A 56800-nucleotide genomic window follows, 5' to 3' on the forward strand; every position below is an offset into this window, starting at 1 on the left:
AGCTCCGCGATCTGCTGCAGCGTGGCACCGATGTCCGAGGTACGCGTCGTCGTCATCGACTGCACCGACACCGGGGCTCCGCCCCCGACCGCCACCGGCCCGACCTGGATCCGCCGCGACGCGCGACGCGCGGCGACCGGCCGGGCCGGCACCTCGGGCACGCCCAGGGCGACGGCGGTCACCGGGTCACTCCCGGTTTCCGGAGACGGTCTCGCGCATCGCGCGCAAGGACTCCTTCAGGGACCCCATGGTGGCGAGGACGGCGGTGGGCTCGTAGCCGCAGTGCGCCATGCAGTTGGCGCAGCGCGGGTCCTTGCCCCGGCCGTACTTGTCCCAGTCGGTGTCCTCGATGAGCTCGCGGTACGTCGGCACGTACCCGTCGCTCATCAGGTAGCAGGGGCGCTGCCAGCCGAACAGCGAGTAGTTCGGGATCGCCCACGCCGTGCACGGGAAGTCGACCTTGCCCTCGAGGAAGTCCAGGAACAGCGGCGAGTGGTTGAGCCGCCAGCGCAGCCGGTTGCCGCCCGCGAACGCCTTCCTGAACAGCTCGCGGGTCTGCTCCACGCCCAGGAAGTGCTCCTGGTCCGGAGCCTTCTCGTAGGCGTAGGCGGGCGAGATCATCATCTCGTCGACCTTCAGGTCGTCGTTGAGGAAGTTGAGCACCTCGATGATGGTCTGCGGGGTGTCGGTGTTGAAGAAGGTCGAGTTGGTGGTCACCCGGAAGCCGCGCCGCTTGGCCTCCTTGATGGCCTCCACCGCCTCGTCGAACACGCCCTCCTTGGCGACGGACTCGTCGTGCCGCTCGCGCAGCCCGTCGATGTGCACCGCGAACGCGAAGTAGGGCGAGGGCTTGAACCTGTCCATCTTCTTGCGCAGCAGCATCGCGTTGGTGCACAGGAAGACGTACTTCCGCTTGGCCACCAGCTGCCGCACGATCTCGTCGATATGAGGGTGCATCAGCGGTTCACCGCCCGCGATGGACACCATGGGCGCCCCGGACTCCAGCACCGCTCCCACGGCCTGCGCGACCGGCATGCGCTGCTTGAGCACCCCGGCCGGATGCTGGATCTTGCCGCATCCCTCGCACTTCAGGTTGCACGCGAAGAGCGGCTCCAGCTCCACGATCAGCGGGAACTTGTCGCGCTTGCGGAGCTTCTGTTCTGCCAAGTATGTAGCGACCTTGATGGACTGACGCAGCGGCATGGCCATCTGGCTCACCTCCTGGGGAGCAGCAAGGAACGGTGCCATTCGAAGAAAGCCGGAAGAACGGAACGGAGCACACGGAAAGCCGATATTCCACCGCGCAGCGTGCCGATCCGGACGAGTTCATGTTCTGGAGCGTCCACCACCACCCGCACGGCCGCAACCGGGCGCTCGCTCACGCGGACCGCGCTCAGCAGCGTGGCCGCCGACTCCATGTCGACCGCGATCGCGCCGGTCGCCAGCAGCTCGGACCGCTCCGGGCCGCGGACCACGTGGTCGGAGCCGGTGAGCGGGCCGGTGTGGACGGTACGGCCGGGCACGGCCCGCACCAGCTCCTTCACCAGCAGCTCGGTGCCGACGCACGGCACGTTGCCGCGCGGGTCCCGGGTCTCCTCGGCGACCACCAGGTCGCCGGGGTGCATGCCGGGGGCCAGGCCCGCGCAGAAGCCGGTGGCCAGGACGGCGGCGTCGGCGAGCACCGGATCGGCGAGCACACGGAAGACCGACCGTTCGGCCGCCTTGGGACCCATGCCGGTACGCAGCACGGTGACCGGCCCGCCGGCGCCGTACCCGTCCGGTTCGGTTCCGGGACGCCTCGGGCCCTCCCGCCGCACTCCGCGGTCGCCGGTGCGCAGGGCGAGGTGCTCGATGCCGAGCGCGCACGCGATCAGCAACGGTGCCGGGGCGGGACGGGCGCTCATCAGCCCCCCTCGGCCTCGGCGAGGGGTTTGTCGGCGAGCAGTTCCTCGACCAGGGGCTGCCCGGCGAGCGGCTTCTCGACCAGCGGCTTCTCGACCCGGGGCGGCTCGGCCAGGGCCTTCTCGGCGAACGGCTCTCCGTGGACGTACCGGCCGAGCGCGGTCAGCGGGAAGACCTGCCGGTAGAGGTGGTAGTTGATGGAGAAGTCCCACGGGAAGCCGGTGCCGGTGAAGTACGGCTCGTCCCACGAACCGTCCTCGCGCTGCGTGGCCGCGAGCCACCGCACGCCGCGCTCGACGGCACGGGAGTCCCGCTCCCCCGCCGCCAGCAGGGCCATCAGCGCCCAGGCCGTCTGCGAGGCGGTGGAGGCCCCGCGGCCGCTCCACTCCCCGGCGTCCCGGTAGGAGCGCAGGTCCTCGCCCCAGCCGCCGTCGTCGTTCTGCACCGACTCCAGCCAGGTCACCGCCCGCCGGATCGCCGGGTGCGAGACGGGCAGGCCGGCGGCCGTGAGCGCGGGGACCACGGACCCGGTGCCGTAGAGGTAGTTGACGCCCCAGCGCCCGAACCACGAGCCGTCCGGCTCCTGTTCGGCGAGCAGCCACTGGACGCCGCGCCGGGTGCGCGGGTCGTGGGCCAGCCCCTCGGCCGCGAGCATCTCGACGACGTGCGCGGTGACGTCGGCGGACGGCGGGTCGATGACCTCGCCGAAGTCGCAGAACGGCAGCCGGTTGGGGAACCGGCTGGTGTTGTCGACGTCGAAGGCGCCCCACGCCCCGTTCCTCGACTGCATGCCGAGGTTCCAGCGCACCCCGCGCCCGATGGCCTTCTCGACCCGCTCCGGGTCGTGGTGCCGGACCCGGCGCAGCGCGAGGACGACCTCGGCGGTGTCGTCGATGTCGGGGTAGTTGTCGTTGTGGAACTCGAACGCCCATCCGCCGGGCGGCAGTTGGGGCCTGCGCACGGACCAGTCGCCGGGCCGTACGATCTGCTCGCCCAGCATCCAGTCGGCGGCCTTGACCAGTTGCGGGTGGTCGGCGGGCACTCCGGCGTCGGCGAGCGCGATGGTGGCCAGGCAGGTGTCCCACACCGGCGACTGGCAGGCCTCGATCATCCGGGCGCCGTCCTCGCGCCGGACGGCGTACCGGTCGAGGGACTCCAGGCCGGCCCGCATCACCGGGTGCTCGAGGTCGTAGCCGAGCAGGTACAGGGCGATGACCGAGTACACGGCCGGCGGCTGGATGCCGCCCCAGCAGCCGTCGTTCTCCTGGCGCTCGATGATCCAGCGGGCGGCGCTGTTCATGGCGGCCCTGCGCAGCCGGCGCACCGCGATCGGCCGGTAGCCGCGCACCACCTTGTCCAGCCGCTGGAACAGACCGTCCCAACTCGTCACCGGCGCCAGGGGCTTGGCCGGGTTGGGGTGGTCGGGGTCGGTGTGCAGTTCGTCCAGCGGGAACGGCGCCGGACGCACCGGGCGCTTCGCGGAGACGACGGTGAGCGGCACGATGGTCTGCCGCGCCCAGCACCCGAAGTTGTAGATGTTGAGCGGGAACCACTTCGGGAAGTAGAGGAGTTCGGGCGGGAGTTCGGGCAGGTCCTCCCACTTCCACCAGCCGAACAGCGCCAGCCAGATCCGGGTGAAGACCCGCGCGGCGGCGATCCCGCCCCGCTCGCGGATCCACGCCGAGGCCTTCGCCATGTGCGGCGCGTCGGGCGCGTCGCCGGTCAGCCGCAGGGCGACGTACGCCTCGATGGTGGTGGAGAGTTCGCCGGGTCCGCCGTAGAAGGTGGCCCAGGTGCCGTCCGGGCGCTGCTCGCCGCGGATGAACAGCGCGGCGGCGTGGGTCGTGGCCTCGTCGCGGATGCCCAGGAACTGGCGCAGGAGCAGGTCCTCGGCGTCCATCGTGACGTTCGTCTCGAGGTCGCCCTTCCACCAGCCCTGGGCGTCCTGCCGCGACAGCAGGAAGCCGGTGGCGCGTCCCACGGCGCGCACGGCGGCGTCTCGGACCCCCGCCGCCACGGGGTCGGTACTGTCGGTTTCGCTGGCCGCGGCAGCGCGGGGCGGCAGCGCCCCGGTGCTTCCGTCGGTCGTCGCTGTCATGGCTTCCCCTTCGTGCAGTCGTGCGAGTCGTGCTGCTGTGGGTCCGCCGTCGGACGGTGCCTCGACCTCGGCACCGGCCGGCGACTACGCGAGGGTTATTCGACCGATAATGATCATCTCTTCCGTACGACGACGAAGTCGGCGAGCGCCGTGAAGGCGGCCCGTACCCGGTCGGGCATGTCGATGGTGTCGAGGGCCTCGACCGCCACGGTGTGCTGCCGGCGCGCCTCCTCGGCGGTCCACTCACGGCCGCCGGCCTCCTCGATGAGGGCGGCGCGGGCGGCGAACTCCTCCTCCGAGAAGTTCGCGAAGTCGCTGCTCTTGGCGTCCGCGGCGAGGATCTCGCCGAGCCGCTCGGAGGCCGGACCGCCGGCCGCGAGGGCGGCCACGACCGGCAGGGACTTCTTGCGCTGGCGCAGGTCGCTCCAGGTCTGCTTGCCGGTGGAGACCGGGTCGCCCCAGATGCCGAGGAGGTCGTCGACGGCCTGGAAGGCCAGGCCCAGGTGGTAGCCGTACTTCTCCAGCGTGTCGGCGGTGCGGTCGTCGGCGCCGCCGAGGACGGCGCCGATCGAGGAGGCGCAGGCGAGCAGGGCGCCGGTCTTGTTGCCCTCCATCTCCAGGCACTCCTCGACGCTGACCCGGTCGCGGTGCTCGTAGGAGATGTCCTGCGCCTGACCGTCGATCAGGGCGCGGGTGGCGCGGGTCAGGCGGCGGGTGGCGCGGCCCGCCTCGACCGTGCCGAGTTCCAGCAGTATCTCGTTGGCCAGGGCGAACAGGGCGTCGCCGACCAGGATCGCCTGGGCGGGGCCGTGCACCTTCCAGACCGTGTCGCGGTGGCGGCGCTGTTCGTCGCCGTCCATCAGGTCGTCGTGCAGCAGCGAGAAGTTGTGGACCAGCTCGACGGCGACCGCGCCGGGGACGCCGGTCTCGGCGGCGGCCCCGGTGACCTCGGCCGAGAGCACCGCGAGGGCGGGGCGGACGGCCTTGCCGCCGTCGCCGTCCGCGGGATTGCCCTCGGCGTCGATCCAGCCGAAGTGGTAGGCGGAAACGGTGTCCATGGGAGGGGCCAGGCGGTCGACGGCCGCCCGCAGTACCGGTGTGGCCAGGGTCCGGCCGCGCTCCAGGAGCGCGGTCACGTCCACCGCGGTCTCTCGAGCGGCCGTCGAGGCCGGGGGCACAGTGGGCACAGTCTCTCCTCTTGTTGCGGTGCCGGGGGTGCGGGGGCCTGCCGCCTGCTGATCGAGCGTCACGCCGCCTCCTCGACGTCGAAGAGGTGACGGGGGCGGGGCCGGCCCAGGGCGCTCAGCGCGGCGTCCGCCGCGTTCACGCCACTGCGGACCGCACTCTCCATGGTCGCGGGCCACCCTGTGGCGGTCCACGCTCCGGCCAGGTAGAGGCCGGGGGCCTTGGTACGGGCGCCGGGCCTGAGCCGTCCGACGCCGGGGGTCGGGGCGAACGTCGCCGTGCGCTCCCTGGTCACGAAGAAGTCCCTCACCTCGGCGCCGCGCGCGCCGGGCAGCAGCCGTTCCAGCTCGGGGAGGTAGCGCTCGCGCAGCGCGGCGACGGGCGCGTCGATGTCGTCGTGCGCGGCCGACTGGGACACCGCGAGGTACTGCCCCGTGCGCAGCCCGCCGGCGTCGGTGCGGTCGAAGACCCACTGCACCGGGGTGCCGAGGGCCGCGAAGAACGGCCGGGCGAGCACCTTGCGGTCGTAGACGACGTGGACGTTGAGGATGGGCGCCGTGCCGATCCGCAGCAGCCGTTCCGGGGCGTCGAGGGCGCCGGCGGGCAGCAGGTCGTGGGCCTCGCGCTGGGCCACGGCGAGCACGACGGCGTCGGCCGTGAGCGTCTCGCCCGGCACCTCGACGCGCCAGCGTCCGGTGTCGTCGCGGGAGACGGAGGTGACGCGGGTACGGACCTCGGTACGCACGCCCGCGGACTCGAGCGCCTTGCGGGCGAGCCGGTCGTGCAGTTCGCCCAGCGGGACGCGCGCCCATCCGATGTCGGCCGCGCCCGGGTCGGACAGCAGGCCGGTCTTGAAGACCATCGCGGCGAGCCCCAGCGAGGCGTCGCCCGCGACCGCGTTGAGGGTGGCGACCCCGACCAGGTCCCACAGCGCCTCGACGGCGCGCGCGGACTGCCCGTGCGCGGCCAGCCAGCTGCCGAAGTCCTGGTCGTCCAGCGCCGGATCGGCGAGGTCGAGCCCCTTGAGCGCGAGCGCGGCGCGGACCACCCGGGCCCGCTCGGCGAGCGAGAGGTGCGGGTACGTCGCCAGGCTGCGCCCCAGGTGCAGCGGGACCGGCAGCGGGTCGCGCCGCAGTCTGCCCAGCCGCCGCCCCTCGGGCCGGGCCACGTCGACCACCGGCACGTCGAGGCGGCTTTGCAGCGGGGCCAGCGCGGTGGCCTCGATGCGGTCGAGGAACCACCGGTAGGCGGTGCAGCAGCGCAGGTACACGTGCTGTCCGTTGTCGACGGTGAGGTCGCCGCGCTGGAAGGAGAAGGCGAGCCCGCCCAGCCGGGGGCGGCCCTCCAGCAGGGTGACGCGCACTCCGGCGTCGGCGAGCGCGAGCGCGGCGGTGACGCCGGCGAGTCCGCCGCCGACCACGACGGCGTCCCCGCCGACGCGCCGGGCGGGGTTCGCGAGCGGATCGTGGGACCGCGTGCCGTGGGTCATCGTGCGTCCTCCCCCGCGCGGCCGCCGCGGTGGCGGCGGAACGGGTCACGGCAGGCCGGCCCCGTCAGCGACGCCGTAGCCCCGCGGAGGGTCGCGTACCGTTCCGCACCGTTCTCGGCGGCGGGATCGCCGTGCACCGGACTGTCCATCAGGCGCGCCTCCTGACGGTCCTCCGGCTCACCTGCCGGGTGTCCAGGCCGGACAGACCCCGGACGGCGACGTACGCCTTCTCCCGCCCCGGCAGCGAGACCCGGCCGCGCAGCACGGCCTCGGGATCGCGCTCGATCCGGTCGAGCAGGCGGCGGTAGATGCCGGCCATGGCAGCGACGCAGGCGCCGCTGCGCCGGTCGAGCATGGGCAGCAGGCGGTAGCCCTCGGCGAAAAGCGTGCGGGCCCGTCGCACTTCGAAGTGCACGAGGCCCGCGAAGTCGGAGCCGTCCGGTGGTTTCGGCCCGCCGAAGCCGGCCGCGCACCCGAATTTCGCGAGGTCGTCGGCGGGCAGATAGGTCCGTCCGCCCTCGGCGTCCTCGCGCACGTCCCTGAGGATGTTGGTGAGCTGGAGCGCGAGGCCGAGCGTGTCGGCGTACTCGGGCGCGCGCTCGGCGCCGCGCGCCCCCGGCTCCGTGCCGAACACGCCGAGCGAGAGGCGCCCGATGGCGCCCGCGACGCAGCGGCAGTACACCTTCAGGTCGTCCCAGGTCTCGTAGGTCTCGCCGCGTACGTCCATCAGGACGCCGTCGATCAGCTCGTCCAGGCCGCCGAGCGGGATCGGGAAGGCGTCGGCGGCGTGCGCGAGGGCGACCGCGACCGGGTCGGTGTCGTCCTCGGCGATCCCGCCCTCGCGCACCCGGGCCAGCGTCGCCCGGGTGTCCTCCAGCCGCGCCACCTTGACCTCGTCCGCCAGTTCGCCGTCGCCGATGTCGTCGACGCGCCGCGAGAACGCGTACAGCGCGGACATGGCACGGCGCTTGGGCACCGGCAGCAGTCTGATGCCGTAGGCGAAGTTGCGGGCCTGCTGTCCGGTGACGGCCTCGCAGTAGCGGTAGGCGGCGAGTACCGGTGCGGACACGTGTGGTTCGAACTCCACGGTCCGGATCACCCCTCTCCTCGCAGAGTCACGCCCACCTCACGCAGCAACCGGATCTTGCCGGGCTTGGGCGGGCCGGGAAGTACGTCGTATCCGGCTGCGGCGATCGCGTGGACCGCCGCCCTTCCTCCCGCCACGAACCCTGCGAGCAGCAACTTCAACCTGCCGTGGACGCTACCCACGAGGGGGGCGCCTTCATTCAGGAGAAAGAGGGCGCGTTCTGTTTCGTATGCGACCAGCGCGCGCACCGATGCGTTCGCGACGGGGGTGGCGAGGTCCGCCTCCCGGACGTGGAAACGTTTCATGTCCGCGGCGGGCAGGTAGACGCGGTCCCGTCCGAGGTCCTCGGCGACGTCCTGCAGGTGTTCGACGATCTGCAGCGCCGTGCAGATCGCGTCCGACAGGCGGATGCGCTCGGGCGTCGAGGTGCCGGTGACGGACAGGACCAGGCGGCCGACCGGGTTGGCCGACAGCTCGCAGTAGGCGAGGAGGTCGTCGTAGGTCTCGTAGCGGGTGACGAGCTGGTCCTGGCGGTTGGCGGCGATCAGGCCGAGGAAGGGCTCGGGGGTCAGCGCGTGGCGGCGCACCGTGGGCTGCAGGCGGCGCAGCAGGGGGTGGCGGGGCGTGCCGTCGAAGACGCGGCGCAGGTCGGTCTCGAAGGCGTCCAGGAGCAGCAGCCGGTCCTCGGCGTCCGCGGGCTCCACGCCGAGCAGCCGGGCGTCGCCGCCGCCGGGGGCGAGGTCGCCGTCGCCGATGTCGTCGACGAGGCGGGCGAAGCCGTAGACGGCCATGAGGTCGGTGCGCCAGGCCCTGGGCAGGAAGAACGGCGCCACGGGGAAGTTCTCACCCGCGGCCTTGTCGAGCGTGCCGCGCTCCGGATCACCGGTGTGCGACGTGTCGGTTCCCGTCACCGCCGGCTGCCCGGAACGGGGACGGCACACGCTGCGCTCAGCCGGGGAGTCTCCGTAGCCATTGCCGTCACATCTCCCGTTCTACACTGCCGACCCGATACGCACTATTTCGGACACGCCGCCCGGCCCTCCGTACGGCCGTCCCGGTGGAGGGTGTGGCGCGTTATCGCCCTACTTGCCGCCTTTCGAGACCGTTACAGCTTACGTTGTACAGCGCAGCGGTGATCCCTGGGGTGTCCTGCACATCACAAGAACACACCGATTGGCGTCAAGCTTCCTGAGACTGGGCCGAGTTGACGTTTCCTTTGCAGACGCGGGGCCCCGCCGCCAAGGTTGCGACGGGGCCCGGGGAAGCGTTCCGGGCCATCGGGGCGAGGCCGGGATGCCCTATTTGCCGGTGAACTTCTCGTACTCCTTGAGGACCTCGTCCGTGGGTCCGTCCATGCGCAGCTCGCCCCGCTCCAGCCACAGGACCCGGTTGCAGGTGTCCCGGATCGACTTGTTGTTGTGACTGACCAGAAACACCGTGCCGGCTTCCTTGCGCAGCTCGCGGATGCGCTGCTCGGAGCGCTTCTGGAACTTGCGGTCGCCGGTGGCCAGGGCCTCGTCGATCATCAGGACGTCGTGGTCCTTGGCGGCGGCGATGGAGAAGCGCAGCCGGGCCGCCATGCCGGAGGAGTAGGTGCGCATCGGCAGGGTGATGAAGTCGCCCTTCTCGTTGATGCCGGAGAAGTCGACGATCTGCTGGTAGCGCTCCTTGATCTCCTCGCGGGACATGCCCATCGCGAGGCCGCCGAGGATGACGTTGCGCTCACCGGTCAGGTCGTTCATCAGCGCCGCGTTGACACCGAGCAGGGAGGGCTGGCCGTTGGTGTAGACGCGGCCCTTCTCCGCCGGGAGCAGGCCGGCGATGGCGCGCAGCAGGGTCGACTTGCCGGAGCCGTTGGAGCCGATCAGGCCGACCGCCTCACCCTTGTAGGCGACGAAGGAGACGCCCTTGACCGCGTGCACCTTGCGCACGCCGCGCGCCGTGTCGTCGGAGCCCCGCCTGAGGATCCGGCTGAGGGCGGCGGTGGCGCTGCCCTTGCCGGACCTGGCGCCGTTGACGCGGTAGACGATGTGCAGCTCGTCGGCGATGACGGTGGGGATCCGCTCGCCCTCGTCGGGCCGGACCGGCTCCCGCTCGGTTGTCGGCTCAGCCACGGCCGTACCTCTCCTCCGCCTTCCAGAAGTACACGAAGCCGCCGACGGCGATCAGCGCGGCCCATCCTCCGGCGACCGCCCACACGTGGTCGGGGAGGTTCTCGGCGCCGTAGCCCTCGATGAGGGCGAAGCGCATCAGGTCCATGTAGATCGCGGCCGGGTTCCACTGCAGGACGTTCGCCACCCACTGCGGCTTGTCGGCCAGCATGATCGGGATGGAGAACATGACGCCGGACGCGTACATCCAGGTGCGCATCACGAACGGCATGAGCTGCGCCAGGTCGGGGGTCTTGGCGCCGGCCCGGGCGAAGATCAGCGCGAGGCCGGTGTTGAACAGGAACTGCAGGGTGAGCGCCGGGACGATCAGCAGCCAGGACAGGTCCGGGTAGCTGCCGAAGGCGACGGCGACGGCGAACAGCACGATCATCGAGAACAGCAGCTGCTGGAGCTGCTGCAGCGCGAAGGAGATCGGCAGGGAGGCGCGCGGGAAGTGCAGCGCGCGGACCAGCCCGAGGTTGCCGGAGATCGCCCGCACGCCCGCCATCACGGAACTCTGCGTGAAGGTGAACACGAACACGCCCGTGACCAGGAAGGGGATGTACACCTCGCGCGGCAGGCCCCGGTTGGCCTTGAGGATCATGCCGAAGATGAAGAAGTACACGGCCGCGTTCAGCAGCGGGGTCGCCACCTGCCACAGCTGGCCGAGCTTCGCCTGGCTGTACTGGGCGGTCAGCTTCGCCCGGGAGAAGGCGAGGATGAAGTGGCGCCGGTCCCACAGCCGGCGGACGTACTCGACCAGGGAGGGCCGGGCGCCGCTCACGGTGAGCCCGTACTTGGCGGCGAGCTGTGCCGCCGTGAGGCCCTCGTCGGGCGACGGGGGCGCGCTCACCGCGACCAGGGCGTCGTGTGTTGTCTCACTCACTGGTGAATAACTTTCGTCTCCGGGATTGCGCAGCCCTGTACGGGCAGGGGGTCGAGCCGGGGACCCGGTCGGGGTCCGGTCGCTCGCAGGAACGAGCTTGTCAGATCACGGGAGGCCGGCCCAGCCGGGTCAGCCGCCATACCGTACGCCACCTCATGGGCCGGCGGGGACCGCACGGGGTGGTCCAGCCCTCCCGGAAACCGCCGAACCACGCCTTCAGCGCGGGCCGCGAGGGACGGCGCACCAGGGTGAGCAGCAGCCACACCCCGAGGTAGACCGGGACGAGGAGCGCGGGCAGGTTGCGGCGGGCCAGCCACACGCGGTTGCGGGCGACCATGCGGTGGTAGACCGCGTGCCGCGAGGGCGCGGTCGTGGGGTGGTACAGCACCATGTCGGACCGGTAGTCGATCATCCAGCCCGCGTCGAGGGCCCGCCATGCCAGATCGGTTTCCTCGTGGGCGTAGAAGAATTCGTCCGGCAGGCCGCCGACGTCGGCGAAGACCTTCGTGCGGACGGCGTTGGCGCCGCCGAGGAAGGTGGTGACCCGGGAGGAGCGCATCGGATCGGAGGCGCGCAGGCGCGGGACGTGCCGGCGCTGGGTGACGCCGGTGTCGGGGTCGGCGATGCGGAAGCTGACGATGCCGAGCTTCGGGTCGGCGGCGAAGGCCCGGCGGCACAGCTCGGCCGTGTCGTGCCGGGCGAGCAGGCCGTCGTCGTCGAGGAAGAGCAGGATGTCGACGTCGCGGCCGCCGGGCCCGAAGGCCTCGATGCCGACGTTGCGGCCGCCGGGGATGCCGAGGTTCTCGGGCAGCTCGACGGTGCGGACGTGGGAGGAGAACTCCGTGACGTCCGGGACCGGCGAGCCGTTGCCGACCACGACGACCTCGACGGGGTCGCCCTCCTGCTTGGCCACCGAGTCGAGCAGGGCGCGCAGTTCGTCCGGGCGGTTGCCCATGGTGATGATGACCGCGCCGACCTTCATGCCGCTCACCTGAGCCTGCTGGAGGCGAGGATGGACACCAGGTGCAGCAGGGTCTGCAGCAGCGCGATGCCGGCCAGCACGGCGACGCCGATGCGGGACCAGAACAGGTCGCCGCGCATCTGGTCGGCGATCGCCAGGACCAGGATCAGCAGGGACGCCTCGATACCGAGGATCAGCCGGTGGAACTTCAGCGCGGCGGCGGCCCTGCGGGCCAGCGCCATGCCGGAGGAGCGCATCTCGGCGGCGGCCTCCTTCACCGGCGGCAGTCCGCCCTGGTGGCGGGCGACGCCGACCAGGTCGGTCTCGGCCTTGATCAGGATCGCGCCGAGCGCGGCCAGGGTGCCGAGGAAGGCCCACAGCCAGTCGATCCGGCCGCCGCCCCACAGGTCGGCGGCGCGCAGCCCGAAGCCGACGAGCACCGCGGCGTCGGTGAGGTAGGCGCCGACCCGGTCCAGGTAGACGCCGCCGAGCGAGAACTGCTGCTTCCAGCGGGCGACCTCGCCGTCCACGCAGTCCAGCAGCAGGTACAGCTGCACCATGACCACGCCGAGTACGGCGCCGGGTATCCCGGGCACCAGCAGGGCCGGGGCCGCGAGGACGCCGCAGACGGTCATCAGGTACGTGAGCTGGTTGGGCGTGACCCTGGTGTTGACCAGGTAGCGGTCGACCCGTAGGGACACCTCGCGCATGTAGAGGCGCCCCATCCAGTGCTCACCGCTGCGCCGGTCCTTCACCCCCGCGGGGTGGACGACCGGTCTGAGTTCAGCTACCGATGGCCTTGACATAGTCGGCGTAGGTGTCCTTGATCTGGTCGGTTTTCAGGTCGAGGTGTTCGAGGATCGTGTAGCGGCCGGGGCGCGTCTCGGGGGCGAACTCCACGACGCGGACGAACTCCTCCGCCGTGAAGCCGATCTCCTCCGGCAGCACCGGCAGTCCGTGCCGGCGCAGCACCTCGGCCATGTACGCCGCTTCCTCGTGCGCGCCGCGCAGGTACATCGCGAAGGCGGCACCGAGGCCGCACTGCTCGCCGTGGCTGGCCGCGCGCTTGGGGAACAGCAGGTCGAAGGCGTGGTTGATCTCGTGGCAGGAGCCCGAGGCGGGGCGGGAATCGCCGGAGACGGACATCGAGACGCCGGTGAGGACCAGCGCCTCGGCCAGCACCTGGAGGAAGTCGCCGTCCCCGATGCCGCCCGGGTGCCGGAGCACCGCCTCCCCGGCCTGGCGGGCCATGGCGGCGGCGAGGCCGTCGATGCGCTCGCCCTTGACCCGGGCCGCGAGCTCCCAGTCCGCGATGGCGTTGATGTTGCTGATCGCGTCGCCGATGCCGGCCCGGACGAAGCGGGCCGGGGCCTCGCGGATCACGTCCAGGTCGATGAGCACGCCGATCGGGTTCGGCACGCCGTAGGAGCCGCGGCCGGCGTCGTTGTCGAGCGTGGCGACCGGCGAGCACAGGCCGTCGTGGGCGAGGTTGGTGGGTACGGCGACCAGCGGCAGGCCGACCCGCGCCGCGGCGAACTTGGCGCAGTCGATGATCTTGCCGCCGCCGAGTCCGACGACGGCGTCGTAGTGGCCGGCCTTTATGTCGCCGGCCAGCCGGACCGCGTCGTCGAGGGTGCCGCCGCCGACCTCGTACCAGGTGGCGCCGGGCAGCGAGGGAGCGATCCGCTCGCGCAGCCGGGCGCCCGAGCCGCCGCTGACGGCGATGGCGAGCCGGCCCGACTGCGAGATGCGTTCGTCGGCGAGGACGCCGGCGAGGTCGTCGAGGGCTCCGGGACGGATGTCGACGACGAGCGGCGAGGGAATGAGCCGGGTCAGTACTGGCACGCGATCTCCCGTCCGCGGGCGAGATCGTCGTGGTTGTCGATCTCGACCCACTGGACGTCGCCGATCGGCGCCACGTCGATCCGGAAGCCCCGGTTGACGAGCTCCTGGTAGCCGTGCTCGTAGAACTGCTGCGGGTCGGTCTGCCAGACCGTCTTCAGGGCGTCGGCCAGGTCGGGGGCGGCGTCGCCCTCGATCAGGGTGACGCCGATGTACTCGCCCGTGGCCTCGGCCGGGTCCATCAGCTTGGTGATCTTCGTCATGCCCTTCGCGGGGTCGACGACGACCTTCATCTCCTCGTCCGCGAGCGACTTCACGGTGTCGAGGGCGAGGATGATCCTCTTGCCGTCGCCGCGGGCGGCGAGCAGCGTCTTCTCCACCGAGACGGGGTGGACGGTGTCGCCGTTGGCGAGGATCACGCCGTCCTTGAGCACGTCACGACCGCACCACAGGGAGTAGGCGTTGTTCCACTCCTCGGCCTTGTCGTTGTCGATGAGGGTGAGTTGGAGGCCGTACTTGGCCTCCAGCGCCGCCTTGCGCTCGTAGACGGCCTCCTTGCGGTAGCCGACGATGACCGCGGCCTCGGTCAGGCCGACCTCGGCGAAGTTGGCGAGGGTCAGGTCCAGGACCGTGGGTTCGCCCTCTATGCCGGCGGGCCCCACCGGAACCAGCGCCTTGGGCAGGCTGTCGGTGTAGGGGCGCAGACGCCGTCCGGCGCCGGCCGCCAGCACGAGGCCGATCATGCGGTTTCTCCTTCGTCGTGTACTGCGGGGGCGCCGCCTCGGTGGGCGGACACCCAGAAGCGGATGCTCTCGAAGAGCACCACCAGGGCCACGGCCACGGCGAGGACCGCGAGCGCGACCGTGAACTGCGAAGCGGTGAGCAGCGCGGCCAGGACGGTGACGAGCAGGATCCGTCCTTCCTGTCCCCCGACGGCCCGCACCAGCCAGGCCGGGGGCGCTCCGGCGTTCCCGCGGATGCGGTACACCGTGTCGTAGTGATGGTAGGCGACGGCCGCCACCAGCCCGAAAGCCGCGGGAAGGGCGCCGTTCACGTCCGCGTGGGCCGCGAGGACCAGTACGGTGCCGTACTCGGCGGCCCGGAACAGCGGCGGGACGAGCCAGTCGAGGGCGCCCTTGAGGGGGCGGTACAGGGCCTGGCCGGAGGTGCCGGCGTAGACGACGGCGCCCGCGACGGGAGCCCAGGCGAACCCGGAGAAGAGCGCCACCGCGAGGACCGCCGTGCCGCCCAGCGCCACCAGGAACGGGGAGCCGAGGCGGGCGCGCGTGCCGCGCGCCACGAGCGCGGCGAGCGGACCGTTGTCGGCGAGGTCCGCCAGCGCCTGCGCGGCCCGGTCGGTGCGGACGGCCTTGCGGGTCACCGAGCGCAGGACCCGCCCGGCCGTGGTGTACGTCGCCGCGAAGGCGCAGCCGATGAGCAGGGCGTAGAAGGTGATCCGGGGCGTGGTGGCCGCCGTGAGGACGGCGATCATCGCCCAGCGCTCGCCGATCGGCAGGACGATCATCCGCCGCAGCCACACCGTCCAGCCGACGCTGTCGAGCTTGTCGGAGAGGGCGGCGGTGGGGCTGGTGTTGGCGGTCGCGTCGTGGTTGGCCTCGTTGAAGGAGAAGTCGACGACGTGCCGGCAGGTCTGCAGGATCATCGCGCCGAGCGCGAGGGCCCACACGTCGTCATGGCCGCCGCGGGCCGCGCCGAGCGCGAGGCCGGCGTAGTAGGCGTACTCCTTGGCCCGGTCGAAGGTGGCGTCCAGCCAGGCGCCGAGCGTGGAGTACTGCAGGGAGTAGCGGGCGAGCTGGCCGTCGGTGCAGTCCAGCACGAAGGAGGCGATCAGCAGGACGCCGGCCGCTATGAAGCCGCCGCGGGTGCCGGTGGCCGCGCAGCCCGCCGCGATCAGCGCGGTGAGCAGGGAGGCGGTGGTGACCTGGTTGGGGGTCAGGCCGCGGCGGGCGCACCAGCGGGCGATGTAGCGCGAGTAGGGGCTGATGAAGAACGTGGTGAAGAAACCGTCGCGGGCCTTCACGGCCGACTTCAGGCGTACGGCCTCGTCGTCGACGGCGGCGACGGCCTGCCGTGCCTCGTTGCGGGCCTGCGGGTCGGCGGGGACGACGGCGACGAGGCTGCCGAGGTCGGGGCGGCGGACGTCGGCGCCGGCCAGGGCGGTGACGACGCGGTCGGCGAGGCCGTCCACGTCCCTCACGCTCGACTTCGCCCGCGCGGGGGCACCCCCATCGGCGGCGCCGCCGCCCGCGGAGTTCTCCCGGGCGACCGCGCGGGTCAGGGCCTGGCGTCCGGCGGGCTTGGCGGTGACGGCGCCCGGGATCGCGGCGAGGTCGAAACGCGGGTCGGTGAGACCGAGGCGCAGGGCGTGCAGGTGGCCGACGAAGCGGGCGTCGACGAGCGCGACGCGCCGGTCTGCGGGCACCTGGGCGAGGAGGGTCTCGGCGTCCGCGGCGTCCGCGGCGACCCGGACGTCGAAGCCGAGGGACCGCAGATCACCCTCGATCGACGATCCGGGGACCGGCTGACCGGTGAGGATGGCGGTCGACAACCGAACTCACTCCCTGGGTGCCGACGCGGTGGCGCCGGGCGTGTGCACGATGGGGGCGCCCCTTGGCTGCACCAGGCGGGCGGCATGTCGGCAGAGGCTATCGGATGCCCGGACCGCGGCGTTCACCGCCCGTTCACGGGCCGATCAGCGTCGCCTCCACCGGCCTTTGCCGCGATCATCATCGGGGATCGCGGGCCCTGCCCACAAACCGCGCACCACAGATCCGGACATCTCAGGCACCGGGGTGCCGCTCGTCCGGTCGGCATAGGGTGGACGACCATGACGTGGCTGATCACAGGCGGAGCGGGATACATCGGGGCCCATGTGGCGCGGTCCATGAGCGACGCCGGGGAACGCGTGCTCGCGCTGGACGACCTCTCGGCGGGGGTCGCCGGCCGGCTGCCCGCCGACGTCCCGCTGGTGCGCGGCTCGTCGCTGGACGCCGACCTGCTCAAGGGGGTGTTCGCGGAGCACGAGGTGACCGGCGTGGTGCACCTGGCCGCGCGCAAGCAGGTCGCCGAGTCCGTGGCGCAGCCCGCGCGGTACTACCAGGAGAACGTCGGCGGCCTCGGCACGCTCCTGGAGGCGGTCGCCGAGGCCGGGATCAGGAAGTTCGTCTTCTCCTCGTCGGCGGCCGTGTACGGCAGCCCGGACGTGGACCTGATCACCGAGGACACCCCGTGCGCGCCGGTGAACCCGTACGGCGAGACCAAGCTGGCCGGCGAGTGGCTGGTGCGGGCGGCGGGCCGGGCGCACGGCATCTCGACGGTGTGCCTGCGCTACTTCAACGTCGCGGGCGCCGCCGCCCCGGAACTGGCCGACACCGGCGTCTTCAACATCGTCCCGATGGTCTTCGACCGGCTCACCCGTGACGACGCCCCGCGGATCTTCGGCGACGACCATCCGACCCCGGACGGCACCTGCATCCGCGACTACGTCCACGTCGCCGACCTGGCCGAGGCGCACCTGGCCGCCGCGCGCAGGCTCGCGGACCTCGGCGGCGACCTGACGGTGAACATCGGCCGCGGTGTGGGGGTCTCGGTGCGCGAACTGGTCACGGTCATCGGCGAGGTGACCGGCGACACCCGGCCCGCCGTGGTCGAGGCGCGCCGCCCCGGAGACGCGCCGCGCGCGGTCGCCTCCGCCGAGCGGGCCGCCGGGGAACTGGGCTGGCGCGCCCGGCGGGGCGTGCGGGAGATGGTCGAGTCGGCCTGGCAGGGCTGGCTGCTGCACCACCCCGACTGACCGGGCAAGCGCTGACCTGCGGATCGTTTCCGCAGGTCAGCGATATGACAACGGTGTTCAATGCCGCGTTGCCCCGCGCCCCTCACGCGTAGTTCACTGTGCACCGGGCGCGACACAGGAGGGCCTCTTCCATGGGAGCTGGGCACGACCACGGCCACACGCACGCACCGGCGGCCGGTACGGCGACGGGGGCGTACCGCGGCAGGCTGCGTGTCGCGCTGGCGATCACGCTCACCGTCATGGTGGCCGAGATCGTCGGCGGGGTGCTCGCGGACTCCCTGGCGCTGATCGCGGACGCGGCGCACATGGCGACCGACGCGCTGGGCCTGGGCATGGCGCTGTTCGCGGTGCACATCGCCGGACGGCCGGCGACCGGCAACCGCACCTTCGGATACGCCCGCGCCGAGATCCTCGCCGCGCTGGCCAACTGCCTGCTGCTGCTCGGGGTCGGCGGGTACGTCCTGTACGAGGCCGTACAGCGGTTCATCACCCCGGCCGACACCGCGGGCGGGCTGACCGTGGCGTTCGGCGCGGTCGGCCTGGTCGCCAACGGGATCTCGCTGACGCTGCTGATGCGCGGCCGGCGGGACAGCCTGAACGTGCGCGGCGCCTTCCTCGAGGTCGCGGCGGACGCCCTGGGCTCGCTCGCGGTGATCGTCTCGGCGCTGGTGATCCTGGGCACGGGCTGGCAGGCCGCCGACCCGATCGCCTCCCTCGCCATCGGCCTGATGATCGTGCCGCGGACCCTGAAGCTGCTGCGCGAGACCCTGGACGTGCTGCTGGAGGCGGCCCCCAAGGACGTGGACATGGCGCAGGTGCGGTCGCACATCCTGGCGCTGGACGGCGTCGAGGACGTCCACGACCTGCACGCCTGGACGATCACCTCCGGCCTGCCGGTGCTGTCGGCGCACGTGGTCGTGCGCTCCGAGGCGCTGAGCGCGATCGGCCACGAGAAGCTGCTCCACGCGCTCCAGGAGTGCCTCGGCGACCACTTCGACGTGGAGCACTGCACCTTCCAGCTGGAGCCGACCGGCCACGCCGAGCACGAGGCACGGCTGTGCCACTGAGGCGGGGCGGCACCGCCGAGGCGCCGCTTCGGGCCACCGCGCCGGAACCGGGTCGCTGAGGCGGCCCGCCGCGCGGACACGCGGGCGCTCGCGCCGCACGGGGCGTACCGGGCTCGCGGTGGCCCTCGTCACGGGGGCTCGGCGCCCCACGGGCGGGGCGCGGCCGGTCCGGCGTGCCGGTTCGCGGCGCCGCGTGCCGGACGGTTCCCCGGCGGCCGGGCCGGGCACGATCACCTATCGGGCCCCTCTCCGGGCGTCCGGCCGGTGGTGGCCGCTGCCCGCGGGACATGCGGGCGCGCCGCGCCGGGTTCCGGGAGTGCCGGAGGCGTACGGCAGACTTGGGGGGCGCGAGAACCGAGGCGAAGGATGGGTATGCCGATCACACCTGCCACCGCGACGCACAGTTCGTCGAACGGCACCGCAGAGGCGATTTTGCTGGAACTGGTCGACGAGGACGGCGTGACGATCGGCACCGCGGAGAAGCTCGCCGCCCACCAGCCGCCGGGGCGGCTGCACCGCGCGTTCTCGGTGTTCCTCTTCGACGAGCAGGGCCGGCTGCTGCTGCAGCAGCGGGCGCTCGGCAAGTACCACTCCCCCGGCGTGTGGTCCAACAGCTGCTGCGGTCACCCCTACCCCGGCGAGGCGCCGTTCGCGGCGGCGGCCCGGCGGACGTTCGAGGAGCTGGGCGTGTCCCCCTCGCTGCTCGCCGAGGCGGGCACGGTGCGCTACAACCACCCGGACCCGGAGTCGGGCCTGGTGGAGCAGGAGTACAACCACCTGTTCGTCGGCCTGGTGCAGGCCCCGCTGCGGCCGGATCCGGAGGAGGTCGGCGCGACCGCCTTCGTGAGCCCGGCCGAGCTGGCGCGCCGGCACGCCGCGGACCGGTTCTCGGCCTGGTTCATGACGGTGCTGGACGCGGCCCGTCCGGCGATCCGGGAACTGACGGACCCGTCGACGGGCTGGTGACGTTCAGCGCCCCCGGACCGGCCCGAGCGGCAGGGCGGCCCAGATCACCTTGCCGCCGCTCGCGGTGTGCGCGACCTCGCACGCGCCGCCCGCCTCCCGGGTGATCTCGCTCACCAGCAGCAGCCCGCGCCCGCCGGTACGGCCGTGGTCGGTCTCCAGGGCGGTGGGCCGGTAGGGGTGGTTGTCCTCCACGGACACCCGGATCCACTCGGCGCCCACGGCGACCTCGACGGCGAGCACGGGCGAGAGCAGCGCCGCGTGTTTGACGGCGTTCGTGACCAGTTCCGAGACGATCAGCAGCAGGCCCTGCACCAGGTCGTCGGAGGCGGGCACGCCCTGGCGGCGCAGCAGGTCCCGCACGGCGTGCCGGGCCTGCGGGACCGACGCCTCGACGGCGGGAGCGGTGAACCGCCAGACGCCCTCGTACGGCATGGGGCCGCCGGGCGGCCGCGGCGCGAGGGACTCCAGCGCGCCGTCGCGGTGGCGCGGGCCGAAGCCGCGCCCGTGGTCGTCCATCGTCCGGTCGCCACCCTCGCCCTCGATTGTCACCACGCGTCCGAGTGTTGGTAACGCCACACTCCGCTTCGGACGACTGACCAGAAGTCAGCAGATATCGAACACTTCTGACCGCTCACGCACGGCATGACCACCTCCCGGACCGATCCTGCTCGCACCCCTTACCGATCGAGCAGCCGTCGGGGCGGCTAGCATCCGGCCCATGGAGCCCCAGCTGCTGCACGACGTCACCGACTCGGTCGCCACCGTCGTCATCCACCACCCGGCCAAGCGCAACGCCATGACGGCCGCGATGTGGGCCGCCCTGCCGCCGCTGCTGTCCGCCCTGGCGGACGACCCCCGGGTGCGGGCGCTGGTCCTGACCGGCGAGGGCGGCACGTTCTGCGCCGGGGCCGACATCTCCACCCTGCGCGGCTCGCCCGCCGAGGCGCAGGAACTCGCGGTGCGCGCCGAGGAGGCCCTCGCCGCCTTCCCCAGGCCGACGCTGGCGGTGATCCGCGGGCACTGCGTGGGCGGCGGATCGCAGCTCGCGGCGGCCTGCGACCTGCGGTTCGCCGAGTCGGGCGCGCTGTTCGGCGTCACACCGGCGAAGCTCGGGATCGTCTACCCCTCCTCCTCCACCCGGCGGCTGGTGTCGCTGGTCGGGCCGGCGACCGCCAAGTACCTGCTGTTCTCCGGCGAGTTGATCGACGCGGGGCGGGCGCTGCGCACCGGCCTGGTGGACGAGGTGCTGCCCGGGGACGAACTGGCCGGCCGGGCGGCGGAGTTCACCCGCGTCCTGGCGTCCCGCTCGCAGCTGACGCAGGCCGCCGCGAAGGAGTTCGCGAACGGCCGCACGGACCGGGACGCGTACTGGACCGAGCAGGCCCGCGGCAGCGGCGACACCGCGGAGGGCGTCGCCGCGTTCCTGGAGCGCAGGCAGCCGCGCTTCTCCTGGACCACGGCAGGATGAAGCGGCCGCCGGCGCGGAACCTCCGCCGGCCCGCCTTTCCCGCCATCCGGCTCCCGCCCCTGGAGGGCGTACCAACCAGTCGGTAGCGTGCACGGTATGACTACTGCCGTTCTCGAGCCGCTCGCCGGCCGCCGCTGTCAAAACGTCCTGAACTCCCTGCACGCGACGCACTACTTCTCGCCGGACCTGGGCAGGGAACTGGCCGCCCTCGGCATCACCCACCCCAAGGCGGTCAACTTCGCCGTGCGGGCGGCGGCCATGGGCGCCGTCGGGCCGGGCACGGTGGCCGCGGCCTTCCACAACTACAAGTACGAGCTGGTGGCCCGGCACGTGCCCGCCGTGTGGGAGACCGCCGCGCCCGAGAAGGTCCTGGCGGCACGCGCGCGTGCCGTCGACACGACGCTGCGCCGGCTGCTGGGCGAGGAGGCCGTGGCGTCGCCGGAGATGGCGGAGGCCGCCCGGCTCGCGCTGCGGGCCACCGAGGCGTGTTCGCGAGCGGGCCGGCCGCTCTACGCGGCGCACGCCGACCTGCCCGTCCCCGACGAGCCGCACCTGGCCTGCTTCCACGCGGCCACACTGCTGCGCGAGCACCGGGGCGACGGACACATCGCCGTGCTGATGTCGGCGGGCCTCGACGGCCTGGAGGCGGTGGTGACGCACACCGCCACCGGCAAGGGGATGACGCCGAAGTGGGTGTCCGTGACGCGCGGGTGGAGCCAGGAGGACTGGGACGCGGCCGCCGACCGGCTGCGCGAGCGCGGGCTGCTGGACGCGGACGGCGAGCTGACCGAGCGGGGCGTCGCCCTGCGCACCGAGATCGAGACGGAGACCGACCGGCTCGACCGGGCGCCGTACGAGCACCTGGGCGCGCCCGGCGTCGCGCGTCTGACCGAGCTAGGCACGGCCTTCGCGGGCGCGGCCTTCGCCGCGGGGGCTTTCCCCGCGGACCTGATCGGCAAGCGCTGACGCATGTCCGGCGCTCGCCGAGGTACCCGTACCTCGCCCGGCCGCGAGGGCCGGGCGAGGGAAAGGGGAGACACGTGTTCCGAGCGATCGCTGACGTCCTGCGGCAGATCGGTGGCGCCGTCGCCACCGTGGTGACGCTGCCGTTCCGCGCGGTGGCCCGCCTCTTCGGCGGCGCCTCCTCCACCGCCCGCGGCCGCGGCGCCTGACCGCGCCGCCCGGCCCGCCGGGTGCGCCCTGATCCCCGAGTGTCGGTGCCGCCTGCCACAATTGCCGCGCAACCTCAGTGAGAAGGCGGTACGGGATCGTGACGACACCCCTCGTAGGCTCCATCGAAGGCAGGATCGCCGAGGAGCTCGGCGTACGGGAGCGGCAGGTCAGGGCCGCCGTGGAACTGCTCGACGGCGGTTCCACGGTGCCCTTCATCGCCCGCTACCGCAAGGAAGCGACCGAGATGCTCGACGACGCGCAGCTGCGCACGATCGAGGAGCGGCTGCGCTATCTGCGGGAGCTGGAGGAGCGGCGGGCGGCGATCCTGGATTCGGTGCGCGAGCAGGGCAAGCTCACCGAGGAGCTGGAGGCCCGGATCCGCGCCGCCGAGACCAAGGCCCGGCTCGAGGACATCTACCTGCCCTACAAGCCCAAGCGGCGCACCAAGGCGCAGATCGCCCGCGAGGCCGGCCTCGAACCGCTCGCGGAGGGGCTGCTGGCCGACCCGACGGTCGATCCGCTCGCCGCGGCCACCGCGTTCGTCGACGCCGACAAGGGCGTGGCCGATCCGCAGGCCGCCCTGGACGGCGCCCGCGCGATCCTGACCGAGCGGTTCTCGGAGGACGCCGACCTGATCGGCGAGGTGCGCGAGCGCATGTGGGTGCGCGGGCGGCTGTCCGCCAAGGTCCGTGAGGGCAAGGAGGAGGCGGGCGCCAAGTTCGCCGACTACTTCGACTTCGCCGAGCCCTTCACCGAGCTGCCCTCGCACCGGATCCTGGCGATGCTGCGGGGCGAGAAGGAAGAGGTCCTGGACCTCGTCATGGAGCCGGAGGAGCCGACCGACGGCCCCTCGTCGTACGAGGGGATCATCGCCCACCGCTTCGGGATCGCCGACCGCGGGCGGCCCGCCGACAAGTGGCTGCTGGACACCGTGCGCTGGGCCTGGCGCACCCGGATCCTGGTGCACCTCGGCCTGGACCTGCGGCTGCGGCTGCGCACGGCCGCCGAGGACGAGGCCGTCCGGGTGTTCGCGGCGAACCTGCGCGACCTGCTGCTCGCCGCCCCGGCCGGCACGCGCGCGACGCTGGGACTGGACCCGGGCTTCCGCACCGGCGTGAAGGTCGCCGTGGTCGACGCGACCGGCAAGGTGGTGGCCACCGACGTCATCCACCCGCACGTCCCGGCCAACCGGTGGGACGAGGCGATCGCCAAGCTGGCCCGGCTGGCGAAGGAGCACGCGGTCGAGCTGATCTCCATCGGCAACGGCACCGCGTCCCGTGAGACCGACAAGCTCGCCGGCGAACTCATCGCCCGGCACCCGGAGCTGAAGCTCACCAAGGTGATGGTGTCCGAGGCCGGCGCCTCCGTGTACTCGGCCTCCGCCTTCGCCTCGCAGGAACTGCCCGACATGGACGTGTCGCTGCGCGGCGCGGTGTCGATCGCTCGCCGGCTCCAGGACCCGCTGGCCGAACTGGTGAAGATCGACCCGAAGTCGATCGGCGTCGGCCAGTACCAGCACGACCTGTCCGAGGTGAAGCTGTCGCGTTCGCTGGACGCGGTGGTGGAGGACTGCGTCAACGGCGTCGGCGTCGACGTCAACACCGCGTCGGCGCCGCTGCTCGCCCGCGTCTCCGGCATCACCTCCGGCCTCGCCGAGAACATCGTGGCGCACCGGGACGCCAATGGCCCCTTCACCTCCCGCCAGGAGCTGAAGAAGGTGTCCCGCCTGGGCCCGAAGGCGTACGAGCAGTGCGCGGGCTTCCTGCGCATCCGCGGCGGCGACCCGCTGGACGGCTCCAGCGTGCACCCGGAGGCGTACCCGGTGGTGCGGCGGATGGTGAAGACGACCGGGCAGGACGTCGCCGCGCTGATCGGCAACACGTCGGTGCTGCGGTCGCTGCGGCCGGACGACTTCGTCGACGAGACGTTCGGTCTGCCGACCGTGACCGACATCCTGAAGGAACTGGAGAAGCCGGGCCGTGACCCGCGTCCGGCGTTCAGGACGGCCGTCTTCAAGGAGGGCGTGGAGAAGATCTCCGACCTGTCCTCCGGGATGATCCTGGAGGGCGTGGTCACGAACGTGGCCGCCTTCGGCGCCTTCGTCGACGTCGGCGTCCACCAGGACGGGCTGGTGCACGTCTCGGCGATGTCCAGGACGTTCGTCAAGGACCCGCGGGACGTGGTGAAGCCGGGCGACATCGTCAAGGTGAAGGTCCTCGACGTCGACATCCCGCGCAAGCGCATCTCGCTGACGCTGCGGCTCGACGACGAGGCCGCCCCGCAGGACGGGCGGCCGGGCGACGGGGGCGAGCGGCGCCAGCGCGGCCAGCGCCCGCCGCAGCAGCGCCGCCAGGGCGGTGGCGGCGGCGGCCAGGGCCGGAGCGGCGGCGGCCAGGGCCGGGGTGCCGGTCAGGGCTCCCGCCAGGCGCCCGCGCCGGCGAACAGCGCGATGGCCGACGCGCTGCGGCGGGCCGGGCTGGTCGACCCGAAGAAGCGACAGCGCTGACCGGCGGGGGCCGGGGCCGGGCGGGTCACGCCGTCCGGCCCCGGCCCCGGGAAGCCGTGTTCCCGAGGCGGCCGGATCACTATGATGCGACCGGCTTCGGCCTCTGCCTGTTTCCGGGCGGAACAACTCACCTTGTGGGGACACATGTTCAGACGTTCCGCCGTCGCGGCCCTGTCGGGCGCGATGGTTCTGTCCGCCCTCGCCACGACGGCCGCCCGGGCCGATTCCGGTACGGGAGACACCCAGGTCCTCCTGGCCGTCGTCAACGGCGGCCAACCGGTCGTGCTGGGCGCGACGGCGAAGAAGACGGTCACCCTCAGCATCAGCGCCACCGACGACTCCGGCATCAAGGACGCCTACGGCTGGCTCTACCACGGCTCCTTCGACGACCCCGACGGCTTCGCGGGCCCCGGTTCCGACACTCCGCTGACCTGCGCCCCGGTCTCCGGAAGCGGCACCACCTCCACCTGCACCGCCGACATCACCATCGACCCGAACGCGATGCTGATCAACGCCGACGCGGGTACCTGGCACATCTGGACGTCCGTGGACGCCAACGACTTCGACTACGTCGACAAGGACAGCGCGGGCACCTTCGTGATGAAGCGCGCCGGCCGGCTGACCGTCGACGCCACCCCCGAGCCGGTGGCCAAGGGCGGCGTCCTCACCGTCAAGGGCGCGCTGACCCGCGCCGACTGGGGCAAGGGCGGCACCTACAGCGGGTACGCGGGCCAGTCGGTGAAGCTCCAGTTCCGCAAGGCCGGCACCACCACGTACACCACCGTGAAGACGGTGACCAGCGGCACCGGCGGCGCCCTGAAGACCACGGTGACGGCCACCGCCGACGGCTACTGGCGCTGGAGCTTCGCCGGCACCGGCACCACCGGACCGGCCAAGGCCTCCGGTGACTACGTCGACGTGACGGGCGTCTAGGAGGACTCGGTCACCTTGCCGTCCGCCACCTCCAGGCGGCGGGTCACCCGGACCGCGTCCAGCATCCGGCGGTCGTGGGTGACCAGCAGCAGGGTGCCCTGGTAGGCGTCGAGGGCGGACTCCAGTTGCTCGATGGCCAGCAGGTCGAGGTGGTTGGTCGGCTCGTCGAGCACCAGCAGGTTGACGCCCCGGCCCTGGAGCAGGGCCAGCGCGGCCCGGGTGCGTTCGCCCGGGGAGAGCTCCGCCGCGGGGCGCAGCACGTGGTCCGCCTTGAGGCCGAACTTGGCCAGCAGGGTGCGGACCTCGACCGGCTCGGTGTCGGGGACGGCGGCGCAGAACGCGTCCAGCAGGGCCTGCGGACCGTGGAACAGCCTGCGGGCCTGGTCGACCTCGCCGACCAGGACGCCGGAGCCCAGGGCGGCGTGCCCGGCGTCCAGCGGCACCCGGCCCAGCAGGGCGCCGAGCAGCGTCGACTTGCCGGCGCCGTTCGCGCCGGTCACCGCCACCCGGTCCGCCCAGTCGATCTGCAGGGACACCGGCCCGAAGGTGAAGCCGCCGCGCCGCACCTCGGCGTCCCGCAGGGCGGCGACCACCGCGCCGGAGCGCGGCGCCGACGCGATCTCCATCCGCAGCTCCCACTCCTTGCGCGGCTCCTCGACGACCTCCAGCCGTTCGATCATGCGCTGGGTCTGCCGGGCCTTCGCGGCCTGCTTCTCGCTGGCCTCGCTGCGGAACTTGCGGCCGATCTTGTCGTTGTCGTTCCCGGCCTTGCGGCGCGCGTTCCTCACGCCCTTGTCCATCCAGGAGCGCTGCGTCTGCGCCCGGTCCTGCAGCGCCGCCCGCTTGTCGGCGTACTCCTCGTAGTCGTCGCGGGCGTGCCGGCGGGCGGTCTCGCGCTCCTCCAGGTAGGCCTCGTAGCCGCCGCCGTAGAGGGTGATCTGCCGCTGCGCCAGGTCGAGTTCGAGGACCTTGGTGACCGTGCGGGCGAGGAACTCGCGGTCGTGGCTGACCAGCACGGTGCCGGCCCGCAGGCCGGTCACGAAGCGTTCGAGGCGTTCCAGCCCGTCCAGGTCGAGGTCGTTGGTGGGCTCGTCGAGCAGGAAGACGTCGTAGCGGGACAGCAGCAGGGAGGCGAGCGAGGCGCGGGCCGCCTGGCCGCCGGACAGGGATGTCATCGGCTGGTCCAGGTCCACGGTCAGGCCGAGGGACGCGGCGACCTCCTCGGCCCGCTCGTCCAGGTCGGCGCCGCCGAGGCCGAGCCAGTGCTCCAGGCTGGTGGCGTAGGCGTCGTCGGCGCCGGGCGCGCCGTCGACGAGGGCCTGCGTGGCCTCGTCCATCGCGCGCTGCGCCTCGGCGACGCCGGTACGGCGGCCGAGGAACTCCCGGACCGTCTCGCCGGGCCGCCGCTCCGGCTCCTGCGGCAGGTGGCCGACGGTCGCCGTCGGCGGGGACAGCCGCAGTTCGCCCTCTTCGGGCGTGAGCAGCCCGGCGAGCATCCTGAGCAGCGTGGACTTGCCCGCGCCGTTGGCTCCGACCAGCCCGATCACGTCACCGGGCGCGACGACGAGGTCGAGCCCGGCGAACAGGGAGCGGTCGCCGTGCCCGGCGGCGAGGTTCTTGGCGACGAGGGTGGCAGTCATCAGGCCCTCGATCCTAATGTCTCGCCCGGTCCCCACCGTTCTCGCCGCCGTCCCGCCCGTCTCCGCGGGTCACCGGCGCCACCAGCACGTTCCCCGCGGTGCGCGCCACCACGAAGGCCTCCCCCTTCACCGCCCCGGTGTCCAGGGGGACGCGGTGGCCGCCCGCTTCGAGGACGCCGTCGAAGACGTCGACGGTGCGGGTGCGGTTGAGGCGGTCCAGGCGGTACGCGGTCAGCCGCACCCGGCACGGCGAGGTGACCTCGACGCGCGCCTCGCCGCCGGAGACCGCCAGGCCGGTCAGCCGGCGCCGCTCCACGGGGCCGCGGTCCAGGGCCTGTTCGATCTGGGCGACGAGGACGGGGACGACCGGCGCGAGAGCGGCGACGCAGGCCACGTCGACGCCGGCCCGCTCGAAGCAGCGGCGCACGGCGGCGCGCTGCTCCTCGCCGACCGCGCGGCCGAAGACGACGGCGCCGTAGCCGCGGAGTTCCTCGGCGGGCACCCCGTCGGCGTCGTGGGCGATGTCGGCGCCGATGCCGATGGTGCGCAGCGCGGCGGCGAGCCTGGCGAGGACGGCGACGCGGGCGCCGATCAGCAGGACGCGGCGGCGCGTGCCGGGGGCGTCGCCGTCGAGGAGGGCGCCGAGCGCCTGCCGGTAGTCCTCGCCGCGGAACCGGAAGGGCCCTGTGCCGTGGTAGCCGTTGAGCTCCAGGTCGGCCTGCGGGGCGGTCTGCCAGGCGAAGTCCCGCCAGATGTAGTCGTCCCCGTCCCGGTCGATCACGGCGGTGACGGCACCGCACGCGAGGTCCGCGCACTCGGGGCAGCCGTAGATGATGTGCCGGCCGCCGGGCAGCGGTGCCTCGGCCTCCAGCAGCAGGCCGCGGACCTGTTCGGTGAAGATGGCGGGCGGGACGTCTGAGGCGAGCGGGGAGACGGCGTCGAGGTCGGACAGGCGGAACAGCAGGGGGCGCCCGTCGACGACGAAGTCCACGAAGTCCCGGTGGATCTGGTAGGCGCCGTCGGCGAGGACGCCACCGGCCCGCATCGCCGGTGCCAGGCCGAAGGTCGCGTACTCGGCAGACATGCTGTGAGTATTCCCGCCGCGGATCCACTCCGAGCACGGCATGGCACATTCCGTTACCGTCCCCGCATGGAGAGCGGATCGAACAGCGATGTCGTCGTGGTCGGCGCCGGGATCATCGGGCTGACCACGGCCGTGGTCCTCGCCGAGCGGGGTGTGCGGGTGCGGGTGTGGACGCGGGATCCGGCCGGGCGGACCACCTCGGCGGTCGCGGGCGCCCTGTGGTGGCCGTACCGGATCGAGCCGCCGGAGCGGGCCCGCGCGTGGGCCCTGCGGTCGCTGGAGGTGTACGAGGAGTCGGCGGCCCGGCCGGAGACGACCGGCGTACGCATGGTCGAAGGGGTACTGGGCGAGACGGACCTGGACTCCACCGCGGCGTGGGCGGCCACGCGGCTGCCGGGGCTGCGCGCGGCGACGGCCGCGGAGTACGCCGGCTCCGGGCTGTGGGCGCGGCTGCCGCTGATCGACATGACGGCCCATCTGTCCTGGCTGCGGGAGCGGTTGGTGCGGGCGGGCGGAACCGTCGAGGAGCGTACGGTGTCCGCTCTCGCGGAGGCGGACGCCGGGGTGGTGGTCAACTGCACCGGTCTGGGCGCCCGCGACCTGGTGCCGGATCCGTCGGTGCGGCCGGTGCGCGGGCAGTTGGTCGTGGTGGAGAACCCCGGGATCCGCACCTGGACGGTCTCGACCGGCGCCGACGGGGAGATGGCGTACGTCTTCCCGCAGCCGGGCCGGCTGCTGCTGGGCGGCACGGCCGAGGAGGACGTGTGGTCGACCGAGCCGGATCCGGCGGTCGCCGAGGCGATCGTGCGCCGGTGCGCGGCGCTGCGGCCGGAGATCGCCGGGGCGCGGGTGCTGGGGCACCGGGTGGGGCTCAGGCCCGCGCGGGACGCGGTCCGGCTGGAGCGCGGGCAACTGCCGGACGGGCGGGTGCTGGTGCACAACTACGGGCACGGCGGGGCGGGCGTCACGGTGGCCTGGGGCTGCGCCGAGGAGGCGGCCGGGCTGGCGTGCCCGGCCGCCTGAGCGGCGGGCGCTACGGGACCCGCTGCGGGGTGTGCCGCGCCCGCGGTCCGTGGGTCGCCGCGGGCGCGTGCGGTGCGGTGCCGGAGGTGGCGCGGGCGAACGCCGCCGCGCCGCCGACCAGGGGAACGCGGGCGGAGGTGCCGGACAGGTCGAGGGTGAGCGCCGGGGTGTCGGCGGGCGGGTCGACGAGGTCCTTGTCGGTGCCCGCGACGATCAGGGCGAGGCGGTGGCCGGCCGGGACGACGTGGTCGGTGGCGGCGAGGTCGACGGTGATGGTGTAAGCCCTGCCCGGCGTGAGCGGGACGCCCTTGCGGCCGGAGGCGTAGGTGCCGAGGTCGGCCCAGCCGCGGCTGAACACGGTGTGGGCGACGTCGGCCGTCTTCGCCCGCGTCTCCTTGTAGCAGGCGCTGTCGGCCGCGGTGCTCGCGCCCCAGCAGGTGCGGTCGGTGAGGGTGGTGATGCCCTCGCCGGCGTCGGCGTAGTCGCGGACGGTGTCGGGGCCGAGGTCGACCAGGACGGCGGAGAGGTGGGCCGTCGGGGTGGTCGGGGTGGCGGTGACGGTGACGCGGGAGGAGCCGGACAGGCGCAGGTCGCGGCTGAGCGGCCGGGTGACGAAGCCCGCCTTGTCGGGGGTGGTCCGGTCGATGTCGGCGGCCCAGTCGGTCTCGTCGCGCGCCGGGTCGTCGGTGAACGTCTCGGTGCCGGAAGCGGTGGCCGGGCCGAGGGTGCCGACGCCGGGCTCGCTGCCGCGGGCCGGGTGCAGGGTCGTGGCGGCGGTGCCGCGCGGCGGCCAGGTCTTCGAGGTGGTCCACTGGTCCGGGTGGCGTTCCACGTCGGCCATGGGCTCGCGGTCGACGCCGTTGTCGTAGCCGAGCAGTTCGTGGTCGAACCAGCGGTGCAGGGTGTCGACCCAGGCCGCGCGGCGGAAGTCGAACGGGTCGACGTGGCCGGTCTGGGAGAGCCAGATCTTGCGCTGGACGCCGTGCCGGGCGAGGGCGTCCCACCACTGGCCGAGGTGCTTGGTGCGGACGTTGAGGTCCTGCATGCCGTGGACCAGGAAGACGCTGGCCCTGACCTTCGAGGCGTCCTTCACGTAGTCGCGCTCGGTCCACAGGGGCGTCCAGTCGCCGGTGCGCGGGGCGCCGTCGACGAGTTTCCGCTGGACGGCGGCGCACCTGGCGCGGGCTTCGGGGCTGTCGACGTAGTCGGACAGCCAGTCGGGGCCGGAGTCGTACAGCGGGGCGCCCTGCTGGAAGTAGTAGTCGTACCAGGAGGAGATGGCGCTGATCGGGACGATCGTCTTCAGGCCCTCGACGCCGGTCGCGGCGACGCCGTTGGCGATGGTGCCGTCCCAGCTCTTGCCGATCATGCCGGTTCTGCCGTTGCTCCAGTCGGCGCGGGCCGGGGTGGTGCCGGTGCGGGTGGTGTAGGCCTTGGCGCGCCCGCCCAGCCAGTCGACGACGGCCTTCGCGGAGCGGACGTCGGAGCGGCCGCCGACGTCCACGCAGCCGTCGGAGCGGTTGGTGCCGGCGAGGTCGACGCCGACGAAGGCGTAGCCGCGCGGGACGAAGTAGTTGTCGTAGAACAGCGGCATCCGCAGGATGTCGCCGTCGGCGTCGTACGTCTTCTTCTGGCTCTCGTTGCCGCGTCCGCAGCAGGAGTAGTAGGGGCTGGCGTCCATGATGACGGGCACCTTGCGGCCCTGCCGGGCGGGTTCGCGGGGCCGGACGATGTCGGCGGCGACGCGGTCGTGCCTGCCGTCGCCGTCGCCGTCGAGCCCGGTGTCCACCCAGACGGCCTCGCGGACGGCGTCCTCGTAGGAGTAGACGGGGCGGCTCTCCCGAGGGGTGGCGTGGGCCGCGGCCGGGGTGAGGAATGCGGCCATCAGGGCGGCGACGGCCGCCGCCGCGAGCGGTCTCCAGGTCGTGAAGCGCATGCGCGGACGCTACATCGGTCAACTCCAGCGAAAAAGACGGCAATCGGACGAACGAAGGGGCAGGTGACGCCGGTGGGCCGGTCGGTTCGTGACGGCCGGATGGCGATCGTGTGGCGGAGGGCGCCGTGGACAGGTTCGTGTCCCCAGGGACTCAATAGGCTCGAACAGACCCAGTGTTCCTACGACTTGGAGCCTTTCGTGCACCGCAGAATCATCGCGCCGGGCGCACTCGCTGCGGCCTTGTTGTTGCTGGCGATCCCGGCATCGGCCGCGAGCTTCTCCCCCGGCGCTCCGGGCATCGGCGACCCCTACTACCCGGCCTACGGCAACGGCGGATACGACGTCTCCCACTACGACCTGAGGCTGCGGTACCAGCCCACGACCGACGAGCTGGAGGGCACGGCGACGATCCTGGCGCGCACCACCCAGGACCTGTCCCGGTTCGACCTGGACTTCCTGCTCGACGTGAGCGAGGTGCGGGTCAACGGCGCCAAGGCCGCCTTCGCCGCCTCCGGCCCGCACGAGCTGGAGATCACCCCGAAGACGCCGCTGCCCAAGGGCACGCCGGTCACCGTGGTCGTCCGCTACAGCGGAGTGCCGTCCACGAAGAGCGCGTACGGCTTCTCCACCTGGCACCGCACCCCGGACGGAGCGGTGGCGGCGGACGAGCCGGAGGCGGCCTGGTGGTGGTTCCCCAGCAACGACCACCCGCTCGACAAGGCGACCTACGACGTGTCGGTGGCCGTGCCGGACGGCACCCAGGCCATCTCCAACGGCACCCTGCAGTCGACGAGTTCACGCCTGGGCTGGACCCGGTGGAACTGGCGCGAGAACAAGCCGCAGGCGACCTACCTCACCACGCTGGCCGTGGGCCGGTTCGACATCACGACCAGCGCCTCGGACGGCGGGGTGCCCGTCGTCAACGCCTACAGCAAGGACCTCGGCGACAACGACGGCGCCGCGCGGGCGAGCGTCGAGCGCACCGGGGAGCTGGTGGACTGGCTCAGCGGCTATTTCGGGCCATATCCGTTCGCCTCGGCCGGCGGGTACGTGCCCAACACCACCACCAGGTTCGCGCTGGAGACGCAGACCCGCGTCTACTACAGCCCGCGGCAGTTCGCGAACGGCTCGAACACCTCCGTGGTCGTGCACGAGCTGGCGCACCAGTGGTACGGCGACTCGGTGTCCCTCAAGGGCTGGAAGGACATCTGGCTCAACGAGGGCTTCGCGCGGTACGCGCAGTGGCTGTGGTCCGAGCACGAGGGCGAGGGCACCACGCGGGAGCTCGCCGACTACGTGTACGCCTCGCACCCGGCCGACGACCCGTTCTGGACGGTCGCGCCCGGCGATCCCGGCCCCGACAACCAGTTCTCCGCCGCCGTGTACGACCGGGGCGCGCTGGCCGTGCAGGCGCTGAGGGAGGAGGTCGGCGACGACGCGTTCTTCGCGATCCTGAAGGGCTGGCCGCAGGAGCACGCCTACGGCAACGCCTCGGTCGCCGACTTCCGGGCCTACGCCGAGCGGGTCTCCGGCAAGTCGCTGTCCGCGCTCTTCGACACCTGGCTGTTCGAGCCGTCGAAGCCGGCGGCGCCCGCGGCGCGGGACGCGTCCCTCGCCCGGCCGTCGGCGGCCGTGGCGCAGCCGAAGTCGTGGAAGAAGATCGCGGCCACGAACGACGTGCACTGAGCCGCGGCCGCGGTTCCCCGCCGGGCCGCCCGGGCCCGGCGGGGGCCCACCGGGGCGCCGGGCCCGGCGTGCCCGGCCCGGCGCGCCTACCGGGCCCGGCGTGGCCTATCCAGGCGTCCGGCCCTGCGGGGCCCGCAGCGGGGCCGGGTCCGCCGGGTGCGGGCCGGCGGCCCTGGTCAGGAGTTCGTCACGGCTGATCGCCTCCGTCCGGGTGGCCGGCACCGTGCAGGCGTGCGCGCCGGCCACCGCGCCGTACAGGGCGCAGCGCCGCGGCGGCTCGCCGGGCAGGTGGCCGAAGAGGAACGCGGCGGCGAAGGCGTCGCCGGCGCCGTTGGAGTCCACCACCGCGGCGGGCGGCGCGACGGCCGGTACGCGGGTCAGCTGCCCGTCCGCGAGCAGGTGGGCGCCTTCGGCGCCGGCCGTGGCGACGACGATCCGGGCCCGGCCCCGCTCCGCGATGCGGCGCATGGTCCGCTCCGGGTCGCCGAGCGCGGCGGCGGACAGGAAGACCAGGTCCGACCGGTGGGCGAACGGCTCGTGGTACGGGTTCTCGCCGTCCCAGTCGTGCAGGTCGGTGGAGACGGTCACCCCGCACTCGCGCAGCAGCGGCAGGGCGTGCGCGCACGGGTGGGTGATCGCGACGTGGGCGTGGCGGCTCGCGCCGGCCAGGGCGCGCAGCTCCGGCTCCGGGAACCGGTCGTCGTCGTGCCCGCGGGTCCCGTCGTACAGCGACAGGCGCCGGCCGTCGGGGCCGACGAGGTTGACCGCGCGTCTGGTCCCGGCGGGCTGCGGCACCGCGGTCAGCGGGACGCCCCGCTCCTCGTGCAGGGCGCGGACCAGGTCGCCCTCGGGGTCGTCGCCCAGCGAGTCGAGGTGGTGGGTGCGCAGGCCGAGCGCGGCCAGGCCCAGGGCGACGAAGTCGCCGGTCTGCCCGGCGCGGGTGTGGATGCCGGAGTCGATCAGGTAGCTGTCGGCGTACGGGAGCGGCAGCGCCGGCACGCGGATCACGGTGTCCACGCCCGCGCCGCCCAGGACGAGCACGTCGATGTCCCGGCTCACGCGGGCTCGCCCCCGGCGCGGGTGATCTCTGCCATGGGCCCACCCCAGGCCCTGCCGGTGACCGGCGACAGGAGACCGGCGGTGCCCGGCCGGCTCGGTACCGGCGCGGCCCGCGAGGTTTCGCAGTACTGGTGTGACAGCGATACTGCTGCACATGACGACCGACGCCGAGGAGCCGACGCTCACGATCGACGAACTGGCCGCGCGGGCCGGGATCACGGTCCGCACGGTCCGGTTCTACAGCACCAAGGGGCTGCTGCCGCCGCCGGTGATCGGTCCTCGGCGGGTGGGCCGCTACGGGCCGCGGCACGTGGCCCGGCTGGCGCTCATCGAGGAGTTGCAGCGCCAGGGCATGACGCTGGCCGCGATCGAGCGCTACATGGGGCAGCTGCCGCCGGACCTGAGCCACCGGGACCTGGCCATCCACCGGGCCGTGGTGGCCTCCTGGGCGCCGGACGCGGTGGAGACGCTGGCCCCCGAGGAGTTGCGGCGCCGGGCGGGGCGGCCGCTGGACGAGGACGACCTGGAGCGGCTGGCGGCCATGAACGTCGTCCGGCCCGACGGGGACGGCTACCGCGTCGACTGCGGTCAGCTCCGGCTCGCCGTGGAACTGCTGGACGTGCCGCTGTCCCACGACGCCATCCTCGCGGCCCGGTCGGTCCTGGTGGAGCACTCGCGGGCGGCCGCGCGCGAGCTGTCGCGGCTGTTCCGGGGCGAGGTCTCCGAGCGGGACCAGCAGGACGTGAAGACGCTCTCCGCGCACATGCAGCCGCTGGTGGTGCAGGCCCTCCTGACGACGTTCCAGCGGTCGTTGAAGGAGGAGCTGCACCAGTGGCTGTCCGAGCCGCGGGAGGGCCGGCCCGTCTGAGCCGGCGCTCAGCAGCGGGGAGCGGGCTTGCCGTAGGTCGCGGTGCTGGGGGTCGCCACGTAGCGGTCGGAGACGTAGTGGCCGTTGTCCAGGCGGTCCCAGATGTTCGTGGTGCCGACGGTCGAGCCGGTGCGCCGGCAGGTGACCCAGGCCAGGGCGCCGCCCGGTGAGGTGCCGACGGCCGGGTAGCCGGTGCCGGGGCCGCTGCGTTCGGTCAGCCCGGCCGGGGCCGTCACCTGGTACGGGTAGGCGCAGCGCGGCAGGGGCGCGCTGTAGCCGGTGCCGGAGGGGGTGCTGACGTAGCGGTCGGAGACGTAGGCGCCATTGGCCAGCCGGTCCCAGACGGACGTGGTGCCGACCTTGCCGCCGGGTGCCTGGCAGACCACCTTCAGGGCGGAGCCCGGCGCGTACGTCGCGGCGATCGGGTAGCTGGTCGCGGGGCCGGTGCGGGCGTTGAGCGGGGCGGTGCCGGTGACCTGGTAGGGCAGGGCGACCGTGGCGACGGGCGCGTCGAGGCGGTCGGTGTCGATGTTCAGGGTGACACCGCCGTACGTCTCGTCGTGGCCGCCGCGGAACTGCTTGGCGCGCTGGTGCACGGCCCATTTGGCGTCGGCGACGCCGGACCAGCCCTTGAGGGAGTCGACGCCGTCGTAGCGGGCGATCCACAGGGCGTCCGGCCGCGCGTACGCGGTGGAGGTGTACGCGTCGGCGAGCTGCTTGGCGCCGAGGTTGAGGTTCATGTAGACGCCGGAGACGTATCCGACGCGGTGCAGTTCCTTGGTCCAGGAGGAGAGGTACGACAGGACGGCGGTGCGGCAGGCGGTGTCGGTCTGGCTGTAGTGCTCGATGTCGTTGTACAGCGCGCTGCCGGGCAGCATGCCGAGCGCCTTGGCCGCGGTGACGGCCTCCTTGGCAGCGGCGGTGCCCTGGCCGCGGGCCGTCGCCGGGGTGGTGCTGATCTTGTCGTCGGTGGGGCGGGCCCCGCAGGGCGGCTGCAGGCCCTTGTGGACGGGCAGCAGCCGCCACTTCAGCCGGGCCGCGGAGGCCACCCAGGACGAGGTCAGCTCCGGCTGCGCGCAGGTGCGGTTGACGCCCGAGACGTAGACGCCGAGGGCCCGGTACGGGGAGGTGCTCCAGGCCTGCAGCGTGGTCAGCGGCGGGGCGGTGCAGGCGTCGAAGGCGAGGCCGGAGTAGCGGGTCGCGGTGGAGGCCGGGGGATAGGTGACCGGGGTGGCCGGTTCGGCGGCCGCGGCCGGTGCCAAGACCAGGACGGCGGTGCCGCCGAGGACCCAGGCGGACGAGACGGTGAGCAGTCTCCTGAGGACCGGCCGTGGCTGTGACATGACGCCCCCCTGGCGGATTCGACGGGTTCCCGCATCCTCAGGGTGGACGCGCCGCCCGCGCTTCGCCAGGGGCCGACCGGCCCTGCCCGCCCCGCCCGGCGCACGGCACGCCCCCGCCGCACCGGAGGTCCGGGCCGGCGGGGGCGGGGGCGTGGGACGGCCGCGGTGACCGCGGGCCGGGGTCAGCGCGCGTCGGTGAAGGTCTCCCCCTTCTCCGCCTTCTCCACCAGCAGCGCCGGCGGGGTGAACCGGTCGCCGTAGCGCTCGGCGAGCTCGCGGGCGCGGGCGACGAAGCCGGGCAGGCCGACGCCTGCCCCGGCGCCGCCGTCGTAGCCGTTGATGTACTGCAGCACGCCGCCGGTCCAGCCGGGGAAGCCGATGCCGAAGATCGAGCCGATGTTGGCGTCGGCGACGGAGGTCAGGACGCCCTCCTCCAGCAGCCGGACGGTGTCGAGCGCCTCGGAGAACAGCATGCGTTCCTGCATGTCCTCGAAGGGGATCCGGTGGCCGGGCTCGGTGAAGTGTTCGCGCAGCCCCGGCCACAGGCGCAGGCGCTTGCCGTCCTCCCCGTACTCGTAGAAGCCGGCGCCGCCGCTGCGGCCGGGGCGGCCGAACTCGTCGACCATGCGGTCGATGACGGCCTCGGCGGGGTGCGTGGGCCAGGTGCCGCCCGCCTCCTCGACGGCCCGCTTCGACTCGCCCCGGATCTTGCGCGGGAGGGTGAGCGTCAGGTCGTCCATCAGCGACAGGACCTTCGCGGGGTAGCCGGCCTGCGCCGCCGCCTGCTCGACCGACGCGGGCTCGATGCCCTCGCCGACCATCGCGACGCCCTCGTTGATGAAGTGGCCGATGACCCGTGAGGTGAAGAAGCCGCGCGAGTCGTTGACCACGATCGGCGTCTTCTTGATCTGCCGGACCAGGTCGAAGGCGCGCGCCAGCGCCTCCTCGCCGGTGCGCTCGCCCTTGATGATCTCGACCAGGGGCATCTTGTCGACGGGCGAGAAGAAGTGCAGTCCGATGAAGTCGGCCTGCCGTTCGACGCCTTCGGCGAGCGCGGTGATCGGCAGGGTGGAGGTGTTGGAGCACAGCAGCGCGTCCGGCTCGACGATGTGCTGGATCTCCTGGAACACCTTGTGCTTGAGCGCCGGGTCCTCGAAGACGGCCTCGATGACCGCGTCGCAGCCCGCCAGGTCCTGCGGGTCGGCGGTGGGGGTGATGCGGGCGAGCAGCGCGTCCGCCTTCTCCTGGGTGGTACGGCCGCGCGAGACGGCCTTGGCGCACAGCTTCTCGGAGTAGCCCTTGCCCTTGGCGGCAGCTTCGGCGGAGACGTCCTTCAGGACGACCTCGATGCCCGCGCGGGCGCACGAGTAGGCGATGCCCGCGCCCATCATGCCCGCGCCGAGCACGGCGACCTTGCGGACCCGGCGGGGCTCGACGCCCTTCGGGCGGTTGGCGCCGGAGTTGACGGCCTGGAGGTCGAAGAAGAACGCCTGGATCATGTTCTTCGAGGTCTGCCCGGCGGCCAGCTCCACGAAGTAGCGGGCCTCGACGGCCTGGGCGGTCTCGAAGTCGACCTGGGAGCCCTCGACCGCCGCGGCGAGGATGTTGCGCGGGGCCGGGTAGGGGGCGCCGGCGGTCTGCTTGCGCAGGTTGGCCGGGAAGGCGGGCAGGTTGGCGGCGAACTTGGGGTTGGCGGGCGTGCCGCCGGGGATGCGGTAGCCGGGCCGGTCCCAGGGCTGCTGCGACTCGGGGTGGGCGTCGATGAACGCGCGGGCCTTGGCGAGGAGTTCGTCCGGGGTCGCGGCGACCTCGTCGACCAGGCCGTTGTCCAGCGCGCGCCGCGGGTCGTACTGGGTGCCCTGCAGCAGCACCTTCAGCAGCGCGTCGGTGATGCCGAGCAGGCGTACGGTGCGGACCACGCCACCGCCGCCGGGGAGCAGGCCGAGGGTGACCTCGGGGAGCCCGATCTTCGAGCCGGGGGCGTCCAGGGCGACGCGGTGGTGGCAGGCCAGGGCGATCTCGTAACCGCCGCCCAGGGCCGCGCCGTTGATCGCCGCGACGACCGGCTTGCCGAGGGTCTCGATGCGGCGCAGGTTGCGCTTGATGGCCATGCCGCCGTCGAACAGCTCCTGCGCGGTGTCCGGGGTGACCCGGATCAGGTCGCGCAGGTCGCCGCCCGCGAAGAAGGTCTTCTTGGCGGAGGTGACGATCACGCCGCGGATGGCGTCCTGCTCCGCCTCCAGGCGGTCGGTGACCGCGGCGAGGGAATCCCGGAACGCCTGGTTCATGGTGTTCGCGGACTGGTCGGGGTCGTCCAGGACGAGGGTGACGACGCCGGTGTCGTCCTGTTCCCAGCGGATGGTGGTGCTCTCGGTCATGAGGGGGTCTCCGTAGAAGTCGCGTGCGGTTCGCCGGTATTCAGATGCGCTCGACGATCGTCGCGATGCCCATGCCGCCGCCCACGCACAGCGTGGCGAGGCCGTAGCGCTTGTCCTGGCGCTCCAGTTCGTCGACGAGCGTGCCGAGGATCATCGCGCCGGTCGCGCCGAGGGGGTGGCCGAGCGCGATCGCGCCGCCGTTGACGTTGACCTTGTCCAGGGACAGGCCCATGTCCTTCACGAAGCGCAGGACGACCGCGGCGAATGCCTCGTTGATCTCGACGAGGTCGATGTCGTCGATGGTCAGCCCGGCCTTGGCGAGGGCCTTGCGGGTGGCGGGCGCCGGGCCGGTGAGCATGATGGTGGGCTCGGAACCGGAGACGGCGGCGGCCACGATCCGGGCGCGCGGGGTGAGGCCGTAGCGCTCCCCCACCTCCTTGGAGCCGATCGCGACCAGCGAGGCGCCGTCGACGATGCCGGAGGAGTTGCCCGCGTGGTGGACGTGGTCGATCTTCTCGACCCAGTGGTACTTCTGCAGCGCGACGGCGTCGAAGCCGCCGAGTTCGCCGATGTCCGCGAAGGAGGGCTTGAGCCCGGCCAGGGAGTCGGCGGTGGTGCCGGGGCGCGGGTGCTCGTCGTGGTCGAGGACGACCAGGCCGCTGCGGTCCTTCACCGGGACGACGGACCGGTCGAAGCGGCCCTCCTTCCACGCCGTGGCCGCCCGCTCCTGCGACAGCGCCGCGTACTCGTCGACGTCCCGGCGGGTGAAGCCCTCGATGGTGGCGATCAGGTCGGCGCCGATGCCCTGCGGCACGAAGTCGGTGGCGATGTTGGTCATCGGGTCGTTGAACCAGGCGCCGCCGTCGGAACCCATCGGCACCCGGGACATGGACTCGACGCCGCCCGCCAGGACGAGGTCCTCGAAGCCGGAGCGGACCTTGGCGGCGGCCATGTTGACCGCCTCCAGGCCGGACGCGCAGAAGCGGTTCTCCTGCACGCCGGCGACGGTGTCCGGCAGTCCCGCGGCGATGGCGGCGATCCGCGGGAGGACGGAGCCCTGGTCGCCCAGCGGGCTGACCACACCGAGGACGATGTCGTCGATCGCCGCCGGGTCGAGGCCGGGGAACCGGTCGCGGATCTCGTGGATGAGCCCGACGACGAGGTCGACGGGCTTGGTGCCGTGCAGGGCGCCGTTCGCCTTGCCGCGGCCGCGCGGGGTGCGGATCGCGTCGTACACGTACGCTTCGGTGCTCACGGGAAAGCCTTTCGATGAGGGTCAGGCGAGCAGGGAACGGCCGATGATCTCTTTCATGATCTCGGTGGTCCCGCCGTAGATGGTCTGGATGCGGCCGTCGGTGAATGCCCTGGCGACCGGGTACTCGGTCATGTAGCCGTAGCCGCCGTGCAGTTGCAGGCAGCGGTCGGCGACGCGCTTCTGCAGCTCGGTGGCCCACCACTTGGCCATGGAGGCGTGCACGGCGTCGAGTCCGCCGCCGGTGTGCTCCTCGACGCAGCGGTCGAGGAACGCGCGGGTGACGGCGCACTCGGTGGCCATCTCGGCGGCCTCGAAGCGTATGTGCTGCTTGGTGGCCAGCGGCCGGCCGAAGGCCTCGCGCTCCTTGACGTACCGGACGGTGATCTCCAGCAGGTGCTCGGCGGCGGCGATCGCGGCGACGGCGATGCTCAGCCGCTCCTGGGCGAGGTTCGTCATCAGGTGCCCGAAGGCGCCGTTGAGCTCGCCGAGCAGGTTCTCCTTGGGCACCCGCACGTCGCGGAAGAACAGCTCGGCCGTGTCCTGCGCCTTCTGCCCGATCTTGTCGAGGTTGCGGCCGCGTTCGAAGCCGTCCGTGCCGCGCTCGACGACCAGCAGCGACAGTCCGTGCGCGCCGCCCTCGGGGGTGGTGCGGGCGACGACGATCACCAGGTCGGCGAGGATGCCGTTGGAGATGAAGGTCTTGGAGCCGTTGAGCAGCCAGTGGTCGCCGCGGTCCTCGGCGTGGGTCCGGATGCCCTGGAGGTCGGACCCGGCGCCGGGCTCGGTCATGGCGATGGCGGTGATCAGCGAGCCGTCGCAGAAGCCGGGCAGCCAGCGGCGCTTCTGCTCCTCGGTGGCCAGGCCGGTCAGGTACGGGCCGATGATGTCGTTGTGCAGGCCGAGGGCGAGTCCGGGGGTGCCCGCGCGGGTGAACTCCTCGGCCAGGACGGCGCTGTAGCGGAAGTCGTCGGTGCCGCCACCGCCGTACTCCTCGGGCACGGCGAGCCCGAGCAGCCCCTGTCTGCCGGCCGCCAGCCAGGCGTCGCGGGAGACGATGCCGTCCTTCTCCCACTGTTCGTAGTGCGGCAGCACCTCCTTGGCGAGGAAGGCGCGCACGGTCTCGCGGAACGCGTCGTGCTCGGGGGCGAAGATCTGCCGCTTCATGCGAGGTCCTTCGTCGGGTGGTCGGACGCCAGGTCGGGTACGTCCCAGTCGCGCGCCACGTCCGCGGTGTCGGCGCCGGGCAGCGCGGGCGGGCGGCGTACCGAGGCGGGGGTCGCGGAGAACCGGGGCGCGGGTGCGGGCTGGGTGATGCCGCCGTGGTCGGTGAAGGTGGATCGGGCGGCCAGGTGGGGGTGGTGCGGGGCCTCGGTCAGGGACAGCACCGGGGCGACGCACGCGTCGGTGCCGTCGAAACGGGCCGTCCACTCGTCCTGGGTGCGGGACCTGAAGCGGGCGGCGACCGCCTCGCGCAGGGCGCCCCAGCGAGTGACGTCCGTACGGGCGTCCGCCTGGTCCGGCAGGCCGAGGAGGGCCGTGAACAGCTCGTAGAACTGCGGCTCCAGGGCGCCGACCGCCATGTACTTCCCGTCGGCCGTCTCGTAGGTGCCGTAGTAGGGGCAGCCGCCGTCGAGGAGGTTGGCGCCGCGCCGGTCCTGCCAGGCGCCCGCGGCGAGCATGCCGTGGATCATCGCGGAGAGGTGGGCGGCGCCGTCGACGATGGCGGCGTCGACGACCTGGCCGGTGCCCGTCGCGCGGGCGTGGTGCAGCGCGGCGAGAACGCCGACGACGAGGTAGAGCGAGCCGCCCGCGTAGTCGCCGAGCAGGTTGGCGGGGGCGGCCGGGGGTGTGTCGGGGGCGCCGGTCAGGCCGAGGGTGCCGGTGACGGCGATGTAGGCGATGTCGTGCCCCGCGCGGTCGGCGAGCGGCCCGTCCTGGCCCCAGCCGGTCATGCGGCCGTAGACCAGCTTCGGGTTGCGGGCGTGGCAGGCGTCGGGGCCGACGCCGAGGCGCTCGGCGACGCCGGGCCGGAAGCCCTCGATCAGGATGTCGGCGCGGGCGGCGAGGTCGAGGACGCGGGCGGCGCCGTCCGCGGACTTCAGGTCGACGATCACCGAGCGCTTGTTGCGGTTGGTCACGTCGCGGGCCGGGTCGATGCCGAGCGCGGCGCCGCCGGGGCGGTCCACCCGGACGACGTCGGCGCCGAGGTCGGCCAGCAGCATGGCGGCGAACGGGCCGGGCCCGATGCCGGCCAGCTCCACGACGCGTACGCCGGTGAGCGGGCCTCGCCCGGGCGTTCCTGCCGCTGTCATCCGGCCCCCTGCGCTGTGACTCCGGCGGCCGCCGTATCGCGACCCCGGCCTGTGTGACACAAACGATGTAACACCAGTGATGCTATGAAGGCGTCGCACTCCGCACAAGACCTGGACGAGCAAGCGCTTAGACAATTACTCGCCAGGCCCCTGCCGCTCACGCTAGCCTCAGCGGCCGACGACGGCGCGCACTGCGGATCCGAGGGGTGTCATGAACAGGCTGAACCGGGCGGACCGGACCGACCGCCCGTACGACATCGTGCTCTTCGGAGCGACGGGTTTCGTCGGGGCGCTCACCGCGGAGTACCTGGCCGCGCACGCCCCCGAGGGGCTGCGCTGGGCCATCGCCGGCCGCAGCGACCTCAAACTGCGACGGCTGCGGGACCGGCTGCCGACGGGGAATCCGGTCGGCGTGCTGCGGGCGGACGTGTCCGACCCCGACTCGCTGCGCGCGCTCGCCGGGCAGGCGCGGGTGGTGGCGACCACCGTGGGACCGTACGTGACGTACGGGGAGGAACTCGTCGCCGCGTGCGCCGACGCCGGAACGGACTGTCTCGACCTCACCGGCGAGCCCGAGTTCGTGGACCGGGTCTACGTGCGCCACGACGCACGCGCCCGGGAGACCGGGGCACGGCTGGTGCACGCCTGCGGGTTCGACTCCGTGCCGCACGATCTCGGCGTGTACTTCACCGTCCAGCAGCTGCCGGAGGGCGTGCCGCTGTCCGTCGAGGGGTTCGTGACCGCGGACGCCGCCTTCTCCGGCGGCACGTTCGCCTCGGCGCTCAACCAGTTCGCGCGGGTGCGGCCGATGCTGGCCGCCGAACGCGACCGTCGGCACCACGAGCCCCGCCTGGTGGGCCGCCGGGCGATCACCTCGCCGGGCGCCCCCCGGTTCGCCAAGGAGGTCGGCGCCTGGGCGCTGCCGCTGCCGACCATCGACCCGCAGATCATCCGCCGGTCCGCGCGCGCCCTGGAGCGCTACGGCCCCGACTTCCGCTACCGGCACTACGCGGCCGTACGGCGGCTTCCCGTGGCGCTGGGCGGGGTCGCGGCCGTGGGCGGGCTCGTCGCGGCGGCCCAGCTGCCGCCCGTCCGGCGCCGGCTGTCGGACCGGCTCAAGCCCGGTGACGGACCGAGCGAGCAGAAGCGGGCCGCGAGCTGGTTCCGCGTCCGGTTCGTCGGCGAGGGCGGCGGCCGACGCGTGTTCACGGAGGTCTCGGGCGGCGACCCCGGGTACGACGAGACGGCCAAGATGTTCGCCGAGTCGGCGCTGTCGCTGGCCCTCGACGACCTCCCGGCGACGGCCGGCCAGGTCACCACTGCGGTCGCCATGGGCGACGCCCTCACCGAGCGGCTGCGCAAGGCGGGAATCGTCTTCCGGGTGGCGGCGAGCCGGTGAACCGGGGGCCGCGGGACGGGTGAGTGAGGTTCCGGGGGCGGGACTGGTGAGGTTCCGGAGGCGGGCGGGCCGGTGAGGCTCGGGGGCCGCAAGCTGTGTGAGGCCCGGCGGGACGGTGGGCCGGTGAGCCACCGGCGACGGTGGCTCACCGGGGGGCTGCGAGCCGGTGGACACCCGCGCCCCGGGCGCGTAAGCCCCCGCCGCTGCCGACCAGCGAGCTTCCGGCGGCTGCGAACCGGTGAACCACCGGCGACCGCAAGCCGGTGGCCGCCGCGGGCGGCGAGCCCGGGAGCCGGCAGGGGAACGCCGGGGAGCCGTCTTCGTGGGGCCGCCGGAAGTGGCGGGCGGCTACGGCGTCCAGCCCGCGACGGTGCAGATCATCCCGGGTGCCCAGCCCGGTCCCGCCGTCACGGCGGCGATCAGGGTGCCGTCATGGCACGTTCGACGGGGCAGCCGGGGCCGGACAGCGGCTCGGGGGCGCGGTGCGTGGTCTTGCCCCGCAGCCTGCCGCCCGAGCCGGGCGCGGTGCGTGGTCTTGCCCCGCAGCCTGCCGCCCGGGCCGGCCGCGCCACATCCGTACGCGCCGCATCCGTACGGCTGCTCAGACCCGGCACGCGTACGACCCGGCACGCGTACTCAGCCGCGGCGCGCGTACAGCCGCGGCATGCGTGATCCACCGCGGCACGCGGTGCTCAGACCGGCGGCGTCTCGCCGAGCGCGTCCGAGATCCGGGCCCGTACGGCCGGGTCGTCCGTGGCGGTGGCGAGCCGCCAGGCGAGGGGGCCGATCTGCCATCCCGCGTGGTGGTCGAAGTACGGAGGGGGACCGGCCGCGTTGTGGGCGACCTTCGCGACCAGTTCCGCGAGGCGCGACAGGAGGCGCTGTTCGTCGGTGAGCCGCTCCGCGGCGGCGAGGGAATCGTCCCGGACCAGCTCGAACACCTCGCGTCCCCGGCTCCACCGGTCCCGGTCACCGGCGAGCTCCAGGGCGGCCGCCACCCCTGGCGCCGGGCCCGTCCCGCGCGCCGCCGCCTCGAGCACCCGGCCCGCCCAGGCCACCGGGTCGGGCCGGCGCTCGAACAGGGTGCGCCCCCAGGACCGGGACGGGTCCGTCGGCGCGCGGTCGGTGACCGGCGGTTCCGGCGGCGCGGCCTCCCGCAGTGCCCTCCGGCACAGCGCGTCCGCCCTGCGGGTCGTCTCCGGCAGGCGGTAGCGCGGGGTCAGGGCCAGGGTGTGGGCGCAGGCGTTGTCCAGGCTCGTGCGGTGGCCGACGGAGACGAAGACCGGCTTGACGGCGTGCCGGGTGCGCAGGGCGCGGCCGACCTCCTCGCTGCCGTCGAGCAGCGGGGAGGCGTCCGCGCGACGTGCGCCCGGCTCGTCGTAGGTGAAGGCGAACGGGTTCTTGGCGACGCCGACGGTGGGCAGACCCGTCAGGACGCCGAGGTGGCTGGCGAGGCCGAAGCGGCGCGGGTGGGCGAGGCCGTAACCGTCGCAGACGACCAGGCCGGGCTCGCGGGGCAGCGCGTCGAGGGCGGCCAGGACCGTGGGGATCTCGCGGAAGGCGAGCAGGCCGGGGACGTACGGGAAGGAGATCCGCCCCACGGCGGTGGCCTCGGCGACGACTTCCAGGGTCGCCGCGTCCAGGGTGACGGCCGCCGCCGCTACGACGTCCCGTTCGTCGTCGTAGGCCACGTCGACGCCGGTGACCAGGCCCGTTCCGGGCGGGGGGCCGGGCTCGCCGAGGACCACGCGGGTCCGCAGCTCGTCCTGGACCGCACGTGCCTCAGCCTCTGTCGCGGGCCAGCCCGCGGGGATGCTCACCGTCATGACGCGCACGAGCCTACGGGGCGGCGCACCGAGCGCGTAGGCTCCTGATCATGTTCGTGATGGAGCTGATCCACACCGCCCCGCTGGAGGCCGTCGACGCGGAGCTGGAAGCGCACCGGGCCTGGCTCGACGTGCACTTCGCGAAGGGTGTCTTCCTCGCCGCGGGCGCCAAGAGGCCACGCGAGGGCGGAGTCGTCCTCGCCGTCGCCGACGATCGCGCGCACGCCGAGGAGATCGCCGCGGGTGACCCCTTCGTCACCGCCGGGGTGTGCGAGTACCGCATCACGGAGTTCGTCGCCGCCCGGACGGCGCCGGCGCTGGAACAGTACCGGCAGCCGCCCGTCTGAGCCGGACCGCGGGTCAGCCCTTGTCTTCGAGGGCGCGCTGCAGCTGGCTCTTGTTCATGTCGGAACGTCCGTGGACGCCACGGCGCTTGGCCTCCTCGTACAACTGGTCGTAGGTCGGCCCCTGCGATCCCTTGCCCGACCGTTGGCCGCCCCGCTGACCGGAGGACTTGTCCTGGGTCGAGGTGCGACTGGCCGTCTTGGACTCGCCGGAGCGCGCCCGCTCCTTGTTGACCGTCCGGGCCGCGATCTCCTCGGCGCGCCCGGTGCTCTCGCCGCGGTCCTCGGCGCTCTTCTTGATGTGCTCGTACTGACGTTCCCGCTTGGGACTCGAACCGCTCGGCATGTCAGGTCACTCCTTTCGCCGGGAGCCACCGGGTACCCAGGTCGCGGCCGATGCCTCACGATCGGGGGCGCCGTCACTCCACCGGCCTCGGCGGGCGCCTTCGCACGCCGGCGCCCGGACGGTGGGCCGGGTCACTTCCGTGCATGAAGGCGGTGACAGAGGTCACTAGCTTCCCGTGCGCACTGAATGGACCATTCCGTCGTCTCTCTCAGTGCCCGGCCTCGTCCGACCCCCGAAGTTCGTTTCGCCGTCACAAGGGAGCAAGGCGTTGACCACCGTCATCGAGCAGCCCGTGGAGGCCCGCCTCGTCGCCGCGGCGCCGCGTATGCCGAGCATCCCCGCCGTGCTGCGGTACGACCGCGGCGACCCGTTCGCGGTCTGCATGACCTTCCCGGCCCCGGCCACGCTGGAGGGTGTGGAGGTCTGCTGGACCTTCTCGCGCGAGCTCCTCACGGCCGGTCTCGAGGGCCCGGAGGGACAGGGCGACGTGCGGGTGCGCCCGTACGGGTTCGACCGCACCGTCCTGGAGTTCCGCGCTCCCGAGGGCACCGCCGTGGTGCACGTGCACTCGGCCGACGTGCGCCGCTTCCTGCGGGCCACCGGCGAGCTGGTGCCGGTGGGCCTGGAGCACCTGCAGCTGGACCTCGACCACGACCTGGCCGAGCTGATACGCGACGCCTACTGACGCGCCGCCTGCACGACCGGCGCTCAGGCGGGCGGCGCCCCGAGCGGCCCGCTCGGCCCGCTCGGCCCGCTCGGCCCGCTCGGCCCGCTCGGCGACCGGGAGGGTGCGCCGGGGACCCGCCATCACCTTCAGCGGCCCGTCGACGAGCTGTCCGTACGGCCGGGCCGATCGCGGCTGTCAGCCGGTCGTGAGGGCGGCCGACGCGTCGGTCAGGGCGAGTCGGCCCGGGCCGGCGTTCCGGGTCCGGGCCCGTTCCACGAAACGGCCCGGCTCCGCGCGGACGGTGGCCGAGTCGATGCGCTTGATCACGGGCAGCGTGGCCTCGACGATCGGGCAGGCGTCGTCGAGCCGGCCGACCCCGGCCGGGGCTGTGGCCTGCCGAACCGCGAAGCGGGCCCGGGAGTCGCCGTCCGCCGGGACGGCGGGCCGGCGCCGGCGCCGGAGCTCGACGGCGAAGAGGTGGGCGGCCCGCTCGAAGCGACGCAGGCTGAGCATGCCGGACGCCTCGATGAGCCGAGGGTTGCCGTTCTCGATGCGCGGGCCCCGGTACGGGTCCGGTCGCCGGCGACGTCGGCGGCGTGGCTTCTGAACCGCTCCAGCCGAACTGCCGTACGACCCATCCCGTGTGACCACCTGGCGACCTGGCCGGCTCACCCCGGTGACGGGCGGCGCGTCGCGCTGGAAAGCGCCCGCGGCAGGCATGCGGAAAGGCCCGGAAAGCCGTGCGCTTCGCTTCCGGGACGTCGTCCCACGGCGTCCTCGAACAGCTCTTCTTCGTCGGCGACGTCCCTGGCATGCTGTGGACTCCGAGAGATGCCGACGGAACCCGCCCCCCGATCGTCCCCTCTGATCGCCGGCTTCCGGGCGCTCGTGGTCCGCCAGATCGTGCCGGAGTGGCAGAGAGTCGACGCTGCACGCCGACCCCGGCAGGCACGGTGAGGTCCCGGCGTCCGAGACGGACAGCACGCTGCGGTTCTTCGCCCGGCACCTCGGCTGACACCACCGCCCGCACGATCACCCGGCGTCGGAGCACCTCTTCCGCCTCCGCCAGAGCCTCCGTTCCCGGTGGGGGCGTTCGGCGGGCACCGGCCGCGCGGCACGAGGGCGGCCGGCGGGAATCCGACGGGTGCGTGGGCCGTCAGCGCCCCGCCGCCGCGACGGCCGTGGTGCGCAGCGCCGCGCACAGCTCCCGCACGATCCCCGCCACGCCGCTGCGCTCCGCCAGCTCATCGACGCGCCTCCGGCAGCTCTCCGCGTGCCCGTCCCCGCCGACCGGGGCCACCGGCGTGGGCAGCGCGGCCGCGACCGCGAGGGCGGTGGCGGCCGCCTCCCGCGCGGACACCGCCGTGAGCGGCCCGGCGAGGGTCCGGCGGGCCTCCTCCCGCAGGGCCTCCACGACGTCGGCGCGCCGCAGGACGTGGTCGGCGGCCGGGAAGACGCCGAGCACCCGTCTGCGTTCGGTCCCCAGGTACCCGTCGGCGGTCAGCTGCTGCCGTACGGCGTCCGCGGTCACGCGCGCGTGCAGCGTCACCCAGTCGCGCCACCGGTGGGGGCGGGACTCCCGGACCAGTTCCAGCAGCCCGTCCAGGACGGGGTCGCCGGTGAGGGCGTCCAGGTCGGCCGGGGTGGCGATGCCGTCGTCGTCGAGCAGCAGGCCGCGCTGGGCCAGTTCGGTGAGGGCGCCCGCCCGGACCAGCGGGGCGGCGCCGGCGGCCTCGCCGGTGGCGGTGTCCCAGGCCAGCAGGTGGAGCCGGGCGGGCAGGGTGAGCGAACCGTGGGGCACGAGGTCTCCTTGACGCGGGTGGGATGCGGCGGGGGCGGGTGGGGTCGGGGGCGGGGCGGGGACCGCGAAATTGCTTTGACACCGTCCGAGGCCCGCTCCTACCGTGCATGACGGTTCTGTTGTCGTCGATCGGAGAAGGACGTTGCTCGTCTGAGGTCCCGGGACACCGCGTCACACACCTGATCGAGGTGTGTGCGCAGCGTGCGACCTCGGCGATGAGCCGTCCTGACGGAGCAGGGCCCCTTTCCGTGCCCCGGTGCGCTCCCCTCCCGCCGTCGGTCGCCGGTGTCTCGATACGCGTCTGCCCCTGACCGCACCACGCAACCGCGAGGCCCGTATGTCTGCTTCCGTCACCTGTACGTCCCTGTCCTTCACCTGGCCCGACGGCACCCCCGTCTTCGACGGCCTCGACGTCACCTTCGGCCCCGGCCGCACCGGGCTGGTCGGCGTCAACGGCTCCGGGAAATCGACCCTGTTGAAGCTGATCGCCGGGCGGCTCGTCCCGGCCGACGGCACCGTGCGGGTGGCGGGAGAGGTCGGCCACCTCCCGCAGAACGTCACGCTCGACACCCGGCTGCGCGTCGACGAGGCCCTCGGCGTCTCCGCGCGGCGCGCCGCGCTGCACGCCATCGAGGCGGGCGACGCGGCCGAGGAGCACTTCGAGGCGCTCGGCGACGACTGGGACGTGGAGGAGCGCGCGCTCGCCACCCTCGGTGAACTCGGCCTCGCGCACGTCGGGTTGGACCGCACGGTCGGGGAGCTGTCGGGCGGCGAGTCGGTACTGCTGCGGCTGGCGGCGCTGTTGCTGCGCCGGCCGGACGTGCTGCTGCTGGACGAACCGACGAACAACCTGGACCTGTACGCGCGCCGGCGGCTGTACGCGGCCGTCCGGTCCTGGCCCGGCGTGCTGATCGTGGTCAGCCACGACCGCGAACTGCTGGACCTGGTCGACCAGATCGCCGACCTGCACGCCGGGGAGGTCACCCGGTACGGCGGCAACTTCTCCGCCTACGAGGAGGCGCTCGCCGCCGAACAGGAGGCGGCCGAGCGCGTCGTGCGCGCCGCCGAGGCCGATGTCCGCAAGCAGAGACGCGAACTGGCCGACGCGCACGTCAAGCTGGCCCGCCGCAAGCGTTACGGGCAGAAGATGTGGGACAACAAGCGCGAGCCGAAGATCGTCATGGGCGCCCGCAAGCGCGCGGCGCAGGAGTCCGCCGGCAAGCACCGCATCGTGCAGGAGGAGCGGCTGGCCGAGGCCAGGGAGCGGCTGGACGAAGCGGCGGAGGCCGTACGGGACGACGAGGAGATCCGCGTCGACCTGCCGTACACGGCCGTTCCGCCGGGCCGCAGCGTCCTCACCCTGCGGGACGTGCGGCTCGCCCACGGCGCCTGCGTGGCCGGCGGCCTCGATCTGCACGGCCCGGAGCGGGTGGCGCTGATCGGGCGCAACGGCGCGGGCAAGACGACGCTGCTGCGCACGGTCGCCGGGGAACTGTCCCCGGTGTCCGGGGAGGTACGGGCGCACGTGCCGCTGCGGTTCCTGCCGCAACGGCTCGACGTGCTCGACGGCGAGCTGTCGGTCGCCGAGAACGTCGCCCGGTTCGCGCCGGACGCCACCCGGAACCGGATCCGCGCCCGCCTGGCCCGCTTCCTGTTCCGGGGCGCGCGCGCCGACCGCAAGGCGGCGACGCTCTCCGGCGGCGAGCGCTTCCGGGCCACGCTGGCGGCGCTGATGCTGGCCGAGCCGGCGCCGCAGCTGCTGATGCTGGACGAGCCGACGAACAACCTCGACATGGCGAGCGTGCGGCAGCTGACCTCGGCCCTGGAGTCGTACGAGGGAGCGCTGATCGTCGCGAGCCACGACCTGCCGTTCCTGGAGTCGATCGGGGTCACCCGCTGGCTGCTGCTGGACGGCGAGCTGCGGGAGACCGGCCCCGAGCAGCTGGGACAGGCCCTCGGCGGCGGGTCCCGGGAGGGGCACGACCCGGCCACGGGGGTTTTGCCCTGGCGGGAAGGGGCTGCATGATGGCGAACGGGTGTCGCATCGCGGACACCGTCATCGACCGCCATCCACCGCCGACCACGGAGACCCGGACGTGCCCAGCAAGAAGGCTCTCATCCGCCGACCCGGCCCGCGCCTCGCCGAGGGTCTGGTGACGCACATCGAGCGGGAGAAGATCGACGTCGATCTCGCGGTGCGGCAGTGGGAGGAGTACGCGGCGGCGCTCCGCGAGCACGGCTGGGAGACGATCGAGGTGGACCCGGCCGAGGACTGCCCCGACTCGGTGTTCGTCGAGGACACGGTGGTGATGTACAGGAACGTCGCGCTGATCGCGCGGTCCGGCGCGGAGTCCCGGCGGGCGGAGACCGCCGGGGTGGAGGAGGCCGTGGCCCGCCTCGGCTGCTCGGTGAACTGGATCTGGGACCCGGGCACGCTGGACGGCGGCGACGTGCTGAAGGTCGGCGACACGATCTACGTCGGCCGGGGCGGGCGTACCAACGCGGCCGGCGTCCAGCAGCTGCGGGCCGCCTTCGAGCCGCTCGGCGCGCGGGTCGTGGCGGTGCCGGTGAGCAAGGTGCTGCACCTGAAGTCGTCGGTCACGGCGCTGCCGGACGGGACCGTCATCGGGCACATCCCGAAGGTGGACCGGCCCTCGCTGTTCCCGCGCTTCCTGTCGGTGCCCGAGGAGTCCGGCTCGCACGTCGTGCTGCTGGGCGGCGGCAAGCTGCTGATGGCGGCGAGCGCGCCGAAGACGGCGGAACTGCTCGCCGACCTCGGCCACGAGCCGGTGCCGGTGGACATCAGCGAGTTCGAGAAGCTCGAGGGCTGTGTGACCTGTCTCTCGGTGCGGCTCCGGGAACTGTACGCCTGACAGGTGCGGCCCCGGCTGGGCTGATCAGGTGTCTTTACAGCGCGCTTAACCTACGGTTTCGTAACCTACGGCTTCGTAGCCTACGATTCCGTAGGTTCCTGCGCCGCTCGCCGGTCCGTCCCCCGTCGCACGTCCCCCTGGAGTTTCCATGACGATCACTTCCCCTCACCTCGGCAGCCCTGCCTGGACCGACGCCCGGCTGCTGCACGCACTGGAGGAAGTGGTCGAACAGGAGCTGAACCGGCACCTGAAGGTCGCCAAGGACTGGATGCCGCACGAGTACGTGCCGTGGTCGGACGGCCGGAACTTCCCCGGCCTCTTCGAGGACGGCGAGGCCTGGGACAAGGAGCAGTCCAAGGTCACCGAGATCGGGCGCATCGCGCTGGTCGTCAATCTGCTGACGGAGGACAACCTCCCCAGCTACCACCACGAGATCGCCTCCCTCTTCGGCCGCGACGGCGCCTGGGGCACCTGGGTGCACCGCTGGACCGCCGAGGAGGGCCGGCACGGCATCGTCATGCGGGACTACCTGCTCACCTCGCGGGCGGTGGACCCGGACAAGCTGGAGCAGTTCCGGATGTCCCACATGAGCGAGGGCTTCGAGTCGGACAACCGCCACTCGATGCTGCACTCGATCGCCTACGTGGCCTTCCAGGAGCTGGCGACGCGCATCTCGCACCGCAACACCGGCCACCAGTCGGGCGACCCCGTCTGCGACCGGATGCTGGCCCGCATCGCGACCGACGAGAACCTGCACATGGTCTTCTACCGCAACCTGCTGAAGGCCGCGTTCGAACTCGCCCCCGACCTGACCATGCAGGCCGTGCGGGACGTCGTCGTGAACTTCCGGATGCCCGGCCACGGCATCCCCGGCTTCGAGCGGGCCGCCGCGCAGATGGCCATCGGCGAGGTCTACAACCTGCGCATCCACCACGACGACGTCCTCCAGCCCGTGCTGCGGTTCCTGAAGATCCTGGAGATCGACGGCCTCGGCCCCGAGGGACGCCAGGCCCAGGAGGAGCTCGGCATGTTCATGGGCGGCCTGGACGCGGAAGCCCTGAAGTTCGACGAGAAGCTCGCCGCCCGCAAGGCCCGGATGGCAGCCCGCGCCAACGCCTGACCCCCACCGCACGGGCGCCCCGGCCGCGAACTACTCGGGCGGGGGCACCCCGGCCACCGGCACGGGAACCACCCGTACGGGCGCCCCGGCCACCGGCACGGGGGCATGTCCCCGTGCCGGAAGCCCCCGCCCCGGCGCGGTTGCGCCACCCTTGTGGGAAGCCCCCGGCGCGGGCCGCGGCCCGCCCGCCGTGGCCGGAAACAGCCCGGCACCGCAGCCCCGATCGCGTCTCGCGGGCTGCGACGCGCCGGCCGGGGCCGTCGGCCCGGCGACCATGGTCCCCGAGACGGGAACCCGTACCCGTGGGCGCTCAGCGGGCGGCGGCGCCTTGGCGGGGTGCGCGTCTGAGTTCCAGGCGTTCCGTTTCGGAGAGGCCGCCCCAGACGCCGAAGCGCTCGTCGTTCCGCAGCGCGTACTCCAGGCAGGCGGGCCGCATCTCGCACATGCCGCAGATGCGCTTCGCCTCACGCACCGAGCTGCCCGGCTCGGGAAAGAAGAAGTCCGCCCCGGTCTGCGCGCACAGCGCCTGGGCCTGCCAGGCGAGGTCGGCCGGGGTGATCGTGTCGATGTGCATGGGCGTGATCGTGCCGCGTGCCGAAAAACGTTCGATCAACGCCCGATCAACGCCGTGCCGCGTGGCCTCCGGCCACCCTATGGTGGCGCGCGCCGACGCGGTGGTGCACGGCGGCGCGCGGAAGGCGGCGGAAACCCGGAGGGACGCCGCGGTGACCCACGGTGACCGAGGCGGCCCCGCTCCGCCCGCGGCGCCCCGGCGGCGGTTGTCGGTGCCCGGTGTCAGACTCGGCACAACACACCGGCGGGACCCTCCCGAGGAGGAGCACAGATGCTCACCACCCGTTTCGTCACCGGCGCTCCGAACTGGCTCGACATCAGCACCTGCGACATCGACGGCGCCGTCTCCTTCTACGGCGGTCTCTTCGGCTGGCGGTTCCGTCCGGCGGGCCCCGAGGCCGGCGGGTACGGCTTCTTCCAGCTGGACGGGAGGACCGTGGCGGGCGGCATGCAGGTCACCGCCGAGCAGGGTCCGCCCTCCTGGAGGGTGTACTTCCGGAGCCCGGACGCGGAGGCCACCGCGAAGGCGGCCGAGCAGGCGCACGGCAGGGTGCTCGCACAGCCGGTGGACGTGCTGGGGCAGGGCCGCATGGCCGTCCTCGCCGACGCGGCGGGCGTCCCGTTCGGCGTCTGGCAGCCCGGCGAGACCAAGGGCCTCGACATGGTGGGCGAGGCCGGCTCGCTGTCCTGGGTGGAGCTGTACACCCCGGACGTCGCCGCGGCCGCCGCTTTCTACCACGCCACGCTCGGCCTGGAGACCTCGGCGGCGCCCTTCCCCTCCACCACCGACTACACCTGCCTCAACCCCGCCGGGGCCGGTGAGGACGCCGTGTTCGGCGGCGTCGTCCCGCTGGCCGACGACCCGTCGGAGGACACCGCGCACTGGCTGCCGTACTTCGAGGTCGCGGACACCGACGCGGCGGTCGCCGGGGCGCGGGAGTTGGGCGGCACGGTCCGGGCACCCGCCGCGGACATCGAGGGCGTGGGCCGCTGCGCCAAGCTCGCCGACCCCTACGGCGCCCCGTTCGCGGTGATCAGGAGCGCGCCGCCGCAGACCTGAAGGCGCCGCCGTGCGTCCGGGGTGCGGGGTGCGGGCCGGCGGTCTCAGGCGGAGGCGCGCCGGACCAGCGTCGTCGGCAGGACCACGTCGGCCGGTGCGGCCCCCGCGTTCTGGGCGGCGTCCCGCCGGCCGAGGCGGCCCAACAGCTTCCTGGCCATCAGCCGGCCCAGGCCCTCTATGTCCTGACGGACCGTGGTCAGCGGAGGGTCCGTCTGCTCGGCGACGGGCAGCATGTCGTCGAAGCCGACCACGGCCACCTCGTCGGGCACCCTCCGGCCGCGCTCGCGCAGCACGCGCAGGGCGCCGGCCGCGCTGAGGTCGTTGGCGGCGAAGACGGCGTCCACGTCGGGGCAGCGGTCGAGGAGCCGGCGCATCGCGCGCTCACCGCCGGCCGGGGTGAAGTCGCCCTCCACGACCAGCCGCGGGTCGGCGGCGCCCATGACGTCCCGGTATCCCGCGAGCCGGTCCGCCGCGGAGGTCTGGTCGAGGGGGCCGGTGATGTGCGCGACCCGGGTGCGGCCGAGGCCGACGAGATGGCGTACGGCCTCACGGGCGCCGCCGCGATTGTCGCTGTCGACGTACTCCACGCACTCCACGTCCTCCGCACCCTCCGCGCTCTCCGCGCTCTCCGCGCTCTCCGCACCCTCCGCGTCGTCGCGGCCGGCGCCGTCCTTCCAGCCGGGGCGTCCGCCGAACACGGTGGGGACGCCGGCGCGCCGGATCAGGCCGGGCAGCGGGTCGTCGAGGTGCAGCGAGAAGACGAGCGCGCCGTCGACGTGGCCGCCCGCGAGATAGCGGCCGACCCGGGCGTGGTCGTCGCGGCCCTCGGTGAGCAGCAGCACCAGCTGGTTGTCGTGGGCCGTCAGTTCCTTGCTGATGCCGCGCAGTTGCAGGGCGAAGAAGGGGTCGGCGAAGACGCGGGTCTCCGGTTCGGCGATGACGACGGCGATGGCGTCGTGCCGCCGGGTGACCAGGCTGCGCGCGGCCTGGTTGGGGACGTAGCCGAGTTCCTCGACGGCCGTGCGGACCCGCTCGACGAGCTTCTGCCGGACTCCGTCGCCGCCGTTCACCACTCGGGAGACGGTGGCCCGGGACACGCCGGCCCGGGCGGCCACGGCCTCCAGCGTGGGACGTGGCGCTGTGTCGGTCACTTCCGGGCTCCTCATCGGCGGGTGCGGATCAGGATAGCTCCGGACGGGCGGCGTGGTGGGAGCGCTTTCTCCGCCGACCGCGCGCGGTGTCCGCCCGCCGTGGCGTGCCGGGAGGCCGGCCGGGTCATGCCGGCAGATCGGCCCGCTGCCCCCGGCCGTCCCGCCCCGCCGCGCGGTACGCCGCCCAGGCGAGCGCCAGGTCCTGCCAGGGAAGCCCCACCGGCGCGTACACGGTGCGGGCCTCGTCGCGGGTCCGCCCAGGACGCTCGCCCCGCAGCACCTCGCCCAGGGTCGCGTCGGCGGCCGCGGCCGGCAGTCCGGCCGCGGCCAGGGCGCCGGTACGCGCGGCGAGTTCGCGGTCGTCGACGACGAGCAGGGCGTTCTCCAGCAGGTCGGCCGCCAGTTCCCGCTTGCCGGGCTCGTCGGCGCCCAGGCTGGTGAGGTGCTGCCCTTCCCGGGTGTCCGCCAGCCGCAGCAACGGTTCCCGCGCCCAGGTCGCCAGCAGCACGACGTCGGCGGCCGCGGCCACCTCGGGCGCACCGCCCACCACACGGCCGCCGTGCCGCGCGGCGAACGCGGCGGCACGTGCGCTGTCCGTGTCATGGACGACGAGGGCGCCGAGGTCCCGCAGCGCGCGCAGGCCGCGCACCATCAGTTCGGCCTGCGCGCCCGCGCCGATCACCCCCACCGCCCCGCCCGGCCGGGCGAGGGTGTGCGTGCCCAGCGCCGCCGCCAGCCCGGTCCGCCAGGCGGTGACCGTCGCGGAGTCCAGCAGCGCGAGCAGTTCTCCGTCCCTGCCGCTGTGCAGGCAGATCACGCCGCGCAGCGCGGGCCGGGCACCCGGGAACTTGGCGTTGACCTTCACGGTGTACGCCTCGACGCCGGGCAGCACCCCGGGGATCAGCGCCGTGGCCGTCCCCGGGAACGGCAGGTCGGTGCGGATCCGCTGTCCGGGGACCGGCACGGTGTGCGCCGTACGGAACCCGGCGCGCAGGGCGGACAGGCACTCGTCGACGTCGAGCACGGACTGGAGGTCGCTGCGGGTCAGCAGAAGCCTCACCCGCCCATGATCCGTCAGTGCTCGTGGCCCTCGTGACCGGGGATCGTCCCGTCCGGCCGCCGGACCAGGAACAGGCCCATCATGCCCATGTCGGCGTGCTTCTGGACATGGCAGTGGTACATCCACGCCCCCGGCCCGACGCCCTCCCCCGCGATCACCTGGAAGCCGAAGGAGTCGGCTGGGCCCACGATCCTGTTGTCGATGACCCGCGCCTGGTCGTCCGGGCCGGTCAGCATGCCGGTGCGGTTGTCGACCCAGCGGTGCCCGTGCAGGTGGAACGTGTGGTAGAGGTTGCCGTGCGTGATCATCACGAACTCGACCCGGTCGCCCACGGTCGCCTCGAAGTCGGGCCCCGGCCTTCTGTTGTTGACGGTCATGTCGTTGAAGACGATCGTGTGCGTCCGGTCCGGGAGGACGTCGCCCTTCCGGCGGACGACGACCGGACCGTACAGGCCCCTGCGGATGCCGG

At 73.3% G+C, this 56800-nt stretch carries 51 protein-coding genes and 1 pseudogene (1 of these 52 cut by a window edge); 18 read left to right on the forward strand and 34 right to left on the reverse strand.

Annotation, left to right across the window (positions count from 1 at the left end; genetic code table 11):
* The 16 genes from VKA29_RS35960 to VKA29_RS36030 all read right to left on the reverse strand — a co-directional run.
* Positions 1 to 182 (reverse strand): flavodoxin-dependent (E)-4-hydroxy-3-methylbut-2-enyl-diphosphate synthase (locus tag VKA29_RS35960; protein WP_324790278.1); only part of this gene is annotated, 182 nt, incomplete at its 3' end.
* Between the two features lie 4 nt (positions 183 to 186).
* Positions 187 to 1209, reverse strand: a complete 1023-nt coding sequence (gene hpnH / locus VKA29_RS35965; protein WP_324790279.1) for an adenosyl-hopene transferase HpnH — start codon at positions 1207 to 1209, stop codon at positions 187 to 189.
* Between the two features lie 5 nt (positions 1210 to 1214).
* Positions 1215 to 1904 (reverse strand): 1-hydroxy-2-methyl-2-butenyl 4-diphosphate reductase, encoded by a 690-nt coding sequence (locus VKA29_RS35970; RefSeq protein WP_324790280.1) that lies wholly within the window; start codon positions 1902 to 1904, stop codon positions 1215 to 1217.
* On the reverse strand, positions 1904 to 4000 hold the full coding sequence (gene shc, locus VKA29_RS35975; protein ID WP_324790281.1) for a squalene--hopene cyclase: 2097 nt from the start codon (positions 3998 to 4000) through the stop codon (positions 1904 to 1906). The genes VKA29_RS35970 and shc overlap by 1 nt, the downstream gene beginning before the upstream one ends.
* Before the next feature lie 113 nt (positions 4001 to 4113).
* Entirely contained in the window at positions 4114 to 5178 is a 1065-nt protein-coding gene (locus VKA29_RS35980) for a polyprenyl synthetase family protein (RefSeq protein WP_324790376.1), read from the reverse strand.
* Positions 5179 to 5246: 68 nt separating this feature from the next.
* A complete protein-coding gene (gene hpnE, locus VKA29_RS35985) occupies positions 5247 to 6674 on the reverse strand; it encodes a hydroxysqualene dehydroxylase HpnE (protein ID WP_324790282.1) in 1428 nt (475 codons plus the stop codon).
* Positions 6671 to 6823, reverse strand: a complete 153-nt coding sequence (locus VKA29_RS37095; protein WP_420718645.1) for a DUF6380 family protein — start codon at positions 6821 to 6823, stop codon at positions 6671 to 6673. Before VKA29_RS37095 ends, hpnE begins: the two co-directional genes overlap by 4 nt.
* Positions 6823 to 7773, reverse strand: a complete 951-nt coding sequence (gene hpnD / locus VKA29_RS35990; protein WP_324790283.1) for a presqualene diphosphate synthase HpnD — start codon at positions 7771 to 7773, stop codon at positions 6823 to 6825. The genes VKA29_RS37095 and hpnD overlap by 1 nt, the downstream gene beginning before the upstream one ends.
* Entirely contained in the window at positions 7770 to 8672 is a 903-nt protein-coding gene (hpnC, locus tag VKA29_RS35995; RefSeq protein WP_324790284.1) for a squalene synthase HpnC, read from the reverse strand. Before hpnC ends, hpnD begins: the two co-directional genes overlap by 4 nt.
* Before the next feature lie 387 nt (positions 8673 to 9059).
* Positions 9060 to 9875, reverse strand: a complete 816-nt coding sequence (locus VKA29_RS36000) for an ABC transporter ATP-binding protein (RefSeq protein ID WP_324790286.1) — start codon at positions 9873 to 9875, stop codon at positions 9060 to 9062.
* Positions 9868 to 10797, reverse strand: coding sequence for an ABC transporter permease (locus VKA29_RS36005; RefSeq protein ID WP_324790287.1), 930 nt, complete (start codon positions 10795 to 10797; stop codon positions 9868 to 9870). Before VKA29_RS36005 ends, VKA29_RS36000 begins: the two co-directional genes overlap by 8 nt.
* Before the next feature lie 100 nt (positions 10798 to 10897).
* Positions 10898 to 11779, reverse strand: coding sequence for a glycosyltransferase family 2 protein (locus VKA29_RS36010; RefSeq protein ID WP_324790288.1), 882 nt, complete (start codon positions 11777 to 11779; stop codon positions 10898 to 10900).
* A 5-nt stretch (positions 11780 to 11784) separates the two neighbouring features.
* Complete coding sequence (locus VKA29_RS36015; RefSeq protein ID WP_324790289.1) at positions 11785 to 12564, reverse strand: CDP-alcohol phosphatidyltransferase family protein; 780 nt, start codon at positions 12562 to 12564, stop codon at positions 11785 to 11787.
* The gene (locus tag VKA29_RS36020; protein ID WP_324790290.1) at positions 12542 to 13603 is read right to left on the reverse strand and encodes an iron-containing alcohol dehydrogenase family protein; all 1062 of its coding nucleotides are present in this window, start codon (positions 13601 to 13603) and stop codon (positions 12542 to 12544) included. Before VKA29_RS36020 ends, VKA29_RS36015 begins: the two co-directional genes overlap by 23 nt.
* Positions 13591 to 14343 (reverse strand): phosphocholine cytidylyltransferase family protein, encoded by a 753-nt coding sequence (locus VKA29_RS36025; protein ID WP_324790291.1) that lies wholly within the window; start codon positions 14341 to 14343, stop codon positions 13591 to 13593. The genes VKA29_RS36020 and VKA29_RS36025 overlap by 13 nt, the downstream gene beginning before the upstream one ends.
* A complete protein-coding gene (locus VKA29_RS36030) occupies positions 14340 to 16169 on the reverse strand; it encodes a DUF5941 domain-containing protein (RefSeq protein WP_324790292.1) in 1830 nt (609 codons plus the stop codon). The genes VKA29_RS36025 and VKA29_RS36030 overlap by 4 nt, the downstream gene beginning before the upstream one ends.
* Positions 16170 to 16448: 279 nt before the next feature.
* Here VKA29_RS36030 and galE point away from each other — a divergent pair, with 279 nt between their 5' ends.
* From galE to idi, 3 genes are all read left to right on the forward strand, one after another.
* Positions 16449 to 17414 carry a UDP-glucose 4-epimerase GalE gene (gene galE, locus VKA29_RS36035; RefSeq protein ID WP_324790293.1) on the forward strand — a complete coding sequence of 322 codons (966 nt, stop codon included), beginning with the start codon at positions 16449 to 16451 and terminating at the stop codon, positions 17412 to 17414.
* A gap of 131 nt (positions 17415 to 17545) precedes the next feature.
* On the forward strand, positions 17546 to 18481 hold the full coding sequence (locus tag VKA29_RS36040) for a cation diffusion facilitator family transporter (RefSeq protein ID WP_324790294.1): 936 nt from the start codon (positions 17546 to 17548) through the stop codon (positions 18479 to 18481).
* Positions 18482 to 18853: 372 nt separating this feature from the next.
* Positions 18854 to 19447 carry an isopentenyl-diphosphate Delta-isomerase gene (gene idi, locus VKA29_RS36045; RefSeq protein WP_324790295.1) on the forward strand — a complete coding sequence of 198 codons (594 nt, stop codon included), beginning with the start codon at positions 18854 to 18856 and terminating at the stop codon, positions 19445 to 19447.
* 3 nt (positions 19448 to 19450) lie between these two features.
* Here idi and VKA29_RS36050 read toward each other — a convergent pair whose 3' ends face one another.
* Positions 19451 to 19963, reverse strand: a complete 513-nt coding sequence (locus VKA29_RS36050) for an ATP-binding protein (protein ID WP_324790377.1) — start codon at positions 19961 to 19963, stop codon at positions 19451 to 19453.
* Between the two features lie 202 nt (positions 19964 to 20165).
* Between VKA29_RS36050 and VKA29_RS36055 the strand changes: the two genes are divergently transcribed.
* From VKA29_RS36055 to VKA29_RS36075, 5 genes are all read left to right on the forward strand, one after another.
* Positions 20166 to 20915: an enoyl-CoA hydratase/isomerase family protein gene (locus VKA29_RS36055; RefSeq protein ID WP_324790296.1), complete on the forward strand. Its 750-nt coding sequence runs from the start codon at positions 20166 to 20168 to the stop codon at positions 20913 to 20915.
* Between the two features lie 96 nt (positions 20916 to 21011).
* Positions 21012 to 21881 (forward strand): SCO6745 family protein, encoded by an 870-nt coding sequence (locus VKA29_RS36060; protein WP_324790297.1) that lies wholly within the window; start codon positions 21012 to 21014, stop codon positions 21879 to 21881.
* A gap of 74 nt (positions 21882 to 21955) precedes the next feature.
* Positions 21956 to 22087: an LPFR motif small protein gene (locus tag VKA29_RS36065; protein WP_324790298.1), complete on the forward strand. Its 132-nt coding sequence runs from the start codon at positions 21956 to 21958 to the stop codon at positions 22085 to 22087.
* Between the two features lie 98 nt (positions 22088 to 22185).
* Positions 22186 to 24594: a Tex family protein gene (locus VKA29_RS36070; RefSeq protein ID WP_324790299.1), complete on the forward strand. Its 2409-nt coding sequence runs from the start codon at positions 22186 to 22188 to the stop codon at positions 24592 to 24594.
* 144 nt (positions 24595 to 24738) lie between these two features.
* Positions 24739 to 25527: a calcium-binding protein gene (locus tag VKA29_RS36075; protein ID WP_324790300.1), complete on the forward strand. Its 789-nt coding sequence runs from the start codon at positions 24739 to 24741 to the stop codon at positions 25525 to 25527.
* Here the strand turns inward: VKA29_RS36075 and VKA29_RS36080 are convergent.
* Positions 25524 to 27167, reverse strand: coding sequence for an ABC-F family ATP-binding cassette domain-containing protein (locus tag VKA29_RS36080; protein ID WP_324790301.1), 1644 nt, complete (start codon positions 27165 to 27167; stop codon positions 25524 to 25526). The two genes, VKA29_RS36075 and VKA29_RS36080, sit on opposite strands and share 4 nt — an antisense overlap.
* A gap of 13 nt (positions 27168 to 27180) precedes the next feature.
* A complete protein-coding gene (locus tag VKA29_RS36085) occupies positions 27181 to 28251 on the reverse strand; it encodes an oxidoreductase (protein ID WP_324790302.1) in 1071 nt (356 codons plus the stop codon).
* Between the two features lie 66 nt (positions 28252 to 28317).
* Between VKA29_RS36085 and VKA29_RS36090 the strand changes: the two genes are divergently transcribed.
* Complete coding sequence (locus VKA29_RS36090) at positions 28318 to 29274, forward strand: FAD-dependent oxidoreductase (RefSeq protein WP_324790303.1); 957 nt, start codon at positions 28318 to 28320, stop codon at positions 29272 to 29274.
* A gap of 10 nt (positions 29275 to 29284) precedes the next feature.
* On the opposite strand, the gene VKA29_RS36095 is transcribed toward VKA29_RS36090, so the two are convergent.
* Positions 29285 to 31210: a Xaa-Pro dipeptidyl-peptidase gene (locus VKA29_RS36095; protein WP_324790304.1), complete on the reverse strand. Its 1926-nt coding sequence runs from the start codon at positions 31208 to 31210 to the stop codon at positions 29285 to 29287.
* Positions 31211 to 31408: 198 nt separating this feature from the next.
* Between VKA29_RS36095 and VKA29_RS36100 the strand changes: the two genes are divergently transcribed.
* Positions 31409 to 32896, forward strand: a complete 1488-nt coding sequence (locus VKA29_RS36100) for a M1 family metallopeptidase (RefSeq protein WP_324790305.1) — start codon at positions 31409 to 31411, stop codon at positions 32894 to 32896.
* A 105-nt stretch (positions 32897 to 33001) separates the two neighbouring features.
* Here the strand turns inward: VKA29_RS36100 and VKA29_RS36105 are convergent, their stop codons facing one another.
* Positions 33002 to 33955 carry a PfkB family carbohydrate kinase gene (locus VKA29_RS36105; protein ID WP_324790306.1) on the reverse strand — a complete coding sequence of 318 codons (954 nt, stop codon included), beginning with the start codon at positions 33953 to 33955 and terminating at the stop codon, positions 33002 to 33004.
* 154 nt (positions 33956 to 34109) lie between these two features.
* On the opposite strand from VKA29_RS36105, the gene VKA29_RS36110 reads away from it, so the two are divergent.
* Positions 34110 to 34823: a MerR family transcriptional regulator gene (locus tag VKA29_RS36110; RefSeq protein ID WP_324790307.1), complete on the forward strand. Its 714-nt coding sequence runs from the start codon at positions 34110 to 34112 to the stop codon at positions 34821 to 34823.
* A gap of 8 nt (positions 34824 to 34831) precedes the next feature.
* Here the strand turns inward: VKA29_RS36110 and VKA29_RS36115 are convergent, their stop codons facing one another.
* The 5 genes from VKA29_RS36115 to VKA29_RS36135 form a co-directional block, all read right to left on the reverse strand.
* Positions 34832 to 36166 carry a glycoside hydrolase domain-containing protein gene (locus VKA29_RS36115; protein ID WP_324790308.1) on the reverse strand — a complete coding sequence of 445 codons (1335 nt, stop codon included), beginning with the start codon at positions 36164 to 36166 and terminating at the stop codon, positions 34832 to 34834.
* A gap of 182 nt (positions 36167 to 36348) precedes the next feature.
* Positions 36349 to 38544, reverse strand: coding sequence for a 3-hydroxyacyl-CoA dehydrogenase NAD-binding domain-containing protein (locus tag VKA29_RS36120; protein WP_324790309.1), 2196 nt, complete (start codon positions 38542 to 38544; stop codon positions 36349 to 36351).
* A 40-nt stretch (positions 38545 to 38584) separates the two neighbouring features.
* On the reverse strand, positions 38585 to 39799 hold the full coding sequence (locus VKA29_RS36125) for an acetyl-CoA C-acetyltransferase (protein ID WP_324790310.1): 1215 nt from the start codon (positions 39797 to 39799) through the stop codon (positions 38585 to 38587).
* A gap of 21 nt (positions 39800 to 39820) precedes the next feature.
* Positions 39821 to 40963: an acyl-CoA dehydrogenase family protein gene (locus VKA29_RS36130; protein ID WP_324790311.1), complete on the reverse strand. Its 1143-nt coding sequence runs from the start codon at positions 40961 to 40963 to the stop codon at positions 39821 to 39823.
* Entirely contained in the window at positions 40960 to 42111 is a 1152-nt protein-coding gene (locus tag VKA29_RS36135) for a CaiB/BaiF CoA-transferase family protein (protein WP_324790312.1), read from the reverse strand. Before VKA29_RS36135 ends, VKA29_RS36130 begins: the two co-directional genes overlap by 4 nt.
* 220 nt (positions 42112 to 42331) lie before the next feature.
* On the opposite strand from VKA29_RS36135, the gene VKA29_RS36140 reads away from it, so the two are divergent.
* Complete coding sequence (locus tag VKA29_RS36140) at positions 42332 to 43510, forward strand: saccharopine dehydrogenase family protein (RefSeq protein ID WP_324790378.1); 1179 nt, start codon at positions 42332 to 42334, stop codon at positions 43508 to 43510.
* 1148 nt (positions 43511 to 44658) lie between these two features.
* On the opposite strand, the pseudogene VKA29_RS36145 reads toward VKA29_RS36140, so the two are convergent.
* Positions 44659 to 45336, reverse strand: a pseudogene (locus tag VKA29_RS36145) (endonuclease V); the annotation flags it as partial.
* Between the two features lie 50 nt (positions 45337 to 45386).
* On the opposite strand from VKA29_RS36145, the gene VKA29_RS36150 reads away from it, so the two are divergent.
* Positions 45387 to 45683 carry a YciI family protein gene (locus VKA29_RS36150; protein WP_324790313.1) on the forward strand — a complete coding sequence of 99 codons (297 nt, stop codon included), beginning with the start codon at positions 45387 to 45389 and terminating at the stop codon, positions 45681 to 45683.
* A 13-nt stretch (positions 45684 to 45696) separates the two neighbouring features.
* Here VKA29_RS36150 and VKA29_RS36155 read toward each other — a convergent pair whose 3' ends face one another.
* The gene (locus VKA29_RS36155) at positions 45697 to 46026 is read right to left on the reverse strand and encodes a plasmid stabilization protein (RefSeq protein WP_324790314.1); all 330 of its coding nucleotides are present in this window, start codon (positions 46024 to 46026) and stop codon (positions 45697 to 45699) included.
* A gap of 268 nt (positions 46027 to 46294) precedes the next feature.
* Here VKA29_RS36155 and VKA29_RS36160 point away from each other — a divergent pair, with 268 nt between their 5' ends.
* Complete coding sequence (locus tag VKA29_RS36160) at positions 46295 to 46711, forward strand: SsgA family sporulation/cell division regulator (RefSeq protein WP_324790315.1); 417 nt, start codon at positions 46295 to 46297, stop codon at positions 46709 to 46711.
* Positions 46712 to 46888: 177 nt separating this feature from the next.
* Here the strand turns inward: VKA29_RS36160 and VKA29_RS36165 are convergent, their stop codons facing one another.
* Positions 46889 to 47206: a hypothetical protein gene (locus VKA29_RS36165; protein WP_324790316.1), complete on the reverse strand. Its 318-nt coding sequence runs from the start codon at positions 47204 to 47206 to the stop codon at positions 46889 to 46891.
* 643 nt (positions 47207 to 47849) lie between these two features.
* Positions 47850 to 48494: a GOLPH3/VPS74 family protein gene (locus VKA29_RS36170; RefSeq protein WP_324790317.1), complete on the reverse strand. Its 645-nt coding sequence runs from the start codon at positions 48492 to 48494 to the stop codon at positions 47850 to 47852.
* A gap of 337 nt (positions 48495 to 48831) precedes the next feature.
* Between VKA29_RS36170 and VKA29_RS36175 the strand changes: the two genes are divergently transcribed.
* From VKA29_RS36175 to VKA29_RS36185, 3 genes are all read left to right on the forward strand, one after another.
* Positions 48832 to 50520 carry an ABC-F family ATP-binding cassette domain-containing protein gene (locus VKA29_RS36175; protein WP_324790318.1) on the forward strand — a complete coding sequence of 563 codons (1689 nt, stop codon included), beginning with the start codon at positions 48832 to 48834 and terminating at the stop codon, positions 50518 to 50520.
* Positions 50521 to 50590: 70 nt separating this feature from the next.
* Complete coding sequence (ddaH, locus tag VKA29_RS36180) at positions 50591 to 51367, forward strand: dimethylargininase (protein ID WP_324790319.1); 777 nt, start codon at positions 50591 to 50593, stop codon at positions 51365 to 51367.
* A gap of 148 nt (positions 51368 to 51515) precedes the next feature.
* Positions 51516 to 52487, forward strand: a complete 972-nt coding sequence (locus VKA29_RS36185) for an acyl-ACP desaturase (RefSeq protein ID WP_324790320.1) — start codon at positions 51516 to 51518, stop codon at positions 52485 to 52487.
* Between the two features lie 310 nt (positions 52488 to 52797).
* Here the strand turns inward: VKA29_RS36185 and VKA29_RS36190 are convergent, their stop codons facing one another.
* Complete coding sequence (locus VKA29_RS36190) at positions 52798 to 53061, reverse strand: WhiB family transcriptional regulator (protein WP_324790321.1); 264 nt, start codon at positions 53059 to 53061, stop codon at positions 52798 to 52800.
* A 270-nt stretch (positions 53062 to 53331) separates the two neighbouring features.
* Between VKA29_RS36190 and VKA29_RS36195 the strand changes: the two genes are divergently transcribed.
* Positions 53332 to 54120, forward strand: coding sequence for a VOC family protein (locus VKA29_RS36195; protein WP_324790322.1), 789 nt, complete (start codon positions 53332 to 53334; stop codon positions 54118 to 54120).
* Between the two features lie 44 nt (positions 54121 to 54164).
* Here the strand turns inward: VKA29_RS36195 and VKA29_RS36200 are convergent, their stop codons facing one another.
* The 3 genes from VKA29_RS36200 to VKA29_RS36210 form a co-directional block, all read right to left on the reverse strand.
* Positions 54165 to 55271 (reverse strand): LacI family DNA-binding transcriptional regulator, encoded by a 1107-nt coding sequence (locus VKA29_RS36200; RefSeq protein ID WP_324790323.1) that lies wholly within the window; start codon positions 55269 to 55271, stop codon positions 54165 to 54167.
* Positions 55272 to 55395: 124 nt separating this feature from the next.
* Positions 55396 to 56331 (reverse strand): ornithine cyclodeaminase family protein, encoded by a 936-nt coding sequence (locus VKA29_RS36205; RefSeq protein ID WP_324790324.1) that lies wholly within the window; start codon positions 56329 to 56331, stop codon positions 55396 to 55398.
* Positions 56332 to 56345: 14 nt separating this feature from the next.
* Positions 56346 to 56800, reverse strand: partial view of a multicopper oxidase domain-containing protein gene (locus tag VKA29_RS36210; RefSeq protein ID WP_324790325.1) — the end only. The gene runs 556 nt beyond the window's last position; the window shows 455 of its 1011 coding nt (coding positions 557-1011); its start codon lies beyond the right edge, outside the window; the stop codon is at positions 56346 to 56348.

Source organism: Streptomyces sp. H51 (genome assembly GCF_035656535.1).
GTDB lineage: Bacteria > Actinomycetota > Actinomycetes > Streptomycetales > Streptomycetaceae > Streptomyces.

Coding starts and splice junctions, on each gene's coding strand:
- shc (WP_324790281.1), bottom strand. CDS start 4,000: ATGACAGCGACGACCGACGGAAGCACCGGGGCGCTGCCGCCCCGCGCT.
- VKA29_RS36085 (WP_324790302.1), bottom strand. CDS start 28,251: ATGTCTGCCGAGTACGCGACCTTCGGCCTGGCACCGGCGATGCGGGCC.
- VKA29_RS36075 (WP_324790300.1), top strand. CDS start 24,739: ATGTTCAGACGTTCCGCCGTCGCGGCCCTGTCGGGCGCGATGGTTCTG.
- VKA29_RS36050 (WP_324790377.1), bottom strand. CDS start 19,963: ATGGACGACCACGGGCGCGGCTTCGGCCCGCGCCACCGCGACGGCGCG.
- galE (WP_324790293.1), top strand. CDS start 16,449: ATGACGTGGCTGATCACAGGCGGAGCGGGATACATCGGGGCCCATGTG.
- VKA29_RS36095 (WP_324790304.1), bottom strand. CDS start 31,210: ATGCGCTTCACGACCTGGAGACCGCTCGCGGCGGCGGCCGTCGCCGCC.
- VKA29_RS36090 (WP_324790303.1), top strand. CDS start 28,318: ATGGAGAGCGGATCGAACAGCGATGTCGTCGTGGTCGGCGCCGGGATC.
- VKA29_RS36055 (WP_324790296.1), top strand. CDS start 20,166: ATGGAGCCCCAGCTGCTGCACGACGTCACCGACTCGGTCGCCACCGTC.
- VKA29_RS36025 (WP_324790291.1), bottom strand. CDS start 14,343: ATGATCGGCCTCGTGCTGGCGGCCGGCGCCGGACGGCGTCTGCGCCCC.
- VKA29_RS36165 (WP_324790316.1), bottom strand. CDS start 47,206: ATGCTCAGCCTGCGTCGCTTCGAGCGGGCCGCCCACCTCTTCGCCGTC.
- VKA29_RS36110 (WP_324790307.1), top strand. CDS start 34,110: ATGACGACCGACGCCGAGGAGCCGACGCTCACGATCGACGAACTGGCC.
- idi (WP_324790295.1), top strand. CDS start 18,854: ATGCCGATCACACCTGCCACCGCGACGCACAGTTCGTCGAACGGCACC.
- VKA29_RS35970 (WP_324790280.1), bottom strand. CDS start 1,904: ATGAGCGCCCGTCCCGCCCCGGCACCGTTGCTGATCGCGTGCGCGCTC.
- VKA29_RS36190 (WP_324790321.1), bottom strand. CDS start 53,061: ATGCACATCGACACGATCACCCCGGCCGACCTCGCCTGGCAGGCCCAG.
- VKA29_RS36080 (WP_324790301.1), bottom strand. CDS start 27,167: ATGACTGCCACCCTCGTCGCCAAGAACCTCGCCGCCGGGCACGGCGAC.
- hpnE (WP_324790282.1), bottom strand. CDS start 6,674: ATGACCCACGGCACGCGGTCCCACGATCCGCTCGCGAACCCCGCCCGG.
- VKA29_RS36060 (WP_324790297.1), top strand. CDS start 21,012: ATGACTACTGCCGTTCTCGAGCCGCTCGCCGGCCGCCGCTGTCAAAAC.
- VKA29_RS36115 (WP_324790308.1), bottom strand. CDS start 36,166: ATGTCACAGCCACGGCCGGTCCTCAGGAGACTGCTCACCGTCTCGTCC.
- VKA29_RS36040 (WP_324790294.1), top strand. CDS start 17,546: ATGGGAGCTGGGCACGACCACGGCCACACGCACGCACCGGCGGCCGGT.
- VKA29_RS36120 (WP_324790309.1), bottom strand. CDS start 38,544: ATGACCGAGAGCACCACCATCCGCTGGGAACAGGACGACACCGGCGTC.
- VKA29_RS36195 (WP_324790322.1), top strand. CDS start 53,332: ATGCTCACCACCCGTTTCGTCACCGGCGCTCCGAACTGGCTCGACATC.
- VKA29_RS36015 (WP_324790289.1), bottom strand. CDS start 12,564: ATGTCAAGGCCATCGGTAGCTGAACTCAGACCGGTCGTCCACCCCGCG.
- VKA29_RS37095 (WP_420718645.1), bottom strand. CDS start 6,823: ATGGACAGTCCGGTGCACGGCGATCCCGCCGCCGAGAACGGTGCGGAA.
- VKA29_RS36155 (WP_324790314.1), bottom strand. CDS start 46,026: ATGCCGAGCGGTTCGAGTCCCAAGCGGGAACGTCAGTACGAGCACATC.
- VKA29_RS36150 (WP_324790313.1), top strand. CDS start 45,387: ATGTTCGTGATGGAGCTGATCCACACCGCCCCGCTGGAGGCCGTCGAC.
- VKA29_RS36130 (WP_324790311.1), bottom strand. CDS start 40,963: ATGAAGCGGCAGATCTTCGCCCCCGAGCACGACGCGTTCCGCGAGACC.
- VKA29_RS36135 (WP_324790312.1), bottom strand. CDS start 42,111: ATGACAGCGGCAGGAACGCCCGGGCGAGGCCCGCTCACCGGCGTACGC.
- VKA29_RS36175 (WP_324790318.1), top strand. CDS start 48,832: ATGTCTGCTTCCGTCACCTGTACGTCCCTGTCCTTCACCTGGCCCGAC.
- VKA29_RS36185 (WP_324790320.1), top strand. CDS start 51,516: ATGACGATCACTTCCCCTCACCTCGGCAGCCCTGCCTGGACCGACGCC.
- hpnH (WP_324790279.1), bottom strand. CDS start 1,209: ATGGCCATGCCGCTGCGTCAGTCCATCAAGGTCGCTACATACTTGGCA.
- VKA29_RS36010 (WP_324790288.1), bottom strand. CDS start 11,779: ATGAAGGTCGGCGCGGTCATCATCACCATGGGCAACCGCCCGGACGAA.